56 protein-coding genes and 2 other RNA genes (2 of these 58 running past the window's edge) are annotated in these 57,671 nt (G+C 32.7%); 33 read left to right on the top strand and 25 right to left on the bottom strand.

From position 1 onward, the window contains the following. The 4 genes from LPC23_RS08595 to bshA form a co-directional block, all read left to right on the top strand. Positions 1–55 carry the 3' portion of an ABC transporter ATPase gene (locus LPC23_RS08595; protein WP_229329566.1) on the top strand. It extends 428 nt beyond the left edge of the window, so 55 of the gene's 483 nt are visible here — the last part of the coding sequence; its start codon lies off the left edge, out of view; it ends in the stop codon at positions 53–55. A gap of 10 nt (positions 56–65) precedes the next feature. Further along, positions 66–3,074 carry a serine hydrolase domain-containing protein gene (locus LPC23_RS08590; RefSeq protein ID WP_229329564.1) on the top strand — a complete coding sequence of 1,003 codons (3,009 nt, stop codon included), beginning with the start codon at positions 66–68 and terminating at the stop codon, positions 3,072–3,074. Positions 3,075–3,079: 5 nt separating this feature from the next. Next, positions 3,080–3,676 carry a phosphatase PAP2 family protein gene (locus LPC23_RS08585; protein WP_229329562.1) on the top strand — a complete coding sequence of 199 codons (597 nt, stop codon included), beginning with the start codon at positions 3,080–3,082 and terminating at the stop codon, positions 3,674–3,676. A gap of 81 nt (positions 3,677–3,757) precedes the next feature. Continuing rightward, entirely contained in the window at positions 3,758–4,891 is a 1,134-nt protein-coding gene (gene bshA, locus LPC23_RS08580; RefSeq protein WP_229329560.1) for an N-acetyl-alpha-D-glucosaminyl L-malate synthase BshA, read from the top strand. A gap of 39 nt (positions 4,892–4,930) precedes the next feature. On the opposite strand, the gene LPC23_RS08575 is transcribed toward bshA, so the two are convergent. Continuing rightward, complete coding sequence (locus LPC23_RS08575) at positions 4,931–5,404, bottom strand: hypothetical protein (protein ID WP_229329558.1); 474 nt, start codon at positions 5,402–5,404, stop codon at positions 4,931–4,933. A gap of 189 nt (positions 5,405–5,593) precedes the next feature. On the opposite strand from LPC23_RS08575, the gene aroC reads away from it, so the two are divergent. Together aroC and LPC23_RS08565 are read left to right on the top strand one after the other, a co-directional pair. After that, positions 5,594–6,652 carry a chorismate synthase gene (gene aroC, locus LPC23_RS08570; RefSeq protein WP_229329556.1) on the top strand — a complete coding sequence of 353 codons (1,059 nt, stop codon included), beginning with the start codon at positions 5,594–5,596 and terminating at the stop codon, positions 6,650–6,652. A gap of 119 nt (positions 6,653–6,771) precedes the next feature. Beyond that, positions 6,772–8,037 carry a dicarboxylate/amino acid:cation symporter gene (locus tag LPC23_RS08565; protein WP_229329554.1) on the top strand — a complete coding sequence of 422 codons (1,266 nt, stop codon included), beginning with the start codon at positions 6,772–6,774 and terminating at the stop codon, positions 8,035–8,037. 33 nt (positions 8,038–8,070) lie between these two features. On the opposite strand, the gene LPC23_RS08560 is transcribed toward LPC23_RS08565, so the two are convergent. After that, positions 8,071–9,321 (bottom strand): DEAD/DEAH box helicase, encoded by a 1,251-nt coding sequence (locus tag LPC23_RS08560; protein WP_229329553.1) that lies wholly within the window; start codon positions 9,319–9,321, stop codon positions 8,071–8,073. Between the two features lie 57 nt (positions 9,322–9,378). Further along, positions 9,379–10,458, bottom strand: a complete 1,080-nt coding sequence (locus tag LPC23_RS08555; protein WP_229329552.1) for a formimidoylglutamase — start codon at positions 10,456–10,458, stop codon at positions 9,379–9,381. 107 nt (positions 10,459–10,565) lie between these two features. On the opposite strand from LPC23_RS08555, the gene LPC23_RS08550 reads away from it, so the two are divergent. Beyond that, positions 10,566–11,441: a hypothetical protein gene (locus tag LPC23_RS08550; protein WP_229329551.1), complete on the top strand. Its 876-nt coding sequence runs from the start codon at positions 10,566–10,568 to the stop codon at positions 11,439–11,441. Positions 11,442–11,511: 70 nt separating this feature from the next. Here the strand turns inward: LPC23_RS08550 and LPC23_RS08545 are convergent, their stop codons facing one another. Beyond that, positions 11,512–12,585 carry a glutaminyl-peptide cyclotransferase gene (locus LPC23_RS08545; protein ID WP_229329550.1) on the bottom strand — a complete coding sequence of 358 codons (1,074 nt, stop codon included), beginning with the start codon at positions 12,583–12,585 and terminating at the stop codon, positions 11,512–11,514. An 86-nt stretch (positions 12,586–12,671) separates the two neighbouring features. On the opposite strand from LPC23_RS08545, the gene ffs reads away from it, so the two are divergent. Then, positions 12,672–12,769: signal recognition particle sRNA small type (ffs, locus tag LPC23_RS08540), an RNA gene on the top strand. A 103-nt stretch (positions 12,770–12,872) separates the two neighbouring features. Further along, positions 12,873–13,676 carry an SDR family oxidoreductase gene (locus tag LPC23_RS08535; RefSeq protein ID WP_229329549.1) on the top strand — a complete coding sequence of 268 codons (804 nt, stop codon included), beginning with the start codon at positions 12,873–12,875 and terminating at the stop codon, positions 13,674–13,676. Between the two features lie 7 nt (positions 13,677–13,683). Here LPC23_RS08535 and LPC23_RS08530 read toward each other — a convergent pair whose 3' ends face one another. Beyond that, positions 13,684–14,565, bottom strand: coding sequence for a Brp/Blh family beta-carotene 15,15'-dioxygenase (locus LPC23_RS08530; protein WP_229329548.1), 882 nt, complete (start codon positions 14,563–14,565; stop codon positions 13,684–13,686). 110 nt (positions 14,566–14,675) lie between these two features. Between LPC23_RS08530 and LPC23_RS08525 the strand changes: the two genes are divergently transcribed. Then, entirely contained in the window at positions 14,676–15,407 is a 732-nt protein-coding gene (locus LPC23_RS08525) for a bacteriorhodopsin-like (protein WP_229329546.1), read from the top strand. A gap of 128 nt (positions 15,408–15,535) precedes the next feature. After that, positions 15,536–16,192, top strand: a complete 657-nt coding sequence (gene fsa, locus LPC23_RS08520; RefSeq protein WP_229329545.1) for a fructose-6-phosphate aldolase — start codon at positions 15,536–15,538, stop codon at positions 16,190–16,192. Between the two features lie 72 nt (positions 16,193–16,264). Here fsa and LPC23_RS08515 read toward each other — a convergent pair whose 3' ends face one another. After that, a complete protein-coding gene (locus tag LPC23_RS08515) occupies positions 16,265–17,926 on the bottom strand; it encodes an MFS transporter (RefSeq protein WP_229329544.1) in 1,662 nt (553 codons plus the stop codon). Positions 17,927–18,189: 263 nt separating this feature from the next. Here LPC23_RS08515 and LPC23_RS08510 point away from each other — a divergent pair, with 263 nt between their 5' ends. The 9 genes from LPC23_RS08510 (at position 18,190) to LPC23_RS08470 (ending at position 27,351) form a co-directional block, all read left to right on the top strand. Further along, complete coding sequence (locus tag LPC23_RS08510) at positions 18,190–19,806, top strand: ABC-F family ATP-binding cassette domain-containing protein (RefSeq protein ID WP_229329543.1); 1,617 nt, start codon at positions 18,190–18,192, stop codon at positions 19,804–19,806. Between the two features lie 110 nt (positions 19,807–19,916). Continuing rightward, on the top strand, positions 19,917–20,456 hold the full coding sequence (gene pyrR / locus LPC23_RS08505; RefSeq protein ID WP_229329542.1) for a bifunctional pyr operon transcriptional regulator/uracil phosphoribosyltransferase PyrR: 540 nt from the start codon (positions 19,917–19,919) through the stop codon (positions 20,454–20,456). Positions 20,457–20,497: 41 nt separating this feature from the next. Then, a complete protein-coding gene (locus LPC23_RS08500) occupies positions 20,498–21,424 on the top strand; it encodes an aspartate carbamoyltransferase catalytic subunit (RefSeq protein WP_229329541.1) in 927 nt (308 codons plus the stop codon). 63 nt (positions 21,425–21,487) lie between these two features. Then, positions 21,488–21,820, top strand: a complete 333-nt coding sequence (locus LPC23_RS08495) for a ribonuclease Z (protein WP_229329539.1) — start codon at positions 21,488–21,490, stop codon at positions 21,818–21,820. 228 nt (positions 21,821–22,048) lie between these two features. Then, positions 22,049–22,954: a ribonuclease Z gene (locus LPC23_RS08490; RefSeq protein WP_229329537.1), complete on the top strand. Its 906-nt coding sequence runs from the start codon at positions 22,049–22,051 to the stop codon at positions 22,952–22,954. A 13-nt stretch (positions 22,955–22,967) separates the two neighbouring features. Beyond that, the gene (pdxH, locus tag LPC23_RS08485) at positions 22,968–23,612 is read left to right on the top strand and encodes a pyridoxamine 5'-phosphate oxidase (RefSeq protein WP_229329536.1); all 645 of its coding nucleotides are present in this window, start codon (positions 22,968–22,970) and stop codon (positions 23,610–23,612) included. 167 nt (positions 23,613–23,779) lie between these two features. Next, positions 23,780–24,265: a SixA phosphatase family protein gene (locus LPC23_RS08480; RefSeq protein ID WP_229329535.1), complete on the top strand. Its 486-nt coding sequence runs from the start codon at positions 23,780–23,782 to the stop codon at positions 24,263–24,265. A 4-nt stretch (positions 24,266–24,269) separates the two neighbouring features. Continuing rightward, the gene (gene ppk1 / locus LPC23_RS08475) at positions 24,270–26,417 is read left to right on the top strand and encodes a polyphosphate kinase 1 (RefSeq protein ID WP_229324617.1); all 2,148 of its coding nucleotides are present in this window, start codon (positions 24,270–24,272) and stop codon (positions 26,415–26,417) included. A gap of 43 nt (positions 26,418–26,460) precedes the next feature. Then, on the top strand, positions 26,461–27,351 hold the full coding sequence (locus tag LPC23_RS08470; RefSeq protein ID WP_229329534.1) for a Ppx/GppA phosphatase family protein: 891 nt from the start codon (positions 26,461–26,463) through the stop codon (positions 27,349–27,351). Positions 27,352–27,359: 8 nt separating this feature from the next. Here the strand turns inward: LPC23_RS08470 and LPC23_RS08465 are convergent, their stop codons facing one another. Next, positions 27,360–28,091: a DNA polymerase III subunit gamma/tau gene (locus tag LPC23_RS08465; RefSeq protein ID WP_229329533.1), complete on the bottom strand. Its 732-nt coding sequence runs from the start codon at positions 28,089–28,091 to the stop codon at positions 27,360–27,362. Next, complete coding sequence (gene dnaX / locus LPC23_RS08460) at positions 28,028–29,113, bottom strand: DNA polymerase III subunit gamma/tau (RefSeq protein WP_229329532.1); 1,086 nt, start codon at positions 29,111–29,113, stop codon at positions 28,028–28,030. The genes LPC23_RS08465 and dnaX overlap by 64 nt, the downstream gene beginning before the upstream one ends. A 177-nt stretch (positions 29,114–29,290) precedes the next feature. On the opposite strand from dnaX, the gene rnpB reads away from it, so the two are divergent. Then, positions 29,291–29,616: RNase P RNA component class A (gene rnpB, locus LPC23_RS08455), an RNA gene on the top strand. A gap of 17 nt (positions 29,617–29,633) precedes the next feature. Here the strand turns inward: rnpB and LPC23_RS08450 are convergent. Next, positions 29,634–30,191, bottom strand: coding sequence for an RsmD family RNA methyltransferase (locus LPC23_RS08450; protein ID WP_229329530.1), 558 nt, complete (start codon positions 30,189–30,191; stop codon positions 29,634–29,636). After that, positions 30,188–31,000, bottom strand: coding sequence for a DUF3822 family protein (locus tag LPC23_RS08445; protein WP_229329528.1), 813 nt, complete (start codon positions 30,998–31,000; stop codon positions 30,188–30,190). The genes LPC23_RS08450 and LPC23_RS08445 overlap by 4 nt, the downstream gene beginning before the upstream one ends. Before the next feature lie 200 nt (positions 31,001–31,200). On the opposite strand from LPC23_RS08445, the gene LPC23_RS08440 reads away from it, so the two are divergent. From LPC23_RS08440 to LPC23_RS08425, 4 genes are all read left to right on the top strand, one after another. After that, positions 31,201–32,622 carry an ATP-dependent DNA helicase gene (locus LPC23_RS08440; RefSeq protein WP_229329525.1) on the top strand — a complete coding sequence of 474 codons (1,422 nt, stop codon included), beginning with the start codon at positions 31,201–31,203 and terminating at the stop codon, positions 32,620–32,622. 15 nt (positions 32,623–32,637) lie between these two features. Further along, positions 32,638–33,468 (top strand): 4,5-DOPA-extradiol-dioxygenase, encoded by an 831-nt coding sequence (gene ygiD, locus LPC23_RS08435; protein ID WP_229329524.1) that lies wholly within the window; start codon positions 32,638–32,640, stop codon positions 33,466–33,468. 68 nt (positions 33,469–33,536) lie between these two features. Then, positions 33,537–34,262, top strand: coding sequence for a 3-deoxy-manno-octulosonate cytidylyltransferase (kdsB, locus tag LPC23_RS08430; RefSeq protein ID WP_229329523.1), 726 nt, complete (start codon positions 33,537–33,539; stop codon positions 34,260–34,262). 57 nt (positions 34,263–34,319) lie between these two features. After that, a complete protein-coding gene (locus LPC23_RS08425) occupies positions 34,320–35,294 on the top strand; it encodes a YitT family protein (protein WP_229329522.1) in 975 nt (324 codons plus the stop codon). Here LPC23_RS08425 and LPC23_RS08420 read toward each other — a convergent pair. From LPC23_RS08420 to LPC23_RS08410, 3 genes are read right to left on the bottom strand one after another with little or no spacing between them, the layout of a single operon-like run. Further along, positions 35,291–35,518, bottom strand: coding sequence for a potassium channel family protein (locus tag LPC23_RS08420; RefSeq protein WP_229329521.1), 228 nt, complete (start codon positions 35,516–35,518; stop codon positions 35,291–35,293). The genes LPC23_RS08425 and LPC23_RS08420 overlap by 4 nt on opposite strands. Then, positions 35,481–36,002 carry a two pore domain potassium channel family protein gene (locus LPC23_RS08415; RefSeq protein WP_229329520.1) on the bottom strand — a complete coding sequence of 174 codons (522 nt, stop codon included), beginning with the start codon at positions 36,000–36,002 and terminating at the stop codon, positions 35,481–35,483. Before LPC23_RS08415 ends, LPC23_RS08420 begins: the two co-directional genes overlap by 38 nt. 36 nt (positions 36,003–36,038) lie before the next feature. Beyond that, positions 36,039–36,704 (bottom strand): spermidine synthase, encoded by a 666-nt coding sequence (locus tag LPC23_RS08410; protein WP_229329519.1) that lies wholly within the window; start codon positions 36,702–36,704, stop codon positions 36,039–36,041. Positions 36,705–36,766: 62 nt separating this feature from the next. Here LPC23_RS08410 and LPC23_RS08405 point away from each other — a divergent pair, with 62 nt between their 5' ends. After that, positions 36,767–37,330: a 1-acyl-sn-glycerol-3-phosphate acyltransferase gene (locus LPC23_RS08405; protein WP_229329518.1), complete on the top strand. Its 564-nt coding sequence runs from the start codon at positions 36,767–36,769 to the stop codon at positions 37,328–37,330. Here the strand turns inward: LPC23_RS08405 and LPC23_RS08400 are convergent. Then, the gene (locus LPC23_RS08400) at positions 37,327–37,752 is read right to left on the bottom strand and encodes a helix-turn-helix domain-containing protein (protein ID WP_229329516.1); all 426 of its coding nucleotides are present in this window, start codon (positions 37,750–37,752) and stop codon (positions 37,327–37,329) included. The genes LPC23_RS08405 and LPC23_RS08400 overlap by 4 nt on opposite strands. 314 nt (positions 37,753–38,066) lie before the next feature. Between LPC23_RS08400 and LPC23_RS08395 the strand changes: the two genes are divergently transcribed. From LPC23_RS08395 to LPC23_RS08380, 4 genes are all read left to right on the top strand, one after another. Beyond that, the gene (locus tag LPC23_RS08395; protein WP_229329514.1) at positions 38,067–39,218 is read left to right on the top strand and encodes a M14 family metallopeptidase; all 1,152 of its coding nucleotides are present in this window, start codon (positions 38,067–38,069) and stop codon (positions 39,216–39,218) included. Between the two features lie 44 nt (positions 39,219–39,262). Beyond that, a complete protein-coding gene (locus LPC23_RS08390; RefSeq protein ID WP_072943262.1) occupies positions 39,263–39,742 on the top strand; it encodes an Lrp/AsnC family transcriptional regulator in 480 nt (159 codons plus the stop codon). Between the two features lie 117 nt (positions 39,743–39,859). Then, a complete protein-coding gene (locus LPC23_RS08385) occupies positions 39,860–42,445 on the top strand; it encodes a phosphoenolpyruvate carboxylase (RefSeq protein ID WP_229329512.1) in 2,586 nt (861 codons plus the stop codon). 8 nt (positions 42,446–42,453) lie between these two features. Next, positions 42,454–42,969, top strand: a complete 516-nt coding sequence (locus LPC23_RS08380) for a DinB family protein (protein ID WP_229329510.1) — start codon at positions 42,454–42,456, stop codon at positions 42,967–42,969. A 58-nt stretch (positions 42,970–43,027) separates the two neighbouring features. Here the strand turns inward: LPC23_RS08380 and LPC23_RS08375 are convergent, their stop codons facing one another. The 4 genes from LPC23_RS08375 to aroB all read right to left on the bottom strand — a co-directional run bounded on the left by LPC23_RS08375 (position 43,028) and on the right by aroB (position 47,236). Continuing rightward, complete coding sequence (locus LPC23_RS08375; protein ID WP_229324579.1) at positions 43,028–43,414, bottom strand: DNA primase; 387 nt, start codon at positions 43,412–43,414, stop codon at positions 43,028–43,030. Between the two features lie 13 nt (positions 43,415–43,427). After that, a complete protein-coding gene (locus LPC23_RS08370; protein ID WP_229324577.1) occupies positions 43,428–44,399 on the bottom strand; it encodes a deoxyhypusine synthase family protein in 972 nt (323 codons plus the stop codon). Positions 44,400–44,476: 77 nt separating this feature from the next. Further along, on the bottom strand, positions 44,477–45,874 hold the full coding sequence (locus tag LPC23_RS08365; protein ID WP_229324575.1) for a type III PLP-dependent enzyme domain-containing protein: 1,398 nt from the start codon (positions 45,872–45,874) through the stop codon (positions 44,477–44,479). Positions 45,875–46,168: 294 nt separating this feature from the next. Next, the gene (gene aroB, locus LPC23_RS08360; RefSeq protein WP_229329508.1) at positions 46,169–47,236 is read right to left on the bottom strand and encodes a 3-dehydroquinate synthase; all 1,068 of its coding nucleotides are present in this window, start codon (positions 47,234–47,236) and stop codon (positions 46,169–46,171) included. A 91-nt stretch (positions 47,237–47,327) separates the two neighbouring features. Here aroB and LPC23_RS08355 point away from each other — a divergent pair, with 91 nt between their 5' ends. Continuing rightward, positions 47,328–48,497: a proline dehydrogenase family protein gene (locus LPC23_RS08355; protein ID WP_229329506.1), complete on the top strand. Its 1,170-nt coding sequence runs from the start codon at positions 47,328–47,330 to the stop codon at positions 48,495–48,497. Positions 48,498–48,531: 34 nt separating this feature from the next. On the opposite strand, the gene LPC23_RS08350 is transcribed toward LPC23_RS08355, so the two are convergent. Further along, on the bottom strand, positions 48,532–50,319 hold the full coding sequence (locus LPC23_RS08350; protein ID WP_229329505.1) for an ABC transporter ATP-binding protein: 1,788 nt from the start codon (positions 50,317–50,319) through the stop codon (positions 48,532–48,534). A gap of 118 nt (positions 50,320–50,437) precedes the next feature. Here LPC23_RS08350 and LPC23_RS08345 point away from each other — a divergent pair, with 118 nt between their 5' ends. Next, a complete protein-coding gene (locus LPC23_RS08345; RefSeq protein ID WP_229329504.1) occupies positions 50,438–51,595 on the top strand; it encodes a serine hydrolase in 1,158 nt (385 codons plus the stop codon). On the opposite strand, the gene LPC23_RS08340 is transcribed toward LPC23_RS08345, so the two are convergent. The 5 genes from LPC23_RS08340 to LPC23_RS08320 form a co-directional block, all read right to left on the bottom strand. After that, entirely contained in the window at positions 51,576–52,424 is an 849-nt protein-coding gene (locus tag LPC23_RS08340; RefSeq protein ID WP_229329503.1) for a substrate-binding domain-containing protein, read from the bottom strand. The genes LPC23_RS08345 and LPC23_RS08340 overlap by 20 nt on opposite strands. A 5-nt stretch (positions 52,425–52,429) precedes the next feature. Further along, on the bottom strand, positions 52,430–53,296 hold the full coding sequence (locus LPC23_RS08335; RefSeq protein ID WP_229329502.1) for a nucleoside phosphorylase: 867 nt from the start codon (positions 53,294–53,296) through the stop codon (positions 52,430–52,432). Positions 53,297–53,368: 72 nt separating this feature from the next. After that, a complete protein-coding gene (locus LPC23_RS08330; protein ID WP_229329501.1) occupies positions 53,369–53,701 on the bottom strand; it encodes a translation initiation factor in 333 nt (110 codons plus the stop codon). Between the two features lie 99 nt (positions 53,702–53,800). Next, entirely contained in the window at positions 53,801–54,205 is a 405-nt protein-coding gene (locus LPC23_RS08325) for a GxxExxY protein (protein WP_229329500.1), read from the bottom strand. 166 nt (positions 54,206–54,371) lie between these two features. Further along, positions 54,372–55,325 (bottom strand): isopenicillin N synthase family dioxygenase, encoded by a 954-nt coding sequence (locus LPC23_RS08320; RefSeq protein WP_229329499.1) that lies wholly within the window; start codon positions 55,323–55,325, stop codon positions 54,372–54,374. A 152-nt stretch (positions 55,326–55,477) separates the two neighbouring features. Between LPC23_RS08320 and LPC23_RS08315 the strand changes: the two genes are divergently transcribed. Then, positions 55,478–57,454 carry an alpha-ketoacid dehydrogenase subunit alpha/beta gene (locus tag LPC23_RS08315; protein WP_229329498.1) on the top strand — a complete coding sequence of 659 codons (1,977 nt, stop codon included), beginning with the start codon at positions 55,478–55,480 and terminating at the stop codon, positions 57,452–57,454. Between the two features lie 7 nt (positions 57,455–57,461). Here the strand turns inward: LPC23_RS08315 and LPC23_RS08310 are convergent, their stop codons facing one another. Continuing rightward, positions 57,462–57,671, bottom strand: partial view of a hypothetical protein gene (locus tag LPC23_RS08310; protein WP_229324551.1) — the 3' end only. Its footprint extends 1,335 nt past the window's final position; 210 of the gene's 1,545 nt are visible here — the last part of the coding sequence; the start codon falls outside the window, past its right edge; the stop codon is at positions 57,462–57,464.

The raw sequence follows: 57,671 nt of genomic DNA, 5'->3' as shown, positions 1-57,671 counted from the left end.
TAATGAATCGTGGGAAGTTCCGGCTGTAGATAGTTGGCACAGTCGTTTCTTCTAAAATTGAATAGATGAAAACGATCTTTAGTAGAGTTGCACTTTGTATTGTTTTATTGTTTTTGGTTTCAAATTGTGTTACCATTAAGAATAAATTCGTTTCAACTGACCCAATCGTAATAATTAAACCTGAGATTTCTGATTTTGAAGAAGTCTATATTCCTCAAACCAAATCCGCTAGAAAAAACTTTTTTAAAGATTCAGAAGCCGAAAATCGTTGGGCAGATAGTATTTTTAGCCAAATGTCGCTACAAGAAAAAGTGGGACAATTATTCATGGTTGCCGCCTATTCTAATAAAGACAATCTTCATACAAACGCCATTGAAAAGTTAATTAGAGACCATAAGATTGGTGGTCTGATTTTTTTTCAGGGCGGGCCTTTGCGTCAAGCGAATTTGACTAACCGTTATCAATCCAAATCAAAAATTCCATTATTTATTGGAATTGATGCAGAGTGGGGACTGAGTATGCGCTTGGATTCGACTTATCGTTATCCGTGGAATATGACATTAGGTGCTATACAGGATCTTAAGTTAATTGAGAATGTTGGAGAGTTAATGGGTAAAGAAAGCAGAAGAATGGGAGTACACTTTAATTTTGCACCAGTTTTAGATATTAATACGAATCCAAAGAACCCAATTATTGGCAACCGATCTTTTGGTGAAAATAAATTCAATGTAACCGAGAAGGCAATTGCTTTAATGAGTGGAGTACAAAGGCAGGGTGTTTTTTCAACAGGGAAACATTTTCCAGGTCATGGAGATACCTCTATTGATTCTCATTTAGGGTTACCAACGGTGTCTTTTTCAAAAGAACATTTAGATAAAGTAGAGCTATATCCGTACAATAAAATTATCGATGAAGGTCTAGCTTCAGTTATGGTAGGTCATTTAGATGTTCCTAGTTTAGAATTCCGTCAAAATTATCCCACTTCCATTTCGTATAATGTAGTCACCAATTTATTGCAAAACGAACTAAAATTCGACGGTTTAATCTTCACCGACGCTTTAAACATGAAAGGTGTTAGTAAATTTAAGAAACCAGGCGATGTTGATTTAGATGCATTTCTTGCTGGAAATGACATTTTACTTTTTTCGGAGAATGTCCCGTTAGGTATTGAAACTATAATGAAAGCTTATGAAGATAAAATTGTTTCAGAGGAGCGATTGGAACAATCTGTAAAGAAGATTTTAAAATACAAGTTCAAGGCAGGTCTTCATAACTACAAACCTATAGCAGTTCAAAATTTAATTCAAGAGATTAATCCTGTTGCAAATGAAGCTTTGCAATACCAATTGTATGAAAATGCAATTACAGTTTTGAAAAATGATAAAAACCTTTTGCCTATAAAGGATTTGAACCTTCAGAAGATTGCGTATGTAAAACTTGGAGATGATTTCAATACTAAGTTTGTATCTACACTTAAGAAATATACTGAAGTTACTGAAATTAATGCAACAAGTTTAGATAGCCTTAACCTAAAGTTAAAAGAATATTCTACTGTAATTATTGGTTATCATAAAGCAGATAAACCATGGAAGAATAACGATTTCACAACCACTGAAAAGCTTTGGCTTCAAGAAATCGCAAAAAACAATAGGGTTATTTTAGATGTATTTGCCAAACCGTATTCGTTATTGCCAATATCAAATTTCGATGATATAGAAGGACTTGTTGTTTCCTATCAAAACAATGATATTGCTCAAGAGGTAAGTGCTGAATTATTATTTGGCGCTATTGAGTCTAAGGGCAAATTACCTGTTTCTATCAACGAATCGTTTAAAGTTAATGATGGACTTTCCACACAGAAATTAAATAGATTAGGTTTTACAGCACCTGAGAATGTCGGAATGAGTTCAGAAAAACTAAAACAAATTGATGTTTTGGCTCAAAAAGCAATTGCAGGTAAAATGGCTCCAGGAGTTCAAGTGTTGGTGGCTAGAAAAGGGAAAGTGATTTATCAAAAGGCCTTTGGAAATTACACTTATGATTCGAATGAAAAAGTAACCAACGAAACCATTTTTGATGTAGCTTCTGTGAGTAAAATTGTTGGGACTTTGCCCAATGTGATGAAGTTATATGATCAAAATAAAATTAATTTGAATACCACTTTAGCCGAAATGCTACCCATTTTCGCTGCTTCTGATAAAAAAGATATTCATTTTAAAGAATTGCTAACACATTCTGCAGGTCTAGTGGCATGGATTCCTTTTTATAAAGCCACTTTAGATTCTAATAATAAGCCTTTATCTAAATATTATAGAAAATTAGCTGATTCTCAATTTTCAAAGAAAGTAGCTGACAGCCTTTTCATTCGTAACGATTATCATGATACAATTATGAAAATGATTGTCGAAAGTAAATTGTCTCCTAAAAAAGAATACAAATACAGTGATTTTACCTTTATTATTCTAGGAAATTATTTGGAAAGGGTGATGGGAGTTTCGCTAGATGTTTTAGCAACAGAGCAGTTTTTTAAACCTATTGGCGCTACTAATACAATGTATAATCCGTTGACTAAAATTGATAAGAATCGAATAGCGCCAACAGAAGTTGACAACTATTTTAGACACCAAACTGTTCAGGGTTATGTTCACGATATGGCTGCTGCATTAGAAGGAGGAGTTGCTGGTCATGCTGGATTGTTTTCGAATGCAATGGACATTGCAAAAATTATGCAACTGTTTTTACAAAAAGGAAACTATGGGGATCAACAGTTTTTTTCTGAAAAAACCTTCGATGATTTCAACACCTGTTATTTTTGCTCTGATGGTAATCGAAGAGGTTTAGGATTTGATAAACCGCAATTAAGTGGTGATAGTCCAACTTGTGGTTGTGTTTCTATGTCAAGCTTTGGACATACTGGTTTTACAGGAATTATGACTTGGGCTGATCCAAAAACTGAAATTATTTATGTATTTATTTCGAATAGAACCTATCCCACTAATCCGATCAATACATTGTCAAAAGAACACATTAGAGAAGATATTCAAAAGATTATTACCGAATCAATTTTAAATTAATTACAATGAATAAAGTAATTGGGTTTTTTATATTCTTTTTTAGTGTAAGTACCATTAATGCTCAAAATGTAGATATAGATGTCTTAAAAAAAATAAACATTAATAGGAATACATCTTTGGATGGTACATTTAAATCTATTAGTCAATCAGCAGTACCTATTAGTGTAGCTACTCCAATTCTAATTTATACATTAGGAATGATTAATAATGATTCAGTTGCAAAACAAAAAGCTTTGTTTATAGGTGAAACATTTTTAGCTTCAGCATTTATAACTGTTGTTTCAAAAAAGATTATAAAAACAGATCGTCCCTACGATACCTATCCAATGATACAACCTGTAGTTTCAGAAGCTTCTTACTCAATGCCATCGGGACATACCTCTACTGCTTTTGCAACAGCAACATCATTGAGCTTAGCCTATCCAAAATGGTATGTTGTAGCCCCATCATTTGTATGGGCAGGAGCGATTGGTTATTCTAGAATGCATTTAGGAGTTCATTATCCCTCTGATGTTTTAGCAGGTGCGCTTGTTGGCAGTGGTTCAGCCTATCTAACCTACAAAGCAAATCAATGGATCAATAAAAAGCGAAAGAAAAAATGATTAAAGTAAGTTAGTATTATTTCTTTATGAAATAGGAAAGCCGTTGTAATTTCATTAAATTCGTATTCTTAAATTATACAAATGAAAATTGCTATCGTATGTTATCCCACCTTTGGTGGAAGTGGAGTTGTAGCGACTGAGTTGGGTCTTGAATTGGCTCGTCGAGGGCATGAAATCCATTTTATTACTTATAGTCAACCAGTACGATTGGCTCTTTTGAATCCTAATGTTCACTACCACGAAGTTAACGTTCCAGAATATCCTTTATTCCATTATCAACCCTATGAATTGGCTTTGTCAAGTAAGTTGGTCGATATGGTTAAATTACATAAGATTGAACTATTGCACGTTCATTATGCTATCCCTCACGCCTATGCGGGTTATATGGCGAAGCAAATGCTGAAAGATGAGGGAATTAATATACCAATGGTCACCACTTTGCACGGAACAGACATCACCTTAGTAGGTAACCATCCTTTCTATAAACCAGCAGTAACTTTCAGTATTAACAAATCTGATTTTGTTACTTCAGTATCTCAAAATTTGAAAGATGATACCTTGCAATTGTTTAATATTTCCAAGGATATTGAAGTGATACCCAATTTTATAGAATTAGATAAAGTTAATTCAGAAAATAAAATGCCCTGTCAACGCTCTGTTATGGCTAAAGAAAATGAGCGAATCATAACCCATATCAGTAATTTTAGGGAGGTAAAACGAATACCGGATATCATTAAAATATTTTATGCCATTCAAAAAGAAATTCCTGCAAAGTTAATGATGGTTGGGGATGGACCAGAAAAAGAAAAAGCTGAATACCTATGCCAAGAGTTAGGTATTTTAGACAAAGTAATTTTCTTTGGTAATAGTAATGAAATTGATAAAATTTTATGCCAAACAGATTTATTTTTATTACCATCCAAAACAGAAAGCTTTGGATTAGTTGCATTAGAAGCTATGGCTTGTAGTGTTCCAGTTATTTCAAGTAATGCTGGAGGATTACCTGAAGTAAATAGGAATGGTTTTTCAGGTTTTCTAAGTGATGTTGGAGATGTCGATACTATGGCCAAAAACGCGCTTACAATTTTAAAAGACGATTTAACTTTAGCCGAGTTTAAGAAAAATGCTTTGGCGACAGCTCAAAAGTTTGACATCAAAAATATTCTTCCACTTTACGAAGATTTATATCGTAGAGCAATTGCTAAGTTTACATAAATAAGTAAATGCCGCTTTTTAAAGCGGCATTTATATTTTTTAGAATTTATAACGAATTCCAAGCGCGATATCTGAACCATAATTATTTTGGAAATAACCTTTCCCACCAAATTCGGGTCTGAAATCTAGCGAAAGTAGTAGAGGTAGTTCTTTCATATTGTATTCTATTCCTACATTTCCTGCCACATAAACAAAACTTCCATTATCCTCTGTTGTATTCCAACTGCCAAGGCCAGCACCTGCTCCAGCATACCAATTGAAAGAATTGTCAATTTCCCATACCCATTGGTAGACTCCTGTTAGTTTGAATGCGCTTACAGCACGATTATCTCTCCAACCTAAATTAGCTTCCAGTCGATTGTTTTCAGACAACGAACGTTGGTATGATATTTCAGCGCCAAAACCATTGTTATCTCCTAAACGCAAACCAATTGCATTTTTTGATATTTCTTGAGCTTGCGATGTAAATCCTAATCCAATTAGTAGTACAGCGGTTACAATATTTTTTTTCATAAGTAATTATATTTTTTCTAAGTTACTAAATAAACGAACCATAATGAAATTTAGTATTAATTTTCGTTGTTATATTTGATGTAAGCAGACTAAAAATCACACAATAAATCCATTTATTCAGCAAAAACTTTAATCCTTTTATTTTTAATCTTTAAACTAAAATGGTACTTTTGTTTAAAACTAATTACAATGGCAGGGAATAGCTACGGAACACTTTTTAGAATTACTACTTTTGGAGAATCACATGGTGAAGCTTTAGGTGGTGTCATCGATGGATGTCCTCCTGGAATCACTTTAGATTTAGAAGCCGTTCAATTAGAAATGTCCAGAAGAAAACCAGGTCAATCGGCTATTGTAACTCAAAGAAAAGAACCTGACGAAGTACAATTCTTGTCCGGTATTTTTGAAGGAAAAACTACAGGAACACCAATTGGTTTTATTATTCCAAATACCAATCAAAAGTCGGATGATTATTCCCACATCAAAGATAATTATAGACCGAGTCATGCAGACTATGTATATGACCAAAAATATGGTTTTAGAGATTACCGTGGTGGTGGAAGAAGTTCGGCTAGAGAAACAGCAAGTAGAGTAGTAGCGGGAGCTATTGCGAAGCAAATGCTTCCTAATATTAAAATTAATGCTTTTGTTTCTTCTGTTGGTCACATTCATTTAGACAAAAATTACCAAGAATTAAACTTTTCAAAAACAGAAAGTAATCCAGTTCGTTGCCCTGATGAAAGTTCTGCAGCTAGAATGGAAGACTATATTCGTGAAATTCGTAAACAAGGCGATACTGTTGGTGGAGTAGTGTCTTGTGTAATTCAAAATGTACCTGTTGGATTGGGCGAACCCGTATTTGATAAATTGCATGCTGAGTTAGGAAAAGCAATGTTATCAATTAATGCCGTTAAAGGTTTTGAATATGGAAGTGGCTTTTGCGGCGCCGAAATGAAAGGCAGTGACCACAATGATTTATACCACGCTGACGGAACTACTAAAACGAATTTATCTGGCGGAATTCAAGGTGGAATTAGCAACGGAATGGATATTTATTTCCGTGTAGCGTTCAAACCAGTTGCCACAATTATGCAAAAACAAGAGTCATTGGATAATAAAGGAAATATAACAGAAATGACAGGAAAAGGACGTCACGATCCTTGTGTCGTTCCTCGCGCTGTTCCTATTGTTGAAGCGATGGCCGCTATTGTTTTGGCTGATTTTTATTTATTAAACAAAATCTATTAATATTCTAAACAATTTATTTCTGCTTTTCGCTCTATTTTTTAGTTGTTAGGTTTTGATTTTTAAATCTCTTCTCGCAAATAGTTTGACGCTTACAGTTGGTAAATTATTAATTACAAAAAATGAAAGAAACTACTACAAAACCATCGTTTTTATCAGGACTTACGGGACAAATTCTAATAGCAATGATAATTGGCGCTATTTTAGGTATAGCTATTCATACTAATTTTTCTACTGAGATTGCTCAGTTGTTTAGTTCTAAAATTAAAATTTTAGCTACCGTATTTATCCGATTGGTACAAATGATTATTTCACCATTGGTTTTTACCACTTTAGTAGTTGGTATCGCTAAACTTGGAGATATTAAAGCAGTTGGAAGAATTGGTGGGAAAGCCTTAGGATGGTTTTTTACCGCTTCATTCATTTCGTTATTATTAGGAATGTTTTTTGTAAATATTTTACAACCGGGAGTAGGTTTAAATCTTTCTAATGTTGATTTAACTACTGCCTCAGAAGTTACGGCTAAAACCACCACCTTATCTTTTGAAAATTTCATTGAGCATATTGTTCCTAAAAGTATATTCGAAGCCATGGCTACTAACGAAATATTACAAATTGTAATTTTCTCCATCTTTTTTGGTTTAGCCGCTGCAGCAATTGGAGATGCTGTTAAGCCTGTTGTAAATGCTTTAGATAAGACCTCTCATATTGTTCTAAAAATGGTTAATTATGTAATGAAATTCGCTCCAATAGGTGTTTTTGGTGCCATTGCGGGAGTATTTGCAGTACGTGATTTCCAAGAATTAGCAATTACTTATTTCAAATACTTCGGTTCTTTTTTAATTGGAATTGCATCATTATGGGTAGTTCTTATTTTAGTGGGTTATATCTTTTTAAAATCGAGAATGTCAACTTTATTAAAAAGAATTTCAAGTCCGCTAATAGTTGCTTTTGGTACAACAAGTAGCGAAGCCGTTTTTCCAAAATTAACTGAAGAATTAGAACGTTTTGGTGTGAAAGACAAAATAGTTTCATTCATGTTGCCTTTGGGGTATTCGTTTAACCTAGACGGAAGTATGATGTACATGACTTTTGCGAGTATTTTTATTGCACAAGCCTATGGAATTGACTTGGATATTGGTACACAATTGACAATGTTATTGGTTTTAATGCTTACAAGTAAAGGAATTGCAGGTGTTCCAAGAGCTAGTTTAGTAGTAGTAGCAGCTACTTGTGGAATGTTTGACATTCCAATTGAAGGAATTGCCTTGATTTTACCTATTGATCATTTCTGCGATATGTTTCGATCTGCTACAAATGTTCTCGGAAACGCTTTAGCTACTTCTGTAGTAGGACAGTGGGAAGATAAAATCGAAGATGCTAGTTAATCTAAAAATAAATTATAAAAAAAAACGTTGGTATTAATACCAACGTTTTTTGTTTTGTTTTGATGCGCTTGATTTTCTTGATTTATGGGCGCCTCCACTTCGATTAGAATTTTTAGGTTTCTCCGCAATGGCATCAGGACTTCCAGAGTGCCAAGGATACGGATGATCTGAAATAGTCTTAACATCTACTTTTATTAATTTTTGAATGTCTTTCCAGTATGGCTCTTCGTCTTTACTGCAAAATGAAATTGCCATTCCGCCATTTCCTGCTCGACCAGTTCTACCAATTCGGTGCACATAGGTTTCAGGAATATTTGGTAAATCAAAATTAATTACAAATGGTAATTGATCAATATCGATTCCACGTGCAGCAATATCAGTTGCTACAAGTACGCCCACTTCTTTATTTTTGAATGCTTCTAAAACACGTTGTCTAGCGTTTTGAGATTTGTCACCATGAATGGCTTCTGCAGCAATATTGTTTTTTCGCAACGCCTTAACTACATTGTCAGCTCCGTGTTTAGTTCTTGAAAACACCAATACATCGGACAAATTTTCATTCTTTATTAAATGATATAACAAATTTCTTTTTTCTGTTTTTTCAACAAAATAGACCTGTTGTTCAATTTTTTCAGCAGTTGAAGAAACTGGAGAAACTTCTACTTTTGCTGGATCTTTTAAAAACATTTCTGCTAACTCCCGAATAGCAATTGGCATCGTAGCAGAAAATAATAATGTTTGACGGTTGTTAGGCGTAAGCTTCACAATTTTTTTCACATCATTGATGAATCCCATATCCAACATTTGATCGGCTTCGTCAAGAACCAAGGTGTGTAAGTAGTCAAAATTAATAAAACCTTGTTTGTGTAAATCCAATAATCTTCCAGGTGTAGCAATTACCACATCAACTCCCTTTTTTAAAGTGTCAACTTGTGGAACTTGCGAAACGCCACCAAAAAGTGTAATCTGTTTTAGATTAGTATATTTTGCATAGGTGTCAAAATTCTGACCAATTTGAACGGCCAATTCACGGGTTGGAGTTACAATTAAAGCTCTAATTTCTTTGGCTTTTTTTGACGAACCTACGATTCGATGTAATTGATGAATAATTGGAATGGCAAATGCCGCCGTTTTTCCAGTACCAGTTTGCGCACAACCAATTAAATCTCTACCAGATAAAACGATAGGAATAGATTGTTCTTGAATAGGAGTGGGGTGTGTATAGCCTTCTTCATGAACGGCTTTTTGGATACTTTTTGAAAGTGATAAATCTTCGAATAACATAATTTTACTATTAATGTATTGCATTAAGTACAGCAATACTTGGCAAAGATAGTGTTATTATTTTTGATGCATCCAACTAGGAACAATCGTTTGGTGCTGTACATCGGATTCGTTCCTTGATTTTATAAAGTCAGTTATCAAGTGTCCTATTATTTTACCTACTAAATGATCATTTTTAAGTTCACCTAAATCAGGCGCACCTTCGCAAAGATGCAAGTAAGTAGCATTTTTGAATTTCCCAAAATAAGAGACAAATTGTCGTAATTCTTCAACAGAAAAACCAGTAAGAGTCATTGTGCTGCTAGCAATATTAGGAATGGCTCCCAAGTCAACTTCTAAACCGAATGGTTCTTGATTGATAAACTCTAAAGCTTGAGTCATTTCTTTTTCAAATTCTTTTTCTTTTCGAATTTTGATACTATCATAAGTAACATAGCGTACTCGATCTTCAATCTTCTTAAATGTATCCAATACACTTTTGGAAACATGATTCTCATGCAAACCAAAGACAAAATATTTTTTTAAGAAACCTTCTTCAAAAGCATACGAAAATGCGTTTCCGCTATGTCGACCTTCTAAAATTCTAAAATCGGAATGGGCATCAAAATTTATGGCATTAACTGGTTTTCCTTTGGCTAAAGCCGTTCCTTTGATATTCCCATAAGCATTGTTATGGCCTCCACCAATAATAATAGGTGTTTTACCTAGTTTGACAATATTGAAAATAATATGAGAAACTTCTTTATCAATTTTTTCTACCAGTTGGCTTAATTTAGAACGATCGTCAATATCATTAAAGTCAAGATTTTCCACCTCTGCCATTTCATGGGCTACATTAAGTGATCCTAAGACTATAATTTGATTTCCTTTACTAAATCGATTATGCTGAATATTAGCAATGCTTTTGATGGCGCTATTCCAAGCTGAAGCTGCACCAGGGCGGCCATAATTAGCTCTGATTCCAATATCTTCAGGGATTCCAAATAAAACATATTTTGCTTCGCAACTTGAAAGGAATTCCAAAGCATCGACTCCTTTTGGTACAGTAATCATTTTCTCACCAAATTTAATTTCACCATTTCTTTGGTTGGTAATTTTGCCGAGATCAGTTAAAGTAAAAGGAATTATTTTGTCCATTTTATAAAAAGTTTTAGCCAAAAATACTATAAATGTGTCAAAATACGTTGTGTAGTATGGATATATTATTATTTTTGTCGCAAACAATTAAACTATAAAAATTAAAAATGGAAAATCAAAAAAGCAATTCAAATTTGAAAGCAATCGTAATTGTACTATTACTATTACTTTTAGGGAGTTTAGGTTATATTTTCAAAATGTCAACTGACGCTGAAATTGTTCGTACTGAGTTGAAAACTACATTAACTGAAAAAGAATCAGTTATGAATGATTTACAAGAGTTAAAAGCTACTTATGACGCTGCGATTGCTGAAAATACTACAATGTCTGAGGAATTAATTAAAGAAAGAGATAAAGTAGTTGCTTTAATGTCAGATTTAAAAAAATCTAATGGAGACCTTTCAAAATTCAAATCTCAATTGACTGCTTTACAGAGTAACATGAAAGTGTTAATTGCTGAAAATGACAACTTGAAAAAACAAAATGTTACTTTGACTGTTCAACGTGATAGTACAAGAGTTGTCTTAGTAGAATCTAAAAAAGCAAACGAAGTTTTATCTTCTCAAAATTCAGAGTTAGCTAAAACAGTTGAAAAAGGATCAGTTTTAACTGTGTTGAATACTAAAGGAGCTGCTTACAAAGTGAGAAGTTCAGGTAAGCAAATAGAAACTGAAAAAGCAAATAGAGCTGATATTTTAAAAGTTAGTTTTACTATAGCTGAAAATAAAATCGCAAAATCAGGAACAAAAATGTATTATGTACAAGTTATTGATAGCGAAAATAATGTTGTAGGAGAAAAGAAAGTGGAGAATTTCGGAACAAAATCGTTAACATACAGTTTTACAACTAATGTAAAATATGAGAATAAAACAGTTGATGTTTCAGAAGATTTGGCAGGAAGTAAATTTGCAAAAGGTACCTACACAGTTAATGTGTATGATAAAGCAGAATTAGTTTCTAAAACATCATTCTCATTAAGATAATTTTCAACAGAGTATATAAAAAAAGGGAGCTAATAGCTCCCTTTTTTTATTCAATAATTTGAAAGGGAAATTATTCAATTATTTTAATTTCAAATAGCGTATCCCAATTTTTACCAGTAACGAAAAGGGTTTTAGTTTTTGAATTGTAAGCTATACCATTAAGCACGTCTGTGTTTTCTGTTTGCTTAATTTTAGTTTTTAATTCAGCAAGGTTTATAATACCCTCTACAGCACCATTTTTAGGATTAATCACAGCTATAGCATCTTTCTGGTATACATTTCCATAAATTTTCCCATCTATCCATTCCAGTTCATTTACAGCTTTCACTTTGTTGGCTAAAGAATACACATTGATAGAACCTATCTCGGCAAATGTATCAGGATTTAAAATATGGATAGTTTCGGAGCTATCTGACATATACAACGATTTACCATCTGTTGTTAATCCCCAACCTTCCATTTTTTTAAAATAAGGTATGGTTTTTTCTTTTTTGAAAGTATCAGCATTATAAACATAACCTTCATTATTTAGCCAAGTAAGTTGGTATACTTTGTTATTTAAAATAGTGATTCCTTCTCCAAAATACTGTTCAGCTAATTCTATTTTTTTGTAAACTTCACCAGTTTTAAAATTAGTCTTTCTTAAGCTTGAAATTCCTTTACTTCCCGATGGACTACTGCCATTACCAGTCCCTTCAAATAAAGTATCCCGATAAAATTCTAATCCTTGAGTATACGCTTGAACATCATGAGGATAAGTGTTTACTATAGTGTATTTTAATAATTGAGGTGAAACACTCGATACCAATTCTACTTCCTCGTTAATTTCAGCTAGTTCCCCTTCATAATATACAATAGCTTTTAGATTTTGATTGCCTAATTTTTGATCTTTAAATTCAAATGACAATTTTCCTAATCCTTTTGTAGTTCCAATTTTCACATCGTTAATATAAAAGACAATACTATCAACTTCTTTTGAGCTAGAATTTGACAGACTTAAATTGATTGATTCCTCGGGAACATATTGTTTTTTAGTACTTGCTGTTTCAAAGCTAAATAATGAATTGTCTTCTTTTTTTGCTCCGCCACAATTCGAAAGACTTATGGCTAACAAAATGATAAATAAGCAGTTGTATTTTTTCATGATTTGTATTTTAAAATTCGAATATACAACCTTATTTTATTAGTAGCAATGACTTGCAAAAATATAAAAAGGTTGTATATTTGCACCGGCAAGTCCTACACGACCAGCTCCTGCAGAATCCCCCAGGATGGGAACATAGCAAGGGTACGCGGTTGAGCGGTGCGATGTAGGTCGCTTGCCATTTTTTATTAATCTTCCTCTAGGAAGATTTTTTTGTTTATAGGGATTCAAAACTTTTATTTTTGATTATTTTTATAAGCTAAATAACTGATAATAAATTGATTTGAATGAGTAAAGTTGTGTTGATTACAGGCGGATCTTCGGGTATAGGGAAATCTATAGGAGAGTTTTTACATCAAAAAGGTTTCATCGTATACGGAACAAGTAGAAATCCTGAAAAGGTGTTGAATTCTATTTTTCCGTTAGTCGCTTTAGATGTTAGAGATGTTGAGTCAATTCATTTGGCTGTAGCCCAAATTATTCAATCAACAGGTAGATTGGATGTTGTAATTAATAATGCTGGAGTTGGAATTACAGGACCTTTGGAAGAAATCCCAATGGAAGAGATTAAAAATAATTTTGACACTAATTTTTTTGGTCCAATAGCTGTAATGAAGGCTGTTTTGCCTCAAATGCGCCAACAAAAATCGGGCTTGATTGTCAATATCACGAGTATAGCAGGATATATGGGATTGCCGTATCGAAGTGTCTATTCAGCTTCAAAAGGCGCTTTGGAATTAATTACTGAAGCGTTACGTATGGAGGTGAAGTCTTTTGGAATTCAAATTACCAATGTTGCTCCTGGAGATTTTGCCACCAATATAGCTGCAGGACGTTTTCATGCTCCAATAATTCAAGGTTCAGATTATGAACGAGCTTACGGATCTATTTTAAAAACTATGGATGAGCATGTGGATAGTGGAAGTAATCCAAATGAAATGGCTGAAGCGGTTTTCCAAATTATTCAAGAAAAAAATCCGAGAATTCATTATAAAGTAGGGGCGTTCATGCAAAAAATTTCCATAGTTCTAAAAAGAATACTTCCAGATACTGTGTACGAAAAAATGCTAATGAATCATTACAAACTTTAATTTGAATTTATTTTTTTTGGTACATATTTAATATGACAATAAAATGCGGAAAAGTTATTGAGGCTAAAAAAGCGAAAAATAATGCGTCAAATACAACCATATCTTTCGCTATATAGTACAAGCCAAAAACACCTATCAAAGAAATAAACCAATAAATAAAAGCTGTTTTGAAATATTTTTTAAAATCAGCCCAGGTAGAAGAGCCATATAAAAAAATCAGTTGGTCATTTAAAGATGGAATACTATGCCAAAAAATAAAGTAAATGGTAAATCCCCAAATTAAACTCGAAGCTTTAAATACAATAGCTAAAACAACGAGATAAAACAGTTGTTCGATTAGGTTATTCTTAAACTCAGTTGAAATTTGATATAACCGAATAGATAAGACCACAAATAAGCTTAATGTAATTAGTAGCGCAGTTTCAATAAATTCTGTTGAAAGGGTGTACTTAGTTATTTCAAAAATGATTTCAATTACTTCCTTTGAATTAAAGTAAAATAAAATCACCAAGATTAGTAATCCATAATTAAATTGAAACATTGGTGTTATAAATGATTTATTTGTTTTAATAATTTCATTCCAATGTTGTTCTCCGAAATGGTAACTACTCACCAAAATAAACAATAATAAAGCCACAATTGGAATATTAGTAAATAGAAGAACCGATATTCCAACAATTGAAACATAAATTCCAATTATTTTGATAAAATCGAGTTTTTTATTTGATTTTAACTGGTCAATTAGAACCAAATCATTGGCTCCATGAAGTACTCCAAATGACAAAATCAAAAAAAAACCTAAAATTATTTGGTATTTATTTGATAAATAAGAAGTTAGCCAAAGTCCCGCAAAGCTTGTTATGACTGATAATTTTAATGTATTTGACATAATTAATTGTTTTTGTTTAATCTTTTTTCAAAAAAAATAAACACAAAAATGTAATTTGTATTACTTAATACTGTAAATTTACTTTATTAATTAACCTAATTTTTTATTTTATGTCAAATTTTATGTTTATTTCTGCTAATGTAGCAAAAATGCTACCAAACGACTATGTTGGATTTACATTCTTCATTGGAAGCATGGCCATGATGGCTGCTTCAGCTTTTTTCTTCTTATCGCTAAGTCAGTTCGATAAGAAATGGCGTACTTCAGTATTAGTATCAGGATTGATTACTTTTATTGCTGCAGTACACTACTTTTACATGCGTGATTATTGGAATGCATTCCAAGAGTCACCAACGTTCTTTAGATACGTGGATTGGGTACTTACTGTGCCGTTGATGTGTCTAGAGTTTTATTTAATTCTTAAAGTTGCTGGTGCAAAACAGAGCTTGTTGTGGAAAATGATTTTCTACTCAATCATCATGTTAGTAACAGGATACTTTGGAGAAACAATTTTTAGTGACCAAGCAGCTTTTTGGGGATTCATCTCTGGACTTGCTTATTTCTTAATTGTTTACGAAATTTGGTTAGGCGAAGCTTCAAAACTAGCAAAAGCTGCTGGTGGAGATGTATTGGCTTCACACAAAATCTTATGTTGGTTCGTACTTGTTGGATGGGCAATTTACCCATTAGGATACATGTTAGGAACTGATGGTTGGTACACAAGTTTCCTTGGTAAAGGAAGTGTAGATGTTGCTTACAACATTGCAGATGCTATCAACAAAATCGGATTTGGATTAGTTGTTTACAACTTAGCTGTTAAATCTACTTCTAGTTCAAACTAGAAATTCTAGGATATTAGTTCCAAAACCGCCTCTGAAAAGAGGCGGTTTTTTTTATGCAGTTAATTTATTTTTAGTTCTCAATTCATTTCTTACTTTTGTTAGCGTATTCACAACTAAATATATTTGGAATGAAATTTTTTATAGACACAGCTAATTTAGCTCAAATTAAAGAAGCACAAGCTTTAGGTGTTTTGGATGGTGTAACTACTAATCCGTCGTTAATGGCAAAAGAAGGTATTACCGGAAAAAATAATATCTTAAAACATTATGTAGACATTTGTAATTTAGTAGATGGAGATGTAAGTGCCGAAGTAAATGCTCTTGATTTCGAAGGCATGGTAAAAGAAGGTGAGGAGTTGGCTGATTTGCACGAACAAATTGTAGTTAAATTACCAATGACCAAAGAAGGGGTTATGGCTGCCAAATATTTTTCTGATAAAGGAATTAGAACGAATGTTACTTTAGTTTTTTCTGCTGGTCAAGCTTTATTGGCCGCTAAAGCAGGAGCTACTTACGTTTCTCCATTCATCGGTCGTTTGGATGATGTTTCTACAGATGGATTAGCACTGATTGAAGAGATTCGTTTGATTTATGATAATTACGGATTTGAAACGCAAATTTTAGCAGCTTCTGTGCGTCATTCGATGCATATTATGAACTGTGCTAAAATTGGTGCCGATGTGATGACAGGACCTCTTTCTGCTATCTACGGATTATTGAAACACCCATTAACAGATATTGGACTAGCACAATTTGTTGCTGATTTTGAAAAGGGGAATAAATAATATTTTTCTTTTATAAATTAAAAAATCCCATCAATTGATGGGATTTTTTTGGTTTTGGTTAGTTGCGTATTTTTAGTGTCCACCACCCACTTCGATATCGTTTCCAATACCTTGTTTTTCTAAAATTCCGATTACTTTCCATCCGTAGAATGCAATAAATGCAAAACACAATACAGGAATAAAGTACGAAGTATGAATACCAATTACATCGGCCAATTTACCTTGTAATGGTGGAATAATACCACCACCTAAAATCATCATTACTAAGAAAGCAGCACCTTGAGACGTGTATTTTCCTAATCCTGTAATTCCTAAAGAGAAGATACAAGGCCACATAATACTCAAGAATAAACCACCACTCATAAAAGCAAAAATTGCAATTGTTCCTGTTGTAGCTAATCCAATAATCATTGCAATTGCTCCCAGCAATCCGAAAATTAATAAAGTTCTTGACGGTTGATCTTTACCCAGGAAGAAACCAACAATTTGGAAAACAATTACAAATGCATAAGCATATAATGGAGTAATATCTTGTCCAGAAATTGCGTTAGCAGTCAGTACAACTCCAAAAGCTACATAAGGAACTACAATTAGTAAAATTTTTCTCATTTGAGAAGACGGATTGAAAACTGAAATTGCTCCAGCCCAACGACCGATCATTAAACTTCCCCAATACATAGACATGAATGGCGCAAGTCCCGGACCATCAATTGTCCCAAAATCTTTAGTTGCTAATAACTCTCCTAAATTACTACCTATTGTAACTTCTACACCCACATAAGAGAATAAGGCTAGCATTCCTAATACTAATTGTGGGTATTTCATTGCACCCCAACCTTGTGGATTTTTTTGAGCTGTAGCATTCGCAAATAAAAGACCAATTACCACTACTAATAAAGTAGATATAGTTAATCCAAGTCCTAAGTAATCAACTTCTTTGTTTTCTATAAAACGAGTTATAAATTCTGGATCTTCATATCGAGCGAAGATATACCCAAATATCACTACTAATAAAACAGTAATTACAACAAGCGTTGTTAAAGCTTTGTTAGCTGTTTCAAACGTAGCATCGCTTTTTCCTGCAGGTAATTTTTTAGAAAAATGAAATAAAGCAGCTGCTAATAAGAACAAGCCACCAACAGCCATATACAAAGTAATCATAGAATCTAGTGAGTCGGCTTTTTGAGCAAATTCTTCAATACTTACTCCTGAAATAACTCCAAAAAGTGCAAAAGAAACAACGATAGGTCCTATAGTTGTTCCTAATGAATTAATTCCTCCGGCTAAGTTCAATCGGCTAGAAGCAGAATGTGGTTCACCCAAGGAAGCTGCAAACGGTTGTGCTGAAGTTTGTTGTAATGAAAATCCTAAGGCTACAATAAATAAAGCTCCCAAGATGAACAAATAACTTCCTTGCATAACAGCTAAAATCATTAAAGCAGCCCCAAAAGTACTGATTAACAATCCGTAAATAATTCCTTTTTTGAATCCCCAGCCGTTAAGAATATCTCTTTTAGCAAGACTACTAAATATAAACAATAATAACGCTCCGATATAATATGCCCCGTAAAAGGCAAAATCAATTAACTGACTTTGGAATTGATCCAATCCAAATTTAGCCTTGCAAAAAGGGATGAAAACACCGTTAGATGCTCCAATAAATCCCCAAAAGAAGAAGACCGTGATTAGGGTCGAAAGTGCCGAATTATTCGACTTCGTTTGTTCTGAATTCATTTTAGTTTTTGGTTTTTTTAGTTTGTTATAATTAATTGCTTGAAATGTAAAAGTATTTGATACTAAAATCAAAAAAAAATAATTCATAATAAATCTTTTCAAAATTATAGAATAAATAGTTTTTGATGTAAATCATTGATTTTTTTCTAATGATATGTTCAAGATGTTATTTCGTTCCATTACAAAAACGAAATCAGAGCCGAATTCAATTTTAAAAAAAAGCTATTTAGTTTTTTGCTATTTTTGCAAAAAATATATACGACATGTTATCAATTAATAATTTATCAGTTCAGTTTGGCAAACGAATTTTATTTGACGAGGTCAATACCACTTTTACTCAAGGTAATATTTATGGTGTTATTGGTGCCAATGGTGCTGGAAAATCTACTTTTTTAAAAATTATTTCGGGTGAGATGGATCCTACTTCAGGTCATATTCACTTGGAACCAGGAAAACGAATGTCGGTTTTGAATCAAAATCACAACATGTTTGACGATTTTACTGTTCTAGAAACGGTAATGATGGGTAACAAAATTTTGTATGCCGTTAAAAAAGAAATGGATGAGTTGTATTTAGATTACAATGATAAAAACGCCGACAGAATTGGTGAGTTACAAGTACAGTTTGAAGAAATGAATGGTTGGAATGCCGATTCTGATGCCGCGTCAATGTTGTCTAATTTAGGTATTACAGAGGACAACCACTATACAATGATGGGGGATTTGGAAGGGAAGATTAAAGTTCGTGTGCTTTTGGCACAAGCTCTTTTTGGAAATCCAGATTTACTTATTATGGACGAGCCTACCAATGATTTGGATTTTGAAACTATCGCTTGGTTAGAGAACTTTCTAGCTAATTATGATAATACAGTAATTGTAGTATCTCACGACCGTCACTTTTTAGATGCTGTATGTACTCATATTTCGGATATTGATTTTGGAAAAATTAATCATTATTCAGGAAACTACACTTTTTGGTATGAATCAAGTCAGTTAGCAGCTAAACAACGTGCTCAACAAAACAAAAAAGCGGAAGAGAAGAAACAAGAATTGGAAGAATTTATTCGTCGTTTTTCTGCGAATGTAGCCAAATCTAAACAAGCTACATCTCGTAAAAAGATGATTTCTAAATTGAATATTTCAGAAATTAAACCCTCAAGCCGTCGTTACCCAGCAATTATTTTTGACCAAGATAGAGAAGCGGGTGACCAAATTCTGAATGTTGAAAATTTAAGTGCTTCTATAGATGGAGAAACCTTGTTCAAAGGTGTGGACTTGAATATGGCAAAAGGCGATAAAATTGTTCTTTTCTCAAAAGATTCACGTGCTACGACTGCATTTTACGAAATTTTGAATGGCAATCAGAATGCCGATTCAGGAACATTTGATTGGGGAATTACTACCAATCAAGCCTATTTACCAGCTGAAAACCATTCGTATTTTGAGAACGATTTGACTTTAGTAGATTGGTTACGTCAATGGGCAAAAACAGAAGAAGAAAGAGATGAAGTGTATATTAGAGGTTTCCTTGGTAAAATGATTTTCTCAGGAGAAGAAGCTTTAAAAACTAGTCGCGTATTATCAGGAGGAGAAAAAGTACGTTGTATGTTGTCTCGTATGATGATGGAACGTGCTAATATTTTAATGTTAGATGAGCCTACGAATCACTTGGATTTGGAGTCGATTACAGCATTTAATAATTCGTTAAAAAACTTTAAAGGATCGGTTATATTCACAACTCATGACCACGAATTTGCACAAACAGTGGGTAATAGAGTAGTGGAATTAACTCCAAATGGCGCCATTGATCGCTATATGACTTTTGACGATTATTTAGATGATGAAAAAGTTCAGGAATTAAGAACTAAAATGTATTCTTAATTTTTACTATTTAAAAAGCCTTGATTTTTCAAGGCTTTTTTTCTGTAATTTTTAATTATCAATCATTAAACAGAATTTGTATATTTGCAAACCAAACATAACACTTTACCATGAGTCAAAAAGTATTACTTACTGCAAAAGAAGTTACTATCATACTACATCGTTTGGCTTGTCAATTGGTTGAAAAACACTTAGATTTCTCGGATACAATTTTAGTTGGAATACAACCTAGAGGGGTTTTTTTAGCAGAGCGTTTAAAAGAAATTTTAGAAACAGAATACCAAACTTTAGATATTACTTTAGGTTATTTGGACATTACTTTTTTCAGAGATGATTTTAGAAGAACTGAAAAACCTTTAGAAGCGAATAAAACCAACATCAATTTTATTGTAGAAAACAAAAAAGTCATTTTTATTGACGACGTCTTGTTTACAGGGCGAAGTATTCGTTCAGCTTTAACAGCTATTCAGTCCTTTGGAAGACCTTCTGAGATTGAATTATTGGTCTTGATTGACAGACGATTTAGTCGCAATTTGCCCATTCAACCCGATTACAGAGGAAGACAGGTAGATGCCATCAATAACGAAAAAGTAAAGGTGTGTTGGAAAGAAAATGATGGACAAGACGGCGTATATTTAATAACCAATTAAATAGAAAGTCAATCCTTATAAAATTATAATTGTAAAGAAAAATGAAAGAATTAAGCGTAAATCATTTATTAGGAATTAAATACATTAACAAAAATGATATTGACTTAATATTTGAAACTGCTGATCATTTTAAGGAAGTTATCAATCGACCGATTAAAAAAGTTCCTTCTTTACGAGACATTACCATTGCCAATATCTTTTTTGAAAACAGTACCCGAACCAAACTTTCCTTTGAATTAGCCCAAAAACGATTGTCGGCCGATGTGATTAGTTTTTCTGCAGCACAGTCTTCTGTTAAGAAAGGGGAAACGCTGATCGATACTGTAAATAATATCCTTTCAATGAAAGTAGATATGGTAGTCATGCGCCATGCTAATCCAGGTGCGGCTTATTTCTTATCTAAAAACGTAAAAGCAAGTATAGTTAACGCAGGAGATGGAGCACACGAACACCCTACACAAGCTTTATTAGATAGTTATTCCATTCGCGAAAAATTAGGTGATGTAGCAGGAAAAAAAGTAGTGATTGTGGGGGATATTTTACACTCTCGTGTCGCCTTGTCTAATATCTACGCCCTGCAAATGCAAGGTGCCGAAGTAAAGGTTTGCGGGCCTAAAACTTTGATTCCAAAACATATCGAATCACTTGGAGTTAAAGTTGAGCCAAATCTACGTAAAGCATTAGAATGGTGCGATGTAGCTAATATGTTACGAGTTCAAAATGAACGTATGGACGTTAATTACTTTCCTTCAACTAGAGAATATGCACAACAATATGGAGTGGATAAAAATCTATTAGATTCCTTAAATAAAGAAATTGTAATTATGCATCCCGGACCAATTAATCGTGGTGTCGAAATTACGAGCGATGTTGCCGATTCTCAACAATCGGTTATTTTAGACCAAGTCGAGAACGGTGTAGCGATACGAATGGCGGTTATCTATCTTTTGGCTTCAAAAATTCAATAGTTTATTTGAAATAAACTTGGCAATTATATTTTAATAAACTGTTTTAGTTTTAATTCCCCATTTATGAAAGTAGATCAAAAAGGACATACCATAACAATCAAAGATACCCAAGGAGATTTCGCTTCATTTTTAGATAAAGTGTCACAATCTAATACAGCATTTGATACACATAATGTAATCATCGATTTATCTCATAATCCATCTGTTACTCTTGCAGATTTAAAATTGTTACTACCTTTAGCTAAACAACATAAAAAAGTAAAAAAATCATTTGTGGTAGTGGCAGAAGGTATTGATTTTAATGCTGTTCCTGCTCAATTATCTGTAGTGCCTTCTAATTTGGAAGCACATGATATTATCGAAATGGAAGAAATTGAACGTGATTTAGGTTTCTAAGTATGAAAGTAAACATCAAAACTATAATATATCTCTACACAATAGCGCTATTTTTGCTCACATTTCTTTTTGCAAGAGATATAATTCACGGTATTAAAACGGGAAATTTTGATTTTATAAGCCTAATTATCTATGCTGTGTGTGTTGGATTTTTTGCAATTAAAATCAATAGATTAGGTGCTAAATCCAATTCAAAAAAAGATTAATTTCGGATAAGAAATTAAATACATGAAACTAACCATTTTAGGCTGCTATGCCGCTACACCTCGAACGATTACAAATCCAACTTCTCAGTTATTAGAGATTAAGAACAGAATGTTTTTAATTGATTGTGGAGAAGGTACTCAGGTGCAGCTTAGAAAGAACAAGATTAAGTTTTCTAAAATCAATCAAGTTTTTATTTCCCATTTGCATGGCGACCATTTTTATGGTTTGATAGGACTGATTTCTACTTTTAGTTTGTTAGGAAGAACAACGGATTTACATATTTATGGTCCAAAAGGAATCAAAGAAATCATTCTGTTGCAATTGCGGTTGTCTAATTCGTGGACGAATTACGGTTTGTATTTTCATGAATTGGAATCGGAGGAAAGCGAGACAATTTTTGAAGATGAAAAAGTGGTGGTTACAACCATACCTTTGAAACATCGTGTGTATACTAATGGTTTTTTATTCCAAGAAAAAGTAGGTGAACGCAAGTTGAATATGGATGCGGTGCTGAATTATGAAATAGAGAGCTGTTATTATCAAAAAATTAAAAACGGGAAAGACATTGCTCTAGAAGACGGTAGAACTATACCCAATTCAGAATTGACTTTTGACCCAATCGAGCCTAAAAGTTATGCTTTTTGCTCAGACACTGTCTATCACGAAGCAATTCTTCCAATTATCGATAATGTAGATGTTTTGTATCACGAATCGACTTTTTTGGAATCAGAAGAAGGTTTAGCTCAAAAGACCTTGCATTCTACTGCAAAAGAAGCGGCTCGAATTGCTTTGAAAGCCAATGTAAAACAATTAATTTTAGGGCATTATTCAACCCGTTACGAAAGCATAAGCTTGTTTAAGGAAGAAGCAGCAACTATTTTTTCAGAAGTAGCATTAGCAGAAGACGGAATAACATTTGAATTGTAAAACAAAACTAGTCATGAAAGATTTAAGCGATTACAGAAAAACCTACGATAAAAGTGAATTATTAGAAACTTCAATTCCTGAAGACCCTATTAACTTGTTCAATAGATGGTTTCATGAAGTAGAAGATTTTGGCGGTAGCGAAGAAGTCAATGCCATGACGGTTGCAACTATTGGTTTGGATGGATTTCCAAAATCAAGAGTGGTTTTACTAAAGAAGTTTAACGAAGAAGGATTTATTTTTTATACCAATTATAATTCCGAAAAAGGAAAGGCAATCATAGCGAATCCTAATGTTTGTTTGTCATTCTTTTGGCATAGTATGGAACGACAAGTGATTATTAAAGGTATTGCTCAAAAAACTGCCGAAGCGATTTCTGACAATTATTTTGCTTCAAGGCCAGACGGAAGTAAATTAGGAGCAATAGTTTCTAATCAGTCAGAAGTGGTTCCATCAAGAGAATACTTAGAAGAAAACTTAAAACAATTAGAATCCAATTTTGAAGGTATGGTTATTCCAAGACCCGAACACTGGGGAGGATTTTTAGTTACACCTCTCGAAGTGGAGTTTTGGCAGGGAAGACCTAACCGACTTCACGATCGAATTCGTTATCAAGCGCAGTCTGATTTTTCATGGAAAATTGACCGTTTGTCACCTTGATATTGAATAGTTTGCTATTTTATTTAGATTTCCGATATGGTTCAAAGAGTTATTGAAAAGAAATTTTTCATCCATTTGTAATTTGTATTTTATTCTTTCGTAAATTAGGGGTTGAAGATGTAGTTGATGTGTACATTAATTTTTAACTAATAATCCCCCATAATATTATGAAAAATTTAATCTTAGTTCGACACGCAAAATCAAGTTGGGAAGCGCCGCTTCAAGATGTTGACCGCCCACTTTTACATCGAGGAATTGTAGATGCGCATCTGGTTTCTTCTACTATTTCTAATTACATTCCCAAAACTTTTTTACTTTGGAGTAGTATTGCAAAAAGGGCCGCTGATACTGCCTTAATTTTTGCACAAAACATTTCATTCCCCATAGAGAATATAATTTACAAAGAGGATTTATACACTTTTGATGAATTTCAACTCGAAAAAGTGATTAAATCGTGTAATAATCTTTATGAAACTGTTATTCTTTTCGGCCATAATGAGGCTATTACAAATTTTGTTAATAAATTTGGAGATTGCATCCTGCCTAATGTTCCAACCTCCGGTTTTGTTTCAATTCAATTCGACGATGATCAATGGAGTAACATTAAAAATGGTAGGGTCTTAAAAACTATTTTTCCAAAAGATTTAAAATAATTAAGTGTTGCAACAAAGATATATTGATAGAGAAAAAAGTTGGTTAGCCTTTAATGCCCGAGTTTTACAAGAAGCGGGTGACGTAACGGTCCCATTATTAGACAGAATGCGTTTTCTTGGAATTTTCTCCAATAACTTAGATGAGTTTTTTAGAGTTCGTTTTGCTGCAATTCGTAGGTTAACTTTGAATGGAATTTCAGGTGAGAAATACTTTAACGGAATTTCATCAAGTCAGTTATTGCATGATATAACAGAAATCGTAATTGATCAACAAGCGGAAAGCTTAGCCATATTAAGTGATATTGAAGCTCGCTTAGAGAAAGAAAATATATTCACTATTGATGAAAATGATGTAACTCCAGACCAAGAATTGTACCTAAAAGATTTTTTTGTACAAAAAGTAAGTCCTGAGTTGGTTACCATTATCTTAAATGATTTAGATCATTTTCCGGTATTAAAGGATACTTCGGGCTATTTGGCAGTCAAATTAGTAATTAACGGATTTTCAAAAGAAATTGAAGAGCGTTCGTTCAATTTTCGTTCATTATTGAAAAGAAATGCTAAAGAAACCAACAAAAAAAGCAAGAAAGAAGTTCTCTATGCAGTAATCGAAATTCCAAAAACAATCAATCGTTTTGTGGTTTTACCTCCTGAAGGTGAAAAACAATTCGTGATTATGCTTGATGATGTTATCCGTTTAAATTTAAACAAAATCTTTGATATTTTTGATTATGAAAGCGTTGACGCTCATATGATTAAAATTACAAGAGATGCTCAGTTGGATATTGATAGTGACTTGAGTAAAAGTATGTTAGAAAAAATAGCATCAAGTGTAAAAGATAGAAGGATTGGAGAGCCGGTTCGTTTTATTTACGATCAGAATATTGATAAAGACACACTTGATTTCTTCCTGACGAATATGAAAATCGATGCTACTGATAGTATCATTCCCGGTGGTAAATACCATAACAGAAGGGATTATATGGATTTTCCAAACCTTGGAAGATTTGATTTATTATACAAAACAAACCCGCCTTTGCCTATACCAGGATTGAGTTTGGATGAAAATATAATGAAGAAAATTGCAGTTAAGGATTATATGGTTAGTGCTCCTTATCAATCCTATTCGTATGTGATTAAGTTTTTAAGAGAAGCGGCATTGGATCCTGCGGTAACTACAATTAAAATTACGTTATACCGATTAGCAAAAAACTCTCAAATTATCAGTTCGTTAATTAACGCTGCTAAAAACGGAAAAAAAGTAACTGTCCAAATTGAATTGCAAGCGCGATTTGACGAAGCCAGTAATATTTTTTATTCTGAACAAATGCAGATGGAGGGAATTGAACTTATTTTTGGTGTAAAAGGATTAAAAGTACACAGTAAAATATGTGTTATCGAAAGATTGGAAGGATCTAAAATTCACCGATACGGTATAATTTCTACAGGAAACTTTAATGAATCTACTGCAAAAGTATATACCGATGTGACTTTATTTACGGCACATCAAAAAATACTTAAAGATGTATCTAAAGTTTTTGAATTTTTTGAAATCAACTATCGCATTTACAATTACCAGCATATTATTACTTCGCCTCATTTCACTAGAAATAAGTTTAATAAGCTTATAAATAGAGAGATTGCTCATGCAAAAGAAGGTAATACAACTTACATGAAGTTGAAAATGAACAGTTTATCTGACATTGAAATGATTGATAAATTATACGAAGCAAGTAATGCAGGTGTAAATATTAAATTAGAAGTTAGAGGTATTTGCTCTTTAATTCCAGGTATACCCGGACTGAGTGAGAATATAGAAGCTATAAGTATCGTAGATAATTATTTAGAACATTCTCGTATTTATATATTTGGTAACGCAGGAGATCCTGAGGTGTTTATTTCCTCAGCGGATATGATGACTCGTAATTTAGATGGTCGTGTAGAAGTAACTTGTCCTATTTATGATGAAGATATTAAAAGAGAGTTAATTGATAATTTTGACTTAGGTTGGCAGGGTAATGTAAAAGCTAGATTGCATTCACATCTTTTAGATAACAAATACCGACAAAGAGGCAACAAGCCTATTTTTAGAGCTCAATTAGAGACGTATAATTATTATAAGAACCAATTAGAAGGTGGTGAAATAAACTAGTTGTTTTTACGCCTTTCCAATTTTATAATTCAGAATTTATTTAATGCTAAATATAAAAAAATACGCTGCAATTGATATTGGATCTAATGCCATGCGATTGCTTATTGCTAATATTGTTGAACAAGACGACAAAGAAACGCAATTCAACAAAAGTTCCTTAGTTCGTGTGCCAATTCGTTTGGGACAAGATGCGTTTACTGTTGGAGCCATTTCTGAAGAAAATATTGACAGAATGTGTGATGCGATGAAAGCATTTAGTCTTTTGATGAAAGTTCATAAAGTAGAGCAATACAAAGCATTTGCAACTTCAGCAATGCGTGAGGCTTATAATGGTAAAGAAGTAACTGAAATCATCAAAAAGAAAACTGGAATAAAGATTGAAATTATTGATGGTAAAAAAGAAGCAGCTATAATTGCTTCAAGCGATTTACATAGCTTAATTAAAACTGAAAAGACCTATCTTTTTGTTGATGTAGGTGGTGGTAGCACCGAGTTTACTTTGTTTTCTGATGGAAAGATGATTGTTTCTAGATCTTTTAAAGCAGGAACAGTTCGACTATTAAATGATATGGTTCATGATGTGGTTTGGGAGGAAATCGAGAAATGGATTCGAACCAATACGGAAGAATATGATGAAGTAACTTTAATTGGTTCAGGTGGAAATATCAACAAGTTGTTTAAAATGTCGGCGAAATCACAAGATAAACCGCTATCTTATATTTATATGAATTCTCAATATGCCTTTTTGAATTCATTGACTTATGAGCAACGAATTTCTGAATTAGGATTGAACTCTGACCGTGCCGATGTAATTATTCCTGCTACACGAATTTATTTGAATGCAATGAAATGGAGTGGAGCTAGAAACATCTATGTTCCTAAAATTGGTTTAGCAGACGGAATAGTTAAAGCAATGTACTACGGTAAAATCTAATAAATCACTTAAGTAATATCTAATCCGAATGTTGTTTTTAATAATTCAATATTCGGATTGATTTGATGTAAACGGTTGTAACGATCTTGGTCATTAAAGCTGCGTTTACTTTCAAAACTTTCATTTACAATCACTTCTATAGTAATGTCGTGGTTGTGTAAATGCCCTTTTAAGTATCCAAGCAATCCTAATTTTTCGCTTTCAAAATCCAATTTGGAACCTTCGTTAGGTAATTCAATCGTGATATGAGTACCATTCAAAACAGGATCATTAATAAGTAATAATGACTCCATAATTTTATAGCCTTTGTCTCCCAAACGTTGCGCATATTTATTCCATTGTAACAACATTTCTGTTTCAGTAAATGGCTCTGTGGGTAAATGAACGGATTCTTTTACAAACGTTTTTGAACTTTCTTCTAAAGCTTTTTTAGCGCGAATACTTGATAACGACAATGCAGAAACTTTAGGTTCTGATTCGTTTGGAATAGTAGGTTTTGGAATTTCAATAATAGGGGCAGTTACTGTTGTAACTATTTCTTCAACTTCATTTGGAATTTCTTCTATACTTTCTGGTGAAGGAATAGCTATGACTTCTTCAGTTACTTTTGGAGTTTCAGTATTTTTAACTACTTCAACTATTGAATAGGCTGAATTTTTATAATAAGTAGGCGGAATTATAAATTGCTCAACTTTTTTTTTTCTCCATCGAAAGTGATGGAGGCTAATTGCATTAAGCAAAGTTCAACAAGTAATCTTTGATTTTGACTGACTTTGTATTTCAAATCACAATCATTAGCAATTTCAATTCCTTTCAACAAGAAATTGGTGTCGCATTTTTGTGCTTGAACACCATACATCTGCTGTGCTTGTTCTCCAACTTCTAACAAAGATAAAGTAGCAGGATTTTTAGAAACCAATAAGTCTCTGAAATGAGAAGCCAATCCAGAAACAAAATGATGTGCATCAAATCCTTTGGCAAGAATTTCGTTAAAAGAAACTAATAATTCTGGAATTTTGTTTTCCAAAATCAATTCAGTCACATTGATATACGTTTCGTAATCTAAAACATTCAAATTCTCTGTTACCGCTTGACGAGTCAAATTAGTCCCGCAAAAAGAAACTACTCGGTCAAAAATAGACAAAGCGTCACGCATAGCACCATCTGCCTTTTGAGCAATGATATGCAAAGCGTCGTCTTCAAATTGAACTCCTTGACTTGTAGCCACCTCTGCTAAATGTTCTTTAGCATCTTTAACGGTAATTCTTTTGAAATCAAATATTTGACAACGTGATAAAATCGTTGGAATGATTTTGTGTTTTTCGGTCGTAGCCAAAATAAAGATGGCGTGTTTTGGCGGCTCTTCTAAAGTTTTTAAAAACGCATTAAAAGCGGCAGAAGATAACATATGCACCTCATCAATGATATACACTTTGTACTGTCCGGTTTGAGGTGGTATACGCACTTGATCAATCAAGTTTCGAATATCATCTACTGAGTTATTAGAAGCTGCATCCAATTCAAATACATTGAAAGCAAAATCTTCATTTGGATCATCGTATCCAGGTTGATTGATTTTTCGTGCCAAAATACGTGCACAAGTAGTTTTACCTACACCACGAGGTCCAGTAAATAAAAGGGCAGAGGCCAAGTGATTGTTTTCAATAGCATTCAACAAAGTATTGGTAATGGCTTTCTGACCCACAACATCTTTAAATGTTTGTGGACGGTATTTACGAGCCGATACTATAAATTGTTCCATTGAATTGGTATTAGATAGCAAATATAGGATATGAAATTTCAAAAAGCAACAGCTTTACTCCAATTACAAGATGACTTATCCCCAATTTACTAACAATAATCCCGATGCGAAATAGTAGTAAAATAGAAGAGGGAAAGAATCAATTATGATTTACCATAAATAAAGTTGTAGATTTGCCCCGCAGACCGCCTTATCGCCGTCCTGATTCATTAGGAGGGAGGAAAGTCCGGACACCACAGAGAAGCATAGCGGGTAACACCCGTCGGTTTGTCTCGATTTTTCGAGATGAATTAGGACAAGTGCAACAGAAAGTATGTACAGGTAATGCTGTAGTGAAACCAGGTAAACTCTATGCGGTGAAATATCAAGTATATCAGCATTTAAGGGCTTCTCGTCCGTTGTTGAAGGGTAGATAGCTTGAGTCTTACAGTAATGTAAGATCTAGATAAATGATAAGGCTCCGTTTACGGAGACAGAATCCGGCTTATAGGTCTGCTTTTTTTAAAATTTTTGGAGATAACTATTCTTCATCCTCCGAAGTTGCAATCTCAAAGAAGCTAAAGAAAGATCCACCATAACTTTTTTGAAAAGAAAAATTTGGCAAATGCTCCATTTTAGTGTATTTGGAATGCTCAATAATCAACATGCCCTCTTCTTCTAAAAGTCCTCTTTCAAATACTAAAGTAACTACTTTCTCGAAGGTTTTTTGGTCTAAACCATAAGGAGGGTCTGCAAAAATGATGTCGTAAGTTGTTTTATTTTTTTCAAGGAAAGCAAAAACATCACTTTTGGTAGCAGCAATATTGAAATCAAATTCAGCAGCAATTTGTTTGATAAATTTTACACAACCAAAATCACCATCTACGGAAGTAATGGGCGAACTACCTCTAGAAGCAAATTCAAAGCTGATGTTTCCTGTTCCTGAAAACAAGTCCAATACTTTTAATCCTTCAAAACTAAAATGATTATTCAAAACATTGAATAATGCTTCTTTACTCATATCAGTTGTGGGACGTACAGGAAGGTTTTTTGGAGGAAATAGGCGTCGGCCTTTGTATTTGCCTGAAATAATTCTCATGAATTAAAAAGTATAAAGTGATTTCTATTGTCCGCTTCTGAAAAAGTATTTTTAGCTTGTAAATCTCTAATATCTATTAATGATACATTACGAATGTATTTATATGCCAATTGATAATAGTCACTTTCAGTATCTATTTTTCCAATCAGTTCTAACGGGAATTCTTCTGGATTTAAACCTAATTGTTCTGCTGTAAACAAAATGTAATACAAGAAATCTTCAGGAGTTGAATACTCAAACGAATTGAATAATAATAGTTTCTGATTTTGTAGAACAATAATTTCAAAATGACCAGAATTAATATGAATAAACATTTTCTTTTCTGGATTGTTTTTGGATCCAATTAATAATTTAGAAACTAAAATAGAATTAGCATGTTTGTAATCAAAAGTGCCAAATTGGTCAATAAAAAAGTTATTGATATTTACATACGGAATGTAAACAGTATTCATTTGGCAATTAGCAATTTCGTCAAAAGCAAAAAAATCAGTTTCAAAAACTTTAGTATTGTATTGCAAATAGCTTCCTAGAAAGTTTTCGTCAAACAATGGCTCAGGCACAAATGTAGAAAGATTGTTATTGTGAATAATTAGAATCTCGTCATACGAATCCTTTAATTCAGGATAATCACTAAAAGCATCGGCAAATAAATCCTCAGTTTTAGTGGCTTTGTGAAACGTATCAAAACGTACTTCGTTGAAGGAGGTAATCGTATTGTTTAAGGTGTCAAAACAACAAAAAGAAAGTCCATTCAAGGCAACTTGAATCGACAGTTTTTTATAACTCTTTTCGGTGATATTGGTATTCATAGGTTTTGTTTCAACAATGCAAACATACGAATAACAATAGCAAAAATCAATTTCAATAGCAATTTCAGAAATCAATTTCAAAAAGTAATAAAGAAATCAAATTAATTATGGGACTCGCTATTTAATTTTATCATTGATTTTTGTAATTGCAATTGATTTTTGTCATTGCAATTGTTTACTTTGCAGACAAATTAATCAGAATGAATTCCTCCTTGTTTTACAGTCTTTTAAAGAAAAAATTCCCGTTTGAACCTACTTACAAACAGGATATCTTTTTTCAAAAGATTGCTATTTTCTTAACCGAAATGGAGAACAACACCATTTTTGTTTTGAAAGGATATGCAGGGACAGGAAAAACGACCGTCATTTCTACTATTGTCAATAATTTAATTGAGATTAATAAAAAGTATGTTTTGCTTGCTCCAACGGGACGTGCAGCTAAGGTAATTGCCAATTATTCAAACAAGCCAGCTTTTACCATTCATAAAAAAATCTATTTCCCTAAGAAATCTTCTGGAGGAGGCGTTTCGTTTACGTTACAGCCTAATAAACATAAAAATACCATTTTCATCGTTGATGAAGCCTCGATGATTTCGGATGCTAATTCGGATTCTAAATTGTATGAAAACGGTTCTTTGTTAGATGATTTAATTTCGTATGTGTATTCGGGAACCAATTGCAAAATGATTCTGTTAGGAGACACTGCGCAGCTACCTCCGGTTAATTTGGATATCAGTCCCGCTTTGGACACTCATACTTTAGCGGTACATTATGATAAAGAAATTGAGTCTATTGAATTAGACGAAGTGATGCGTCAGGAAGAAAGTTCAGGGATTTTATTTAATGCGACAGAGTTACGAGAGTTATTGAAAGATAATTTTGTTACTGATTTTCAGTTTGATGTAAAAAAATATAAAGATATAGTACGATTGACAGATGGCTATGACATTCAGGACGCTATTCAGTCTGCTTATAGCAATTACAGTATAGAAGATACCGCATTTATTGTTCGTTCCAATAAAAGAGCCAACCAGTATAACGAACAAATTCGCACTCGAATTTTAGACCGAGAAAGCGAATTGTCTACAGGAGATTTTTTAATGGTAGTAAAGAACAATTATTTTTGGTTAAAAGATTCAGATGAAGCTGGTTTTATTGCCAATGGTGATATAATTGAGGTTTTGGAAATATTTGGTATTCAAGAATTGTACAGTTTTAAGTTTGCTAAAGTAAAAATCCGTATGGTCGATTATCCTGATCAAAAGCCATTTGAAACGGTTTTACTTTTGGATACCATCAAAAGTGAATCTCCTTCTTTGACCTATGAAGAGTCTAATCGTTTGTACCAAGAAGTGCTCAAAGATTATGAAGGTGAAACTAAATTTAAGCAATTCCAGAAAGTAAAAAACAACGACTATTTTAATGCCTTGCAAGTCAAGTTCTCTTATGCTATTACCTGTCATAAATCGCAAGGAGGGCAGTGGAACACCGTTTTTATCGAGCAACCCTATTTGCCAGACGGAATAAATAGCGATTATATTCGGTGGTTGTATACCGCCATGACAAGGGCTAAAAATAAATTATATTTGATTGGTTTTAAAGACGAAAATTTTGTGGACTAATTTAAAACGATAATTATGCAAAATTTAAACGATTTACACACTGTATCTGGAAGTTTCTCAACTACCGATAAAATGCCGGTTTTGTTTTTAGGACACGGAAGTCCGATGAATGCCATTGAAGAAAATCAGTTTGTGGCTGGTTTTCGAGATTTAGCAAAATCACTGCCGCAGCCCAATGCTATTTTGTGTATTTCGGCACATTGGTATACTAAAGGAACTAAATTAACCGCTATGGAAATGCCAAAAACCATTCATGATTTTGGTGGTTTTCCACAGGAATTATTTGAGGTACAATATCCTGTTAAAGGGAGTCCTGAATTGGCTTTGGAAACCAAAGAATTACTACTACCTACAGAGGTCGAATTAGATGATACTTGGGGGTTAGATCACGGTGCTTGGAGTGTAATTAAACATTTATATCCCGAAGCAAATATCCCTGTTATTCAGTTGAGTATTGATTATTCGAAGCCGCCAGAATATCATTTTGAATTGGCTAAGCAACTAAGTGATTTGAGATATAAAGGTATTCTAATTGTAGGAAGTGGTAATATTGTTCATAATCTACGATTAGTGGATTACCCTAATTTCGACAAAGACAATTATGGCTATGACTGGGCAATTGAGGCTCGAGAAGTAGTTAATAATTATTTATTAGATGCTAATTTTAAACCATTACTAGAGTATGAAAAACAGAGTAAAGCCCTGCGATTAGCTATTCCAACACCAGAGCATTTTTTACCCTTAATTTATACCTTGGGATTAAAAGATAAAAAGGATAAATTGCATTTATTTAATGATAAATTAGTAGCTGGTTCTTTGAGTATGACTTCAGTAAAAATGATGTAAAAGGATAAACTCAATAAATTAATTAAATTTGCATCTGATTTGATACTATTAATGTTTTAACCCAAGTAATGAAAATAATAGCCGTTATACCCGCACGTTACGCTTCAACCCGATTTCCAGCCAAATTAATGCAAGATTTGGGTGGAAAAACAGTGATTTTAAGAACTTACGAAGCGGCTATTACTACCAAGCTGTTTGATGATGTTTTTGTTGTAACTGATTCCGATATCATTTTTGAAGAAATTGTTTCTAATGGAGGTAAGGCTATCAAGAGTATCAAAGAACATGAGTCAGGGAGCGATCGAATTGCTGAATCGGTTCAGAACTTAGACGTTGATATCGTAGTCAATGTGCAAGGTGACGAGCCTTTTATAGATATAGACCCTTTACAGAAAGTAATTGAGGTATTTAAGAACGATGCGGCTAGACAGGTTGATTTAGCCTCTGTAATGCGTGAAATTACCAATGAAGAGGATATCAATAATCCTAATTATGTCAAGGTAGTGGTAGATCAAAATGACTTTGCTTTGTATTTTTCCCGTTCGGTGATTCCGTATCCAAGAGAGAAAAATGTAGGAGTGCGGTATTTTCAGCACATCGGAATTTATGCTTTTAGAAAACAAGCACTATTAGATTTTTATAGTTTGCCAATGAAATCATTGGAAGCCTCAGAAAAATTAGAACAATTACGTTATTTAGAATTTGGAAAACGTATCAAAATGGTAGAGACATCCCATATAGGAATAGGTATTGATACTCCAGAAGATTTAGAAAAAGCAAGGTTACTACTATAAAAGTGAATTCGTAAATTATAGTATTTTGTTTATAATCAATAAGTTAATTTAATAATTATGAGAGTATTTTTAAAGAGAGTTTTAACTCAAACTATTTTACGAACAAAATCTACCAGTAACTCTAGTTCAAAAAAATATTCTGATTACCAATTAGCAAAAGCCTATAGAATACTTTTAATTTTAATCAAAAGGGCTTGGAAAGATTTTTTCTTAATTACTATTGGAATTTTTTCAGCGGCATTTGGATTCAAAGGATTTTTGTTAACCAATAATTTTATTGATGGAGGAGCAACAGGGATCTCGTTATTAATTTCAGCTGTTACTGAAATCCCACTCCCTCTATTAATCATAGTTGTAAACATTCCTTTTGTTTTAATGGGATACAGAATAGTGAGTACTAAGTTTGCTATAAAAACGGCTTTGGCTATCGCTGGATTAGCTTTAGTTTTAGCTACAGTTACATTTCCGAATGTTACCAACGACAACTTACTTGTAGCTGTTTTTGGCGGATTTTTTTTAGGAGCAGGAATTGGCTTTGCAGTCAGAGGAGGAGCTGTAATAGATGGAACAGAGGTATTAGCTATCTATTTGAGTAGAAAAATTGGGAGTACTATTGGAGATTTGATAATTGTAATTAATGTGGTTATTTTTTCTGCTGCTGCTTATTTTTTAGGAATGGAAATCGCATTATATTCTATGATAACCTATTTGTCTGCTTCTAAAACTTTGGATTTTATTGTAGAGGGTATAGATGAATATATTGGTGTTACTATTATTGCTACAAATTCAGATGAGATACGACAAATGATAATCGATAAAATGGGAAGAGGTGTTACTGTGTATAACGGAAAAAAGGGATACGGTAAAAAAGGTGAAACAATTCATACGGATATTTTATATACCGTTGTTACACGATTGGAATTAAATAGATTAAGTTTAGAAATCGAAAAAATTGAACCAAGTGCGTTCATTGTAATGAATAGTGTTAAAGACACTAAAGGTGGAATGATTAAAAAACGTCCTTTGCACTAATTTTCATTATCAATATCAAAATATCCTTTAGGCTTTACTTTGGTTGAGAAAAAATTTAAAAAAATTATAATAAAAAATAAAAATAATAGTGCTTGTGTACTAACTAATAATTTACCGGTAAAAGTTGTTGGATAAAAATCCCCAAATCCAACAGATGTAGAAGTTATTATACTGAAATAAATTGCATCAAACCAATGTGTAAATTTTCGGTTTAAAAAAATCACCTAATGAATAAAATACCGCATACGATAAGAATATTTCTGTATAATTAAAAAACAATAAAATCATTGATCTTCTGTATGATCGTGGTCTTGAGAATAAATCAGAGGCGAAAATTAAGGTTGGAATGTAGAAAATAGTTTCTAAAAACAAGTACGTCATTACAATAACCACCCAATCAATCGTATACCATTGATAAATTAAGATAGTAATCGGGAAAGCAACCTTAATTAAAATGTAAATATCAATTGCTAAATCTTGGTATTCTATCCCTTTTTTTCTTGAAAAATACTTGATATAGATACCAGGGAATAACAATTGTGAAGAAGAAAGCAATAATCTGAAAATTTTCTCTATGCCATTATCATCTTCGTGGTCATTATCCCATATAGATTTGATGTTTTGAATTCTTTTTTGAATCGGATTATATTCTGCCTGAACTCCGTTGGACGATTTTCCTAAAAATAATTTTTGGACAGTTTTTTTCATAGAGTAATTTAAGTGAATTGTAAATTTCGGAATTATTTATTTTAATTTTTCAATAATTAATAATTCATTATGATTTTCTATTCGTGGGATTTTTTTTATCCTAAAATTGGGTTGGTAAAATTCAGAACTATATTTACTATTTCTTTGCTCATCAATACTATTTAAAATCATAGTATTAAATAATATATAGCCATTTACCTCAAGTAATGAACAAAGTTTTTTTGTAAAGAAATTTTCAAATAAAAAGTTAGGCATTGTAGTATCTTGAAAAACATCAACGATAATTAAATCGTATTTGGTATTCGTCTGCAATACATACTCAAAAGCATCTGCAACAACTAAATTTAGTTTTGGAATTGCATCTAAATTAAAATAGCGATTAGCGATTTGAATCACCTCTGCATCAATTTCAACACCTGTAATTGTTCCTTTATATTGAATATCATCAACAAGCGTTTTGATTACACTTCCGCCGGCTACACCAAGAACTAATACCCTATCCATCTTTTTTATTTGGCGAAAGCCAATTGTTTTTAATCCAAGACGTAAAATGCGTTGTAGACTACCATAGGAATAATTAGTATTTTCAGAATCAAGAACTAATTGCCCGTGATTCAAAGTGATTTCAATTGATTTACTCCAGCTAGATTTGGCTTTGTAAATCGTAATTGGAACTAAATAACTGAAAATTTTGCGAATCATAATGTGGGGATTTATTCAAAAATAAGATTTTAATTGTTTTATTTGCACTAAATAGCAAAAGAATGAAAGCACAATTATATAAATGGATTTTTTTTAAAATCATGGGTTGGAAGATTGTTGGATCAATCAACCCTGAAATAAAAAAATGTGTAATGATGGTTTTGCCGCACACAAGTGCACATGACTTTTATTTAGGAATTTTTACAAGAGGAATTGTAGGCCTTGAAATGAATTTTGTAGCTAAAAAAGAATTGTTTCGCTTTCCTTTCTTCGGGGCTTATTTTAAATATATGGGCGGTGCTCCATTAGATCGTTCTGGCGGATTGAATAAAGTAGATTCGATTGCTGCTATTTTCGACACCAAAGAGACGTTTCGTTTAGCGGTAGCTCCTGAAGGGACACGTAATTATGTAAGCGAATTAAAAACTGGTTTTTATTACATCGCATTAAAAGCTAATGTTCCAATACTACCTGTTGCTTTTGATTTTGGTAATAAAGAAGTAAAGCTAGGTCTTCCGTTTCAACCTACAGGAAATTACGAAGCTGATTTAGCATTTCTAAAGAATCATTTTATTGGTGTAAAAGGTAAAGTACCAAGTAAAGGATTTTATGTGCCTGCAAACTAATTGCCTTTGTATTCTTTAAAACTTCCGTCAGAATAGAAGAAAACGATTTTTTCTACTAAGACAGTCTCTTTATTTAAAGTCTCAGATGGGATTGTATTTTGAGACGGTTTTGAGTCAGAAAACAAACTAACCTCTTTATTGTAAGAAATCGATGGAAGAGGAGTAGGCACTTCTGTTGATGGTAGGCTATCTAATGTCTTCGGAAATATCCCTTTTCCATTTAATATCCAATACAAATCTACTTCTGGGAAAACCTCTAAAATTTTAAGGATAAAATCCAAACTTGGTTTGTTACGTCCAGATAGGAGGTGAGACATACTAGAGCGTTGTACGCCAATTTTATCTGCAAATGCTGAAGCATTCAAGTTGTAGTATTCCAATACATTTTCTAATCTCTTTACAAAATCGTCCGTGTTTACCATGGTAGTATTTAGTTTAGATTTAATTTGTTTACAAATGTAATTAATTATTAGTTACGAAGGGCTATAACTGTAACTACAGGCTTGAAAAAGCAGTTATTAAATTCAGATTTTAATACAAATAACGCTATTTAAAATACTGATTATAAGAAAATTAAATTAAAAAACAATTACGGTTTACAAATAACAACAATTATTTGAAATTTGACCTACATACAATCCCTTTTTTTGTTTACAAAGTTGAATTAAGCATGGTAAATATAGTTTACAATTGTAAAAATAAAGATGTTTACTTTTGTAAAATCAAACAGTATAGCATGGATTTAGAATTAGTATTTGCAAAATATAAAGAACAAACCATTCAAGGTAGGTATATTACTTTAGATCATATTGAGCCAATTTTACATCGTTTAAATACGAATAATCAATTACAAATTATTGGTAAATCCGTTCAAGGAAAATCGATTTATAGTTATCAAATTGGTTCTGGTCCGATTAAAATTTTGCTTTGGTCACAAATGCATGGTGATGAAAGTTCGACAACAAAGGCTTCCTTTGACTGTTTTAACTTTTTTGAAGGCAATTCGAATGAAGCGGAATTGTTTTTGAAAAAATTTACTTTACTCTGGATTCCAATGTTGAATCCGGATGGGGCAAAATTGTACACTAGAGAGAATGCAAATTCAATAGACTTAAATAGAGATTCGCAAGATTTGTCTCAACCTGAAAGCCAAGTTCTACGATCTGTTTTTAACTCATTTAAACCTGATTTTTGCTTCAATTTGCATGATCAAAGAACAATATATAGCGTTGGTCAAACTAATAAGCCAGCTACTTTATCCTTTTTAGCTCCAGCTTATAACCAAGAACGTGAAATTAATTCTTCTAGACTGAAAGCGATTAATCTAATTGCAGGTATCAATGAAGTTTTACAAAAGTATATTCCAGGGCAAATAGGAAGATTTGATGATTCGTTTAATTTTAATTGTGTTGGAGATACATTTCAATTTTTTGGAGTGCCAACCGTACTTTTTGAAGGAGGTCATTATCAAAATGATTACGACAGAGAGATGACTAGGAAATTTTTGTTTTTTTCTATGATCACCGCATTTAAGCTAATTTACGAAAACGATATAGTTGATAATAGAATTGATAAATATTTGAATATTTCACAAAATAATCCCGTTTTTTGTGATTTATTGTATAAAAATATCAAAATTAATTATGATGGTAAAGAAAAAATCATCAATTTTGCATCTCAGTATAAAGAAGAAATAATCGACGGTAAAATTGTTTTCAATGCTTACATTGTTCAAATTGACGCTTTAGATTGCCTTTTTGGTCACTATGAATATGACGCAAAAGGGGCTTTATATTCTGATGAATATGGGAATTTACCAAGATTGGATCAACCGGCTAATTTCTTTTTAGGAAATTTTCAGTTTGAAAATGGATTGATTAAGTCTTAAACTAGCCCCATTTCAAGGTAGTTATTAACTTTAATTTTTTTATTATGAGTAAGTTTCGTTTAGATGAAGTAGATCACCAGATTTTAGATATGTTAATCGACAATACTAGAGTCCCTTTTACAGATATTGCTAAGAAGTTATTAATTTCAGCAGGAACGGTTCATGTACGCGTAAAAAAAATGGAAGATGCTGGGATTATTATGGGTTCTTCTTTAGTTCTTGATTATGATAAATTAGGTTATTCATTTATTGCATATGTAGGTGTTTTTCTTAATAATACCTCTCAAACTAAATTTGTTCTAGAACGTATAAATGAAATACCTTTCGTAACTGTAGCTTCAGTTACTACAGGAAAATTTAATATTTTTTGTAAAATTAGAGCTAAAGATACAAAGCATGCTAAAGATGTTATCTTCATGATTGATGATATTGATGGGGTATACAGAACCGAGACAATGATTTCATTAGAAGAAAGTATTAACGATAAAAAACGTTTAATGCATACCATTTTTAAAAACATGTAATTCTTGATGATATAGTATACTATAACCTCAAGTTACTCTTGGGGTTTTTTTATGCCAATTTATCATTTATATATCGCTAACTACAACAACTAACTACAACAACAACTTTTTTAACTTATGTATACGCTTCCAAAAATAGAACGTTTCAACCAAGATGTTCTCTCAAAGTACAATATTTATAATAGTGTCTTTATAACGCTTCCTTTTGACTCTATAGACAATACAGGAGTGTTATTGCCTTTGTTCACGGATGTTTGTGAATCGGGATTTAAAAAACAAGAAACTCCAGTTGAGATTGTGAATTTTTTTTCAAAGAAATATTTGCATACCGATTCTGAAACAAACAAAATTGATTTGATGTTTCGATTTATTCAATACATCGAACGTCAAATTGTTCTTTTTGATGCCATAGAAGATGCAGCCTTTTCAAAAGTAAATAACATGGAAGGAAGAGGTTCTCTTCGTGATATTAAAGAAAAAGCAGACAATACTAATAACCAAGCAGAATTAACCGAGTTTTTAGAGAATTTTAATGTCCGAACTGTTTTAACTGCACATCCGACACAGTTTTATCCTGGAGCTGTTCTTGGTATTATTAATGATTTAACGGAAGCTATTCGATCTAATAACTTGTTAGCGATTAAGCAATTATTAGCTCAGTTAGGTAAAACGCCTTTTATTCAAAATGAAAAACCCAATCCCTATGATGAAGCAGTAAGCTTGATTTGGTACCTAGAAAATGTGTTTTATGAAACTGCGGGTGAAATGGTGCATTATTTAGAGAAGAATTTATTTAATGGAAATTCGATTAACAATCCACTTATTAAATTGGGTTTTTGGCCTGGAGGAGATCGTGATGGAAATCCGTTTGTAACGACTGAAATTACATTAAAAGTTGCTGATCGCTTGCGAACTTCTATTTTGAAATGTTACTATATTGAAATCAGAAATTTAAAGAGAAAATTAACGTTTGCCGGGGTTGATACTTTAGTCACTGAATTAGAACAAAAATTATATCGTTCGGTTTTTTACTCCAAAGGAGAGCTATTTATAACTCTTGATGAGTTCAAAACTCAGCTAAATAAAATACGATTAATTGTTATTGAACAACATCAATCGTTATATTTGGATCTATTGGATGCGCTATTGATAAAAGTGAATTTATTTGGATTTCATTTTGCTACATTAGATATTCGTCAAAACAGTAAAATTCATAATTCAGTCTTTAAAGATATAGTGAGTTATTATTTAAAATCGGATTCATCTGTTTTTCCAAGCAATTATTTTGAACTTTCAGAGAATGAAAAATTCGAAGTATTATCCAATGTATCAGGAGATTTAAATCCAGCTGAATTTGCAAATGAAATGACAAATTCAACTTTGGGTTCAATTCAAGCCATGAAAACCATTCAGAATAATAATGGTGAGTTTGGTTCAAATCGTTACATTATTAGTAACAATGAAAGTGCATTAAATGTAATGGAAACTTTCGCCTTATTTAAACTGAGTAATTGGACTAATCCAACGGTAGATATAATTCCTTTATTTGAATCGGTTGATGATTTACAAAATGCCCATGAAATCATGGAAAAATTGTATGCTAATCCAGCCTATGCTCAACACTTAAAAAATAGAAATAATAAACAAACAATCATGTTGGGTTTCTCTGACGGAACCAAAGATGGAGGTTATTTAATGGCAAATTGGAGTATTTATAAAGCTAAAGAATCATTAACTGAAATCTCAAGACAATACGGAATTAAAGCGATTTTCTTTGACGGTAGAGGTGGTCCTCCAGCTCGTGGCGGAGGTAAAACACATAAATTTTATGCCTCACTAGGTCCAAAAATTGAAAATAACGAAATCCAAGTTACCGTTCAAGGTCAAACCATTAGTTCTAACTTTGGTACCTTAGATTCTTGCCGTTATAATTTAGAGAATTTGCTAAGTGCAGGAGTTACTAATCAGGTTTTTGCAAAAGGAAGAAATGAATTAACCATTGATGAAAAAGTTATTTTAGATCAATTGGCAGAATTAGGGTATAAAAAGTATTTAAGTTTCAAAAACCACCCTAAATTTATTCCGTATTTAGAAAAAATGAGTACGCTAAAGTATTATGCAAAAACTAATATTGGTAGTCGACCATCTAAAAGAAGTAAATCCGAATCATTAGATTTTGCCGACTTACGAGCGATACCGTTTGTGGGTTCGTGGAGTCAGTTAAAGCAAAATGTTCCAGGTTTTTTTGGAGTAGGTACGGCTTTAAAACATTTTGAAGATACCAATCAATGGGATAAAGTTCAAGATCTGTATGATGACTCGCTATTCTTTAAAACACTTTTAGAAAATAGTATGATGTCATTGGCTAAATCATTCTTTCCTTTGACAGCTTATATGAGTAAAGATCCTGAGTATGGCGATTTTTGGAAAATTATTTATAATGAATTTTTAGAAACAAAACGATTATTGTTAAAAATTGCCGGACATAAAGAGTTGATGGAAAATTATCCTGATGGTAAAGCTTCTATTGATGTAAGAGAACGTATTGTATTGCCATTGTTAACAATACAACAATATGGATTAACTCGAATTAATGAGTTGTTGAAAGAGAAAAATCCGGATGAGAAATTAATCAAGGTGTATGAAAAAATTGTAACTCGATCTCTTTTTGGAAACACCAATGCTAGTAGAAACTCAGCTTAAATTATAGTATGAAAACAAGTCAATTAGTAGAAAACGAATACCCTGTCTATTGCGAAACCTATTTTAAGGCAGCTGGTGAAGTAGTTTTAATAGAAGAATTAGAAATCTGTTTGCATGATTTTATTCGGTTTGTTCAAAATTTATCAATGGATAAATTTGATTATCGTTATGCCGAGGGGAAATGGACAATTAAAGAGATTATTCAGCACATTATTGATACGGAGCGAATTTTAGCGTATCGTGCTTTACGGATTTCTAGAAATGATAGTACACCCTTACCAGGTTTTGACGAAAATAGTTATGCAGCGAACACTCCAGCAAATACAAGAAGCCTTCAAGATTTATTAACAGAGTTGTCTGCAGTACGCCATTCTAATTTGTTGCTATTTAAAAGTTTTTCTGAGGAACAGCTTTTAAGCAAAGGAATTGCATCAGATCAACCTATCTCTGTTCGTGCTATTGGTTTTATGATTATTGGACATCAGAAACACCATCAGAATGTATTTTTGGAAAAGTATTTATAATTTCAATAAAAAAGGCTACTAATTTCAATTTAGTAGCCTTTTTTATTTGAATTAACTTTTAATCTTCATCATCTTCTTCTAGGTCTTCATCATGATTTCCTCCCTCTTCATCTTCACCCTCATTATCTAGATTGTCTAGATTTTCATCTTCAGACTCGTCTTCAGTATCATCTACTTCCAATTCGAGTTCTTTGATAGGTTCTACTTCAACATTGAGAATTTCATCATCCTCATCGTAGTTCTCAATTCGGTCAGAAAGTTTCGTACTCACTTTTACTAAATAAATAGTATCATCAGTGCGAACCTCAACGGCTTCAATTAATTCGTTTTTTGCATTTCTAAAACGGATAATGTCTGAATCATCATAACCATCAGGAAATTTTTCAACTAATAAGTTTAAGATTTCATTGGTAAGTTTAGCGTAGTCAACAATTACTCTTTTCATACGGGGGTCTATTCTATAAGTCTAATAAATAAGCAAAAATTAATGGAGCTACAATTGTAGCGTCTGATTCAATAATGAACTTGGGAGTTTTAATGTCTAATTTGCCCCAAGTTATTTTCTCGTTTGGAACTGCTCCTGAATAGGAACCATAACTAGTTGTCGAATCTGAAATTTGGCAGAAATAACTCCAAAAAGGAACGTCATGCATTTCCATATCTTGGTATAACATCGGAACCACACAGATAGGGAAATCTCCTGCGATACCTCCTCCAATTTGGAAAAATCCAATTCCGTTAGAACTATTCTTTGGATACCAATCAGCTAAGAAAGTCATGTATTCAATACCTGATTTCATAGTTGAAGCTTTTAAGTCTCCTTTAATTACATAGGAAGCAAAAATATTACCCATAGTACTATCTTCCCAACCTGGTACAATTATAGGTAAGTTTTTCTCTGCCGCTGCATACATCCAACTATCTTTTAAGTCAATTTCATAATATTCCTCAAGAACACCTGAAAGTAACATTTTGTACATGAACTCATGAGGAAAATAACGTTCTCCTTTATCATCAGCGTCTTTCCAAATTTTATAAATATGTTTTTGTAAGCGACGGAAAGCTTCATGTTCAGGAATACATGTATCCGTTACACGATTTAATCCACGCTCTAACAAATCCCACTCATCTTGTGGAGTCAAATCACGATAATTAGGTACTCTTTCGTAATGTGAATGTGCAACTAAGTTCATGATGTCTTCTTCAAGATTAGCTCCTGTACATGAAATAATTTGCACTTTATCTTGGCGAATAATCTCTGCAAATATTTTACCAATCTCTGCAGTACTCATAGCTCCAGCCATACTCACCATCATTTTGGCACCGTTTGCCAATTGTTGCTCATAGGCTTTTGCTGCATCAACTAAAGATGCTGAATTGAAATGCAGGTAGTGTTTTTCAATAAATTGACTAATCGGTCCTTTACTCATTTTTATTTTTTATTAATTCTGAAATATGGCTACGAAAGTAGGGTATAATTCTATTTCTTGAAAGATAAATTTTGGAATTATTTTTTGTATCCTAAAATTTTTAAAACATCATCAGAAGTTTGCTGTTCTGAGTAAACTTCAGTTGCTAAAATTCCGTTTTCATCTCTATCTATCAAAATATGTTTAGGTTGTGGAATCAAACAATGGTGCAATCCTCCGTAACCTCCAATAGTCTCTTGGTATGCACCTGTGTTGAAAAAACCAATGTAAAGCGGTTTTTCTTTATTGTATTTTGGCAAATAGATGGCATTCATATTTTGCTCTGAGTTGTAATAGTCATCACTATCACAAGTTAAACCACCTAATAAAACTCTTTCATACGTATCATTCCAACGATTGACAGCTAACATAATGAAACGTTTGTTGATGGCCCAAGTATCCGGTAGTGTAGTAATGAAAGAAGAATCAATCATATTCCATTTCTCTCTATCGTTTTGTTGTTTTTGATACAAAATTTGGTAAATCGCACCACCACTTTCACCTACAGTAAACGAACCGAATTCAGTAAATATATTTGGAACCGCCACTTCAGCTTCGTCACAAGCAATTTTAATTTGATTGATAATTTCGTCAATCATGTATTGATAATCGTATTCAAAGGTTAATGAATTTTTGATAGGAAAACCACCACCAATATTTAATCCATCAAGAGTAGGACACTCCTTTTTTAGAGCTACATAAACTTTGATACATTTTACTAATTCATTCCAATAATAAGCATTGTCATTGATGCCTGTATTAATAAAAAAGTGTAACATTTTAAGTTCCAATTTTTTATTTTCTTTTATCTCTTTTTTGTAAAAAGGGACAATGTTCTTGTAACCTATACCTAAACGAGAAGTGTAGAACTCAAATTTTGGTTCTTCTTCAGCTGCAATACGAATTCCAATTTTGAATTTCCCTTTAATTTGGGCTTGTAGCAAATCCAATTCCTCGAAGTTGTCAATAATTGGAATAGTATTTTTATGACCTGTATTGATTAAACGCGCGATATTAGAAACATATTCATCTCTTTTAAAACCATTGCATATCACATAAGTACTCTTGTTGATTTTACCGTTTTCTAAAAGATTTTCAACGATATTAATATCAAAAGCAGAAGAGGTTTCAATATGAATATTGTTTTTAAAAGCTTCGTTCATAATGTATTCAAAATGAGAGCTTTTAGTACAATAACAATAAAAATATTTTGCATCGTACTTATTTTTTTCCATTGATTTTCTAAACCAAGACTTCGCCTTGTTGATGTTATTAGAAATTTGAGGGAGATAAGTAAATTTAAGTGGAGTTCCGTATTGTTCCACTAATTTCATCAAATCAATATTGTGAAATTGAAGGTTGTCTTTGTTTAAAGTAAACTCTTCTTGTGGGAAATAATAGGTTTGGTTTATTAAGTCGGAATATTTTGTATTCATTGCTATATCAGAATTTTTAGATTTAAAAAAAGTTTAAACTTGGATTAAATTAAAATTCAAACTCTAATATTAGCATATACAATTTGTAGTTTTTCATTTTCAGCTTTTAAGAACTGAAAAATATCAAAACTAAAACTTCCTTTGATCACAAATACACTTTTGCATAACCCAAAAAAGGACTGGCTACTATTGTTGCTATCCTGATTAAAGTATGTTGTATTTTGAGTTGTTTTCATTGTGGCAAATGTAAAAAAATATACATACGAAATGCAATCCTTTTATGTAAATAAATAATTATGATTTATAGTCCAAAAAAGCACTAATAATCAATTCATTTTCAACTAATTGATTGATTTTTATTGCTCCAATACCATCAATTAAAGCGAATTGTACAGTGCCATATTCATTTTTCTTGTCGTGAATTAATAAATCCATAATGGGTTGTAGGTCATTTTCTTCAATTTGAACCGGATCGTATATCGCTTTTATTGCTATTTTAATTTGGCGGTATTCTAGTTCAGTGATTAATTCTTTTTGCCAAGAAATATAACTTTCTAAAATCATACCCGCTGCAATCGCCTCGCCATGAAGTAGTGTTTTTTTGTTTTCGTTTTCCAAAAAGTAACTTTCAATAGCATGTCCTAAAGTATGCCCAAAATTTAATGCTTTACGAATATGTTTCTCCGTTGGATCTTGCATTACGATTTCGTTTTTGATCACGACAGAACGGTGAATTAGTATATCTAAATCAGAAAAATCAATAGTACTAATATCAAGAAATTGTTCCCAATAGTTTTTATCAAAAATTAATCCGTGTTTAAGCATTTCAGCCAACCCAGAACGCATCTCGTTTTGAGGCACTGTAGCTAGATATTGAGTGTCAATTAATACCATAACAGGAACATTAATTACTCCAATTTGGTTTTTTAAATTCCCTAGATCAACGCCTGTTTTACCGCCTACAGATGCGTCAACCATCGAAAGAAGTGTAGTTGGGATATTAATAAAATCAACCCCTCTTTTAAAAGTGGAAGCAACAAATCCGCCTAAATCAGTTACAACCCCACCACCTAGATTGATGATTAAACTTTTTCTATCCGCACCTAATTCAGTAAGAACATTCCAAATTTCAATACATGTATCTAGATTTTTATTAATCTCTCCTGCTTCGAATTCAATAATTTCAATAGTTAATTCTGTTGCTACATGAGGCAAAAATTCATGCAAACAATATTCATTAGTATTGCTATCTGTGATAATGAATAGGTTAGAATACTTGTTGTTTTGCAAATGCAAATTTAAAGCTTCATAGGCTTTTTCATTGAAATGTACGGGATAATTGTTGGCTTGAATCGTCTGCATTATTCAGAATTTATTGATAACGCAAAATAAGGTATTTTTTGATTAATAGTATTGAAAACTCTCTCTATATTTGTAAAAAATATAACAATTAATGGGAAATATATTCGATAACACACAAGTTGCATTTGCTTTAAAAAGTGATACAGAGTTAGATAGGGCTTATTTTTTATTCAAAATGATTGACAATGAACCACTTGTTCGTATTGGAACAGCGGTTACTAATTTTGCTATCAAAGCTAATCTACCAGTGGAAGGTTTAATTAGAGCAACTGTTTTTGATCATTTTTGTGGAGGTATCAATGAGAATGATTGTTTATCAGTTGTCGATAAAATGTATACCAAAGGTGTTTCTTCGGTATTGGATTACTCAGTTGAAGGTAAAGAAGAGGAGGCGCAGTTTGACGCTGCCTTGGCTATGACCTTGAAAACTATTGAATTTGCCAAAGAACGTCAAGCCATTCCATTTGCTGTTTTTAAGCCAACAGGATTAGGACGATTTGATTTATATGAAAAAGTAGGGTCTAAAGCTACCTTAACATCTTCAGAAAAAGAAGAATGGGATAGAGTTGTGGATCGTTTTGATTTGGTTTGTAAAACCGCTCAATACAAAGACGTTTCCTTGTTAATTGATGCTGAAGAAAGTTGGATGCAAGATGCTGCAGATGATTTGGTTACCCAAATGATGCAAAAGTACAACAAAGAAAAAGCAGTAGTATTTAACACGCTTCAAATGTACCGTTGGGATCGTTTGGATTATTTGAAACAATTACACGAAAAAGCAAAACAAGAAGGTTTCTTCATCGGAATGAAAATAGTGCGTGGTGCTTATATGGAAAAGGAAAATGCTCGTGCAGTAGAGAAGGGGTATCCAACTCCAATTTGTGCTTCAAAAGAAGCCACTGATAAAAATTACGATGCAGCAGTATTGTATATGATAGAACATATTGAAACTATGGCAATTTTTGCTGGAACGCATAATGAATTGAGTTCGTATACTTTAATGAATTTAATGCAGGAAAGAGGAATTAAGACTAATGATGATCGAATTTGGTTCGGACAATTATACGGAATGAGTGATAATATTAGTTACAATTTAGCGGCTCACCGATACAATGTAGCCAAATATTTGCCTTTTGGTCCAGTTAAAGATGTGATGCCTTATTTAATTCGCCGTGCAGAAGAAAACACTTCTGTAGCTGGACAAACGAGTCGCGAATTGTCTATGATAAAAGCGGAGCGAAGTCGAAGAAAAAGTTCATAATTAAAAAACGCCATTCAACAGAATGGCGTTTTTTTTATGAATTACTAAATTGAAGATTACTTAAATTTTTATAGATTCCATTATCTAAAGCTATTAACTCTTGATGAGTTCCTTTTTCAGCAATTTTGCCTTTGTCTAATACTAGAATTTGATCTGCTGAACGAATGGTTGATAAACGGTGTGCAATAATGATACTTGTTCTTCCTTCCATCAAAATCTCGAGCGCTTCTTGAACTAATTTTTCACTTTCACTGTCTAATGAAGAAGTGGCTTCGTCTAATATTAATATACTTGGATTTTTCAATAAGGCTCTTGCAATTGCAATACGTTGTCTTTGACCTCCAGATAATTTCACCCCGCGTTCTCCTACTAATGTATCTAACTTTTCAGGAAAGCTTTCTATAAAATTATAAGCATTGGCTTGTTGGGCTGCAGCCAAAATTTCTTCTTCGGTTGCATTAGGTTTACCATAGGCAATGTTCTCACGAATGGTTCCGCCAAACAAAATAACATCTTGAGGAACAATACTCATATTGCCACGTAATTGTTCCAAATCGTAATCGTAAATATTTTTGTTGTCAATTTCGATACTTCCTTCTGCGATAGAATAGAATCGTAATAAAAGGGAAGCTATTGTTGATTTACCAGCACCACTAGGACCTACAATAGCAATTTTTTGTCCAAATTGAGCGGTAAAACTCACGTCTTTTAACACTTCCATTTCTTTTCTAGAAGGATATTTAAAGGCTACATTTTTAAAATTGACATTTCCTTTTATTTTTTCAATGGATTGGTTTGCTGTTGTACCTTGTATTTTTTCTGGAGTTTCGTCTAATAATTCAAAAACACGTTCAGTAGCACCAATTGCTTTCTGAATTTGTGCATACAATTCGGCAATACCACCAAAAGAAGCCCCTACGAAAGTAGAATATAAAACAAACGAGATTAATTGACCTACGCTCATTTCGCCTGCGATGCTTAATTGAACTCCATACCAAACCACGGCCACGATAGCACCAAAAAGGCAAAATATAATGAACGAAGCAAAGTAGCCACGGTATTTACCACCTTTAATCGCAATTTGAATTACTTCTTTTATCTGCGCTTTATATCGAGCAATTTCGTACCATTCGTTAGCAAATGCTTTTACAATACTAATTCCCTGCATAGTTTCTTCAACAATTACTTGGCTTTCAGCTACTTTGTCTTGTACTTTTTTAGAATAACTTCTAATAAATCGACCAAATATAACTGCGGCAACGGCAACCAAAGGAACAACAGAAAGCATTAATAAAGTAAGTTTGAAACTTTCGGTAGCCAATAAAGCAATACCTCCAATTATAAGAATGAATTGTCTTAAAAACTCAGCAATGGTAGACGTTAACGTATCTTGAATTTGGGTAATGTCTGAACTGATTCGGCTATTCAATTCACCTACACGTTTTTGAGAAAAGAATGACATAGGAAGTTTAACCAAATTACTGTATAATGCCAAGCGAAGATTAGCTAAAGTGTTTTCGGTAAAATTGACAAATAAAGACAATCTAAAAAACGAAAAAATAGATTGCATAAACAATATTCCAAGTAAACTCAAAGCTATAAAATTGGCTTGTGCAGTATCTTTATTATTGACACAATCTACGAGTAAGCCCATTAATTTAGGGAAAGCCAAAGCAGAACCACCAGTTAGCAATAAGAAAAATAAACCTACATAAAACTTCCAAAGGTGTTTCCCTGAAAATTGAAATATGAGTTTTGCTTTTTGAAGGGCGCTTAAGGTAATTTTTGATTTTGGCAAATCGTTTTCTTTAAATCGTGGCATAGTTTTTTAATAAGTTCCAAATGTACCATTATCGTTTATCATAGCAAAACAATAATTTATTATGTTTGTTGCTCTGATGAATCAGATTGGATAACAAATAAATCTAATGCTTTAATCTATGAAATCTATTGAATTTACGAATTTCAAATACTTTCTTTTAATACTTCCTATACTTTTTTCTAGTTGTATTGTTTCAAAGAATAGTGTAGAGGATGATCCATTAGATTTGGTTTTGAAATCCAATAATCCAAAAATTAAAGCAGTTATGGATAATGTAAACGAACATGAACTGCAGATTATTTATACCCAAATTAAAAGAGCTTCAGATGGTACAATTTCATTTAAAGATTACCAATACAATGTGAATGCTAAAAATTATTTTTATCCAGCGAGTACTGTTAAGTTTCCAATTGCCGTGTTAGCACTTGAAAAATTAAATTCTATTGCTCCTCTCTCGGATAGTATTAATTTTAGCTACAAACCAAATGGAACCAAAATAAATTTTAAGAAAGAAATTTCAAAACTGTTTGCTTTAAGTGATAATGAGGCAAGTAATAATTTATTGGAATTTATTGGATTTGATTATTTAAACTCTAAAATGCACAACAAAGGTTTGTCACCATTCTCAGTCAGTCACCGATTGTCGGTTGCAAATTCTGGTAACAAACAAACTTCAACCATCTATTTGTTTAAAGGAGATAGCTTAATCGCTGAATTACCTTCAGTAACAGGAAGAAAAGTGGATGCTTTACAGCTGAATTCAATTAAAAAAGGGATTGGTTATATTGAAAATGATGCTCAAGTGATGGGTGCTTTCGATTTTTCTGCAAAAAACTATTTTCCATTAATTACATTGCATAACACTCTTAAACGACTTTTATTTCCTAATGAATTTCAACTTAATGAACGTTTTGATATAAATGATAAAGCCCGTGAATTTATTTTATCTTCTATGCATCAATTACCGAGAGAGCAAGGTTTTGATTCGAAAGAGTTTTACGATAGTTATTGTAAATTCTTAATTTTTGGAGATACAAAGGACAAAATCGATTCTACTATTAAAATTTATAATAAAATTGGTCAGGCTTATGGAACTTTGACCGATTGTGCTTACATCATTGATGAGAAAGCGGGAGTTGAATTCATGGTAACTGCTACATTATTAGTCAATAAAAATAAAATTTTCAATGATGGAATTTACGAATATGAAGAAATCGGAATTCCATTTTTAGCAGAACTAGGAAGACAATTGTATACTAAATCGATTCCCAACTAATTGAATCAGATTTTGAATTTATAATGTTTAATTCTACCAATTGGTTTTGAATACGGTCAAGTAGGACTGCATCTATTTTTTCTTGCGACCATTCGGTTAGCGTTAACCATTCTTTGATGTCTTCAATTTTTTGGTTATAGGTTTTAGCTAATTGCTTATCAATATCAGGAATGGCTTTGAAAATTCGTGTTTTGGTATTAATTATTTCAAGAAGCTTTGTAATTATTTCTGGTTGTTTAGCTAATACTACTTCGCGAACGGCAATAACAAAACAAGGCCAAGGAGTAGGGCAGTCGCCTAAGCGTCTAAAAACGCCTTTATCTACCAATGGTTTTGTCATAAAATGTTCCCACATAAAATAATCGGCTGTTCCATTAGTCAAAGCAGTTACTGCACCATCAATAGTATTGACAATTTCAAATTGCAATTCGTTAGTGTTCCAACCTTGATTTTTGGCATTGACATAAGCCATTAATTGAGAGCCAGAACCAAGACGTGAAATGGCAGCTTTTGTATTTTCTAAATCGGTAAGCGATTGATAATTGGATTGAGCTGCAACATGAATTCCCCAAATTAAAGGTGATTCAACATAAATTTGCACAATCTTAGATGGATTTCCACCAATAATATCTTTGATAATTCCTTCGGTTAAAATTACCGCAATATCAGTACTTCCATCGCGAAGCATTTGACACATTTTTCCAGTTCCTTCAGGCACATTAGTCCATTGTAAATCGATATTTTCCTTTTCAAATTCGCCATTTTCAAGACAAAGATGCCAAGGTAAATTGAAATGTTCTGGAACGCCAACAATTTTTAATGAAGTCATAGTATTTATTGAGCTAATTTATCTAAAGTATAGGCAATCAATTCATCCACTGCTTTGGTAGGATCTTCGCTAAAAGTCCCTGTAGCTCTGTTGGCAATTATCGCATTCAATGACAAAGCATTATGACCTAATAAGGCCGAAAGTCCATATATGGCAGTCGTTTCCATTTCGAGATTGGTAATTCGATTGCCGTTAAATTGAAAATGATCCATTTTAGAATTCAAATCGCTATCCTGAATTGGTAATCGCAAAACACGTCCTTGTGGACCGTAAAATCCACCAACAGTACAAGTAATACCTTTATGCATTTGGTTGCTTTCAATTCTTTTTTTTAAAACTTCAGAACACGCAATCGCACAAGGGCGACCTTTTTGCAGGTTCCATTCGGTTTGAGTAATAAAAGCATCTTCAATGTCTTTATGTGTAACCTTGTCAACTATATACGATCGTAACATATTGTCTAAACCAATTCCGAATTGAGATAATAGAAAACTATCAACTGGGATATCGGCTTGAATTGAACCTGAGGTACCAATTCGGATTATATTTAAAGAAGTTAAGTTTTCCTTAGGTTGACGCGTGTTTAAATCAATATTAACCAAAGCGTCCAATTCGTTCAAGACAATATCAATATTATCGGGACCAATTCCGGTTGAAAGGACTGTTAATCGTTTTCCTTTATAGATTCCTGTTTGGGTTTTGAATTCTCTTTTTTGAATTGAAAATTCGATGCTATCAAAGAATTGTGTAATTTTTTCTACACGATCAGGATCACCTACAAAAATAATATCGTGGGCTATGTTTTCCGGTTTCAGATTCAAGTGATACACACTTCCGTCTGGATTTAATATCAATTCTGATGATGCAATCATTACTTAAAGTTTATGAGGTTTATGAGTGTAAAAGTTTATAGTCTAGTTTTATTACTTAAAATAAACTCTTAATTAGCCTCCTACTCGTTTGGTTTTAAATCCTTTCTCTTGGAGCATTTTCATGATACGATCGCGATAATCCCCTTGAATGATAATCTCACCATCTTTGAATGTTCCGCCCACGGCGAGTTTACTTTTGATTTCTTTGGCTAAAATTTTAAAATCTTCATCAGCACCTTCATAACCTGCAATTATTGTAGTAGGTTTTCCTTTACGCTTTTCGAATTTGCAAATCATAGGCTCAGCTTGAACGAATAATTCATGTTCGTTTTCGAGAGTCTCCTCAGGTTCATTTGAAATTTGATGATCAGGAAATAGGTTTTTTAATTGATCTTGTAGGTCCATTATTTTTATTTTTTAACGCAGATTTGAGAAATTAGATAAATCTGAAAAATCATTTCCTCTCATTTTTTTGAAAGGAGTTTAGGGAAATTTGATAAATCTTTAGTCTTTGTATTTATTGCGTTTTTTTAAATCATTTGTAAAAATCTTTCTTTTAAATTGGGGGTCTTTACCAAAATTCAAGACTAAACCCACTTCACATTCTGTTGCTTTTAAATAGTTAATTAACTGATTCTCGTGAGCTTCGATAAGGTATTCAACACATTTCAATTCAAGAATTACGGATTTGTTAATTATTAAATCGGGGATATAAGTACCAACTACATCATTTTTATAAAAAACTTCTATTTTCTTTTCGTGTTCAACTTCATATCCATTTTTATTCAACTCGATAATCATAGCTCTATGGTACACTTTTTCAAGAAAGCCATAACCTAATTCATTATACACGTTGTAATAAATACCAATTATTGATTTGGTTAATTCTTGGTGGGGGTAGTTTTTCATTTTGATTTGGGAAGTTTTTTTTGGGTATAATCTATTTATTTTAGAATTCGGATTTAAGAAACATATGAATAATAAATTTGACTATTTATTTGACAACACAGATTTTAAAAATTATAGAAATTTCTTCAATCTGTGTTCTAAATAAATTATAAAAATCTGATTAACTCTATTTCTTAATCAATCCTAATTCCACTAATCGTTCATTCAAATATTCGCCAGCTGTAATGTCATCAAATTGTTTTGGATGTGTTGCATCAATGCATTGTTCCAAACAATTCAGCGGCATATCGCTAACAGGATGCATGAAAAACGGAATAGAATAACGAGAAGTTCCCCACAATTCTCTTGGTGGATTTACTACTTGATGAATGGTTGATTTTAATTTGTTGTTGGTATGTCTTGATAACATATCTCCTACGTTAATCATTAACTCGTCAGGCTGTGCCATAGCATCAATCCAATCTCCGTTATGATTTTGTACTTGTAATCCTTTTCCTTGAGCACCCATTAAAAGCGTAATCAAGTTGATGTCTCCATGAGCTGCAGCACGAACTGCACCGTCTTTAGGTTCGTCGGTTATAGGAGGGTAGTGGATTGGTCGAAGAATACTGTTTCCGTCTTTGATAAAATTATCGAAATAAAATTCATCTAACCCTATGTGTAAAGCCAATGCTCTTAAAACATATATACCTGTTTTTTCAAGCATTTGATAAGCTTCTTTTCCAGTTGAATTGAAATTAGCCAATTCGTTAACTGTAACATTTTTAGGATATTCGTTAGCGTACTTTGAATCGTCACTTACGTATTGCCCAAAATGCCAAAACTCTTTTAAATCTCCAGCAGAACGACCTTTAGCATGTTCTTTTCCAAAAGAAACGTAGCCTCTTTGACCTCCAATTCCTGGAATTTCATATTTTGATTTGGTTTCTAGTGGTAACGAAAAGAAACTTCGCACTTCACTGTATAGATTTTCTACTAATTGATCATCTAAAAAATGACCTTTTAGTGCTACGAAGCCAATATCTTCATAGGCTCTTCCGATTTCATTTACAAATCTCTGTTTACGTGTCGGATCATCCGACAGGAAATCACGCAAGTCAACACTAGGAATTTTTTGCATAGTTGTTTTTATAAATAATGTTTTGGTATGACCACTTACATCTACAAATGTAAATAATTATTTGGGATTAAATTTTCTATTTTTTTTGTCTGAATATATTTTTACAACATTAAAATAAAAAAATGTTATAATTTTATAACAAATTTTAAACGATGAAATTTAACAGAGGTACATTAGGAGACAATCAATTACTTGAACTTTACAAAAGTATTCTAAAGCCACGAATGATTGAAGAAAAAATGTTGGTACTCATTCGTCAAGGAAAAGTATCAAAATGGTTTTCAGGAATTGGTCAAGAAGCAATATCTGTAGGAATTACAGCAGCTTTAGATCAAGACGAATACATTCTACCAATGCACAGAAATCTAGGGGTTTTTACCTCACGAAACATCCCCTTGTACCGATTGTTTTCGCAATGGCAAGGAAAAGCAAATGGGTTTACTAAAGGAAGAGATAGAAGTTTTCATTTTGGAAGTCAGCAGTATAAAATTATAGGAATGATATCTCATTTAGGTCCGCAATTAGGAGTTGCTGATGGGATAGCTTTGGCTAATAAATTGTCCAAAAATGGTAAAATTACTGCTGTTTTTACAGGCGAAGGTGCTACTTCAGAAGGTGATTTTCATGAAGCTTTAAATGTTGCATCTGTTTGGGATTTACCCGTTCTTTTTGTAATTGAGAATAATGGATATGGCTTGTCAACACCAACTAATGAGCAATATCGTTGTGAGAATTTAGCCGATAAAGGAATTGGTTACGGAATGGAAAGTTATATTGTAGACGGAAATAATGTACTTGAGGTGTATCATTTAATTTCAGATTTAAAGAAATCAATGGAGACTAATCCTCGTCCAATTCTACTTGAATTTAAGACATTCAGAATGAGAGGACATGAGGAGGCAAGTGGAGTTAAGTATGTCCCGAAAGAATTACTGGATTTATGGGAAGAAAAAGATCCTGTTGAAAATTTTAAAAAGTATTTAATGCAGTTAAATATTTTAACTGAAAGCATTGATTTAGAAATTACATCCCATTTTAAAAAAGAGATTGATGAAAGTTGGGCTATTGTAAATAGCGAACCTGATATAGAGGCATCTTATAGTGATGAGCTAGATGATGTGTATAAAGGGTATGATTTTGAGATAATTAATGCTAATTCAAATGTTTCAAATATACGTTTTATTGATGCGATAAGTAGCAGTCTTAAACAATCTATGCAGCGTCATGATAATCTAGTTATTATGGGGCAAGACATTGCAGAGTACGGTGGGGCATTTAAAATAACAGATGGTTTTGTACCACTTTTTGGAAAAGATAGGGTTCGAAATACCCCAATTTGCGAAAGTATTATTGTCTCTGCTGGAATGGGATTATCTATTAATGGATATAAATCAGTAGTAGAAATGCAGTTTGCTGATTTTGTATCCACAGGATTCAATCCTATAGTCAACTTATTGGCTAAATCACATTATCGTTGGCTTGAAAAAGCTGATGTAGTTATACGAATGCCTTGTGGTGCTGGAACTCAAGCCGGACCTTTTCACTCTCAAACTAATGAAGCTTGGTTTACTAAAACCCCTGGATTAAAAGTAGTTTATCCAGCTTTTCCGTATGACGCAAAGGGGTTATTAAATACTGCTATTAACGATCCAAATCCTGTTTTGTTTTTTGAACACAAGAAATTATATCGTAGCATTTATCAGAATGTACCTGATGAGTATTATACACTACCATTTGGAAAAGCGGCACTTGTGAAAGAAGGAGAAGCGGTAACTATAATTTCTTTTGGCGCTGCTGTTCATTGGGCATTGAAAACATTAGAAAAACACACTGACCTTTCAGTAGATTTGATTGATTTGAGAACGCTTCAACCTCTAGATACTGCAACTATATTTGATTCTGTTAAAAAAACGGGTAAGACAATTATTTACCAAGAAGACTCACTTTTCGGAAGTATTTCAAGTGATATTTCTGCCTTAATTATGGAGAATTGTTTTGAGTATTTAGATGCTCCAGTGGTTAGAGTGGCGAGTTTAGAAAGTCCAATTCCATTCACGAAGGCATTAGAAGATCAATACTTGCCTCTAGGACGATTTGAAAAAGCATTATTAGACTTAATCGCTTATTAATAGACAGTTATCTATTATTTAGTTTAGCTTTTTCTTTAATTATTAAGGCTATTTTTTTGTTTTCAATTTTGCTTTCTAACCAAGAAATGATGTCTAAATATAAAAACGCACGTTTTTCATAGGTGTTTTTCTCTAATTCAATAAAATGTTCTTTCATTTTAATGAATTCCTTTTTTAAATCGCCAGGATAAATCGAATTTAAGTTTTTTAAGAATCG

It is taken from the genome of Flavobacterium ammonificans, from assembly GCF_020885975.1.
In the GTDB taxonomy this organism is placed as follows: domain Bacteria; phylum Bacteroidota; class Bacteroidia; order Flavobacteriales; family Flavobacteriaceae; genus Flavobacterium; species Flavobacterium ammonificans.
The sequence above is the reverse complement of the archived record's forward strand: the minus strand, read 5'-3'. Positions and strand labels throughout refer to the sequence as shown.

What these genes read in the sequence shown, in the direction of transcription:
- LPC23_RS08415 (WP_229329520.1), bottom strand. Translation starts at nt 36,002, where the DNA reads ATGAAAAAAACTGTCCAAAAATTATTTTTAGGAAAATCGTCCAACGGA.
- LPC23_RS08480 (WP_229329535.1), top strand. Translation starts at nt 23,780, where the DNA reads ATGAAAAATTTAATCTTAGTTCGACACGCAAAATCAAGTTGGGAAGCG.
- LPC23_RS08440 (WP_229329525.1), top strand. Translation starts at nt 31,201, where the DNA reads ATGAATTCCTCCTTGTTTTACAGTCTTTTAAAGAAAAAATTCCCGTTT.
- dnaX (WP_229329532.1), bottom strand. Translation starts at nt 29,113, where the DNA reads ATGGAACAATTTATAGTATCGGCTCGTAAATACCGTCCACAAACATTT.
- LPC23_RS08515 (WP_229329544.1), bottom strand. Translation starts at nt 17,926, where the DNA reads ATGAATTCAGAACAAACGAAGTCGAATAATTCGGCACTTTCGACCCTA.
- ygiD (WP_229329524.1), top strand. Translation starts at nt 32,638, where the DNA reads ATGCAAAATTTAAACGATTTACACACTGTATCTGGAAGTTTCTCAACT.
- LPC23_RS08425 (WP_229329522.1), top strand. Translation starts at nt 34,320, where the DNA reads ATGAGAGTATTTTTAAAGAGAGTTTTAACTCAAACTATTTTACGAACA.
- kdsB (WP_229329523.1), top strand. Translation starts at nt 33,537, where the DNA reads ATGAAAATAATAGCCGTTATACCCGCACGTTACGCTTCAACCCGATTT.
- LPC23_RS08350 (WP_229329505.1), bottom strand. Translation starts at nt 50,319, where the DNA reads ATGCCACGATTTAAAGAAAACGATTTGCCAAAATCAAAAATTACCTTA.
- LPC23_RS08585 (WP_229329562.1), top strand. Translation starts at nt 3,080, where the DNA reads ATGAATAAAGTAATTGGGTTTTTTATATTCTTTTTTAGTGTAAGTACC.
- LPC23_RS08355 (WP_229329506.1), top strand. Translation starts at nt 47,328, where the DNA reads ATGGGAAATATATTCGATAACACACAAGTTGCATTTGCTTTAAAAAGT.
- LPC23_RS08450 (WP_229329530.1), bottom strand. Translation starts at nt 30,191, where the DNA reads ATGAGAATTATTTCAGGCAAATACAAAGGCCGACGCCTATTTCCTCCA.
- LPC23_RS08560 (WP_229329553.1), bottom strand. Translation starts at nt 9,321, where the DNA reads ATGTTATTCGAAGATTTATCACTTTCAAAAAGTATCCAAAAAGCCGTT.
- LPC23_RS08340 (WP_229329503.1), bottom strand. Translation starts at nt 52,424, where the DNA reads ATGACTTCATTAAAAATTGTTGGCGTTCCAGAACATTTCAATTTACCT.
- LPC23_RS08320 (WP_229329499.1), bottom strand. Translation starts at nt 55,325, where the DNA reads ATGCAAAAAATTCCTAGTGTTGACTTGCGTGATTTCCTGTCGGATGAT.
- LPC23_RS08405 (WP_229329518.1), top strand. Translation starts at nt 36,767, where the DNA reads ATGAAAGCACAATTATATAAATGGATTTTTTTTAAAATCATGGGTTGG.
- LPC23_RS08400 (WP_229329516.1), bottom strand. Translation starts at nt 37,752, where the DNA reads ATGGTAAACACGGACGATTTTGTAAAGAGATTAGAAAATGTATTGGAA.
- pyrR (WP_229329542.1), top strand. Translation starts at nt 19,917, where the DNA reads ATGAGTCAAAAAGTATTACTTACTGCAAAAGAAGTTACTATCATACTA.
- LPC23_RS08330 (WP_229329501.1), bottom strand. Translation starts at nt 53,701, where the DNA reads ATGGACCTACAAGATCAATTAAAAAACCTATTTCCTGATCATCAAATT.
- LPC23_RS08500 (WP_229329541.1), top strand. Translation starts at nt 20,498, where the DNA reads ATGAAAGAATTAAGCGTAAATCATTTATTAGGAATTAAATACATTAAC.
- aroC (WP_229329556.1), top strand. Translation starts at nt 5,594, where the DNA reads ATGGCAGGGAATAGCTACGGAACACTTTTTAGAATTACTACTTTTGGA.
- aroB (WP_229329508.1), bottom strand. Translation starts at nt 47,236, where the DNA reads ATGCAGACGATTCAAGCCAACAATTATCCCGTACATTTCAATGAAAAA.
- LPC23_RS08535 (WP_229329549.1), top strand. Translation starts at nt 12,873, where the DNA reads ATGAGTAAAGTTGTGTTGATTACAGGCGGATCTTCGGGTATAGGGAAA.
- LPC23_RS08575 (WP_229329558.1), bottom strand. Translation starts at nt 5,404, where the DNA reads ATGAAAAAAAATATTGTAACCGCTGTACTACTAATTGGATTAGGATTT.
- LPC23_RS08530 (WP_229329548.1), bottom strand. Translation starts at nt 14,565, where the DNA reads ATGTCAAATACATTAAAATTATCAGTCATAACAAGCTTTGCGGGACTT.
- LPC23_RS08550 (WP_229329551.1), top strand. Translation starts at nt 10,566, where the DNA reads ATGGAAAATCAAAAAAGCAATTCAAATTTGAAAGCAATCGTAATTGTA.
- LPC23_RS08335 (WP_229329502.1), bottom strand. Translation starts at nt 53,296, where the DNA reads ATGATTGCATCATCAGAATTGATATTAAATCCAGACGGAAGTGTGTAT.
- LPC23_RS08545 (WP_229329550.1), bottom strand. Translation starts at nt 12,585, where the DNA reads ATGAAAAAATACAACTGCTTATTTATCATTTTGTTAGCCATAAGTCTT.
- LPC23_RS08525 (WP_229329546.1), top strand. Translation starts at nt 14,676, where the DNA reads ATGTCAAATTTTATGTTTATTTCTGCTAATGTAGCAAAAATGCTACCA.
- LPC23_RS08390 (WP_072943262.1), top strand. Translation starts at nt 39,263, where the DNA reads ATGAGTAAGTTTCGTTTAGATGAAGTAGATCACCAGATTTTAGATATG.
- pdxH (WP_229329536.1), top strand. Translation starts at nt 22,968, where the DNA reads ATGAAAGATTTAAGCGATTACAGAAAAACCTACGATAAAAGTGAATTA.
- LPC23_RS08510 (WP_229329543.1), top strand. Translation starts at nt 18,190, where the DNA reads ATGTTATCAATTAATAATTTATCAGTTCAGTTTGGCAAACGAATTTTA.
- LPC23_RS08380 (WP_229329510.1), top strand. Translation starts at nt 42,454, where the DNA reads ATGAAAACAAGTCAATTAGTAGAAAACGAATACCCTGTCTATTGCGAA.
- fsa (WP_229329545.1), top strand. Translation starts at nt 15,536, where the DNA reads ATGAAATTTTTTATAGACACAGCTAATTTAGCTCAAATTAAAGAAGCA.
- LPC23_RS08365 (WP_229324575.1), bottom strand. Translation starts at nt 45,874, where the DNA reads ATGAATACAAAATATTCCGACTTAATAAACCAAACCTATTATTTCCCA.
- LPC23_RS08325 (WP_229329500.1), bottom strand. Translation starts at nt 54,205, where the DNA reads ATGAAAAACTACCCCCACCAAGAATTAACCAAATCAATAATTGGTATT.
- LPC23_RS08445 (WP_229329528.1), bottom strand. Translation starts at nt 31,000, where the DNA reads ATGAATACCAATATCACCGAAAAGAGTTATAAAAAACTGTCGATTCAA.
- bshA (WP_229329560.1), top strand. Translation starts at nt 3,758, where the DNA reads ATGAAAATTGCTATCGTATGTTATCCCACCTTTGGTGGAAGTGGAGTT.
- LPC23_RS08315 (WP_229329498.1), top strand. Translation starts at nt 55,478, where the DNA reads ATGAAATTTAACAGAGGTACATTAGGAGACAATCAATTACTTGAACTT.
- LPC23_RS08345 (WP_229329504.1), top strand. Translation starts at nt 50,438, where the DNA reads ATGAAATCTATTGAATTTACGAATTTCAAATACTTTCTTTTAATACTT.
- LPC23_RS08495 (WP_229329539.1), top strand. Translation starts at nt 21,488, where the DNA reads ATGAAAGTAGATCAAAAAGGACATACCATAACAATCAAAGATACCCAA.
- LPC23_RS08385 (WP_229329512.1), top strand. Translation starts at nt 39,860, where the DNA reads ATGTATACGCTTCCAAAAATAGAACGTTTCAACCAAGATGTTCTCTCA.
- LPC23_RS08490 (WP_229329537.1), top strand. Translation starts at nt 22,049, where the DNA reads ATGAAACTAACCATTTTAGGCTGCTATGCCGCTACACCTCGAACGATT.
- LPC23_RS08375 (WP_229324579.1), bottom strand. Translation starts at nt 43,414, where the DNA reads ATGAAAAGAGTAATTGTTGACTACGCTAAACTTACCAATGAAATCTTA.
- LPC23_RS08555 (WP_229329552.1), bottom strand. Translation starts at nt 10,458, where the DNA reads ATGGACAAAATAATTCCTTTTACTTTAACTGATCTCGGCAAAATTACC.
- LPC23_RS08410 (WP_229329519.1), bottom strand. Translation starts at nt 36,704, where the DNA reads ATGATTCGCAAAATTTTCAGTTATTTAGTTCCAATTACGATTTACAAA.
- LPC23_RS08470 (WP_229329534.1), top strand. Translation starts at nt 26,461, where the DNA reads ATGCTAAATATAAAAAAATACGCTGCAATTGATATTGGATCTAATGCC.
- LPC23_RS08590 (WP_229329564.1), top strand. Translation starts at nt 66, where the DNA reads ATGAAAACGATCTTTAGTAGAGTTGCACTTTGTATTGTTTTATTGTTT.
- LPC23_RS08370 (WP_229324577.1), bottom strand. Translation starts at nt 44,399, where the DNA reads ATGAGTAAAGGACCGATTAGTCAATTTATTGAAAAACACTACCTGCAT.
- LPC23_RS08395 (WP_229329514.1), top strand. Translation starts at nt 38,067, where the DNA reads ATGGATTTAGAATTAGTATTTGCAAAATATAAAGAACAAACCATTCAA.
- LPC23_RS08565 (WP_229329554.1), top strand. Translation starts at nt 6,772, where the DNA reads ATGAAAGAAACTACTACAAAACCATCGTTTTTATCAGGACTTACGGGA.